The organism is Bradyrhizobium jicamae (assembly GCF_001440395.1).
Classification (GTDB): Bacteria; Pseudomonadota; Alphaproteobacteria; order Rhizobiales; family Xanthobacteraceae; genus Bradyrhizobium; species Bradyrhizobium jicamae.
Window position 1 is genome coordinate 1 of sequence record NZ_LLXZ01000163.1, and the last position, 46,121, is coordinate 46,121.

General features: G+C 64.0%; 50 protein-coding genes and 1 pseudogene. 19 read left to right on the forward strand and 32 right to left on the reverse strand.

What is annotated here, in order from left to right:
* The 3 genes from CQ12_RS27630 to CQ12_RS27640 form a co-directional block, all read right to left on the reverse strand.
* Positions 1 to 694 (reverse strand): sulfite exporter TauE/SafE family protein (locus CQ12_RS27630; protein WP_057838454.1); only part of this gene is annotated, 694 nt, incomplete at its 3' end.
* A gap of 90 nt (positions 695 to 784) precedes the next feature.
* The gene (locus tag CQ12_RS27635; RefSeq protein WP_057838455.1) at positions 785 to 1,261 is read right to left on the reverse strand and encodes a PaaI family thioesterase; all 477 of its coding nucleotides are present in this window, start codon (positions 1,259 to 1,261) and stop codon (positions 785 to 787) included.
* Positions 1,262 to 1,264: 3 nt separating this feature from the next.
* On the reverse strand, positions 1,265 to 1,690 hold the full coding sequence (locus CQ12_RS27640; RefSeq protein ID WP_057838456.1) for an acyl-CoA thioesterase: 426 nt from the start codon (positions 1,688 to 1,690) through the stop codon (positions 1,265 to 1,267).
* A gap of 98 nt (positions 1,691 to 1,788) precedes the next feature.
* Between CQ12_RS27640 and CQ12_RS27645 the strand changes: the two genes are divergently transcribed.
* Positions 1,789 to 2,382: a TetR/AcrR family transcriptional regulator gene (locus tag CQ12_RS27645; protein ID WP_083519507.1), complete on the forward strand. Its 594-nt coding sequence runs from the start codon at positions 1,789 to 1,791 to the stop codon at positions 2,380 to 2,382.
* 42 nt (positions 2,383 to 2,424) lie between these two features.
* Here the strand turns inward: CQ12_RS27645 and CQ12_RS27650 are convergent, their stop codons facing one another.
* On the reverse strand, positions 2,425 to 2,913 hold the full coding sequence (locus CQ12_RS27650) for a hypothetical protein (protein ID WP_057838457.1): 489 nt from the start codon (positions 2,911 to 2,913) through the stop codon (positions 2,425 to 2,427).
* Between the two features lie 249 nt (positions 2,914 to 3,162).
* On the opposite strand from CQ12_RS27650, the gene CQ12_RS27655 reads away from it, so the two are divergent.
* Positions 3,163 to 4,248 carry an AbrB family transcriptional regulator gene (locus CQ12_RS27655; protein ID WP_057838458.1) on the forward strand — a complete coding sequence of 362 codons (1,086 nt, stop codon included), beginning with the start codon at positions 3,163 to 3,165 and terminating at the stop codon, positions 4,246 to 4,248.
* A gap of 146 nt (positions 4,249 to 4,394) precedes the next feature.
* On the opposite strand, the gene CQ12_RS27660 is transcribed toward CQ12_RS27655, so the two are convergent.
* The 3 genes from CQ12_RS27660 to CQ12_RS27670 are packed head-to-tail and all read right to left on the reverse strand — an operon-like array spanning position 4,395 to position 7,299.
* Entirely contained in the window at positions 4,395 to 5,210 is an 816-nt protein-coding gene (locus CQ12_RS27660) for an ABC transporter permease (RefSeq protein ID WP_430642282.1), read from the reverse strand.
* The gene (locus CQ12_RS27665; protein WP_057838459.1) at positions 5,210 to 6,124 is read right to left on the reverse strand and encodes an ABC transporter permease; all 915 of its coding nucleotides are present in this window, start codon (positions 6,122 to 6,124) and stop codon (positions 5,210 to 5,212) included. Before CQ12_RS27665 ends, CQ12_RS27660 begins: the two co-directional genes overlap by 1 nt.
* A complete protein-coding gene (locus CQ12_RS27670) occupies positions 6,121 to 7,299 on the reverse strand; it encodes an ABC transporter ATP-binding protein (RefSeq protein ID WP_083519508.1) in 1,179 nt (392 codons plus the stop codon). The genes CQ12_RS27665 and CQ12_RS27670 overlap by 4 nt, the downstream gene beginning before the upstream one ends.
* Positions 7,300 to 7,445: 146 nt before the next feature.
* Between CQ12_RS27670 and CQ12_RS27675 the strand changes: the two genes are divergently transcribed.
* A complete protein-coding gene (locus tag CQ12_RS27675) occupies positions 7,446 to 8,756 on the forward strand; it encodes a tetratricopeptide repeat protein (RefSeq protein ID WP_063799828.1) in 1,311 nt (436 codons plus the stop codon).
* 18 nt (positions 8,757 to 8,774) lie between these two features.
* Here the strand turns inward: CQ12_RS27675 and CQ12_RS27680 are convergent, their stop codons facing one another.
* The 4 genes from CQ12_RS27680 to CQ12_RS27695 all read right to left on the reverse strand — a co-directional run bounded on the left by CQ12_RS27680 (position 8,775) and on the right by CQ12_RS27695 (position 16,018).
* On the reverse strand, positions 8,775 to 9,791 hold the full coding sequence (locus tag CQ12_RS27680; protein ID WP_057838460.1) for an adenylate/guanylate cyclase domain-containing protein: 1,017 nt from the start codon (positions 9,789 to 9,791) through the stop codon (positions 8,775 to 8,777).
* Between the two features lie 14 nt (positions 9,792 to 9,805).
* A complete protein-coding gene (locus CQ12_RS27685) occupies positions 9,806 to 11,266 on the reverse strand; it encodes a glycerol-3-phosphate dehydrogenase (protein ID WP_057838461.1) in 1,461 nt (486 codons plus the stop codon).
* 115 nt (positions 11,267 to 11,381) lie between these two features.
* On the reverse strand, positions 11,382 to 12,908 hold the full coding sequence (locus CQ12_RS27690; RefSeq protein ID WP_057838462.1) for an ABC-F family ATP-binding cassette domain-containing protein: 1,527 nt from the start codon (positions 12,906 to 12,908) through the stop codon (positions 11,382 to 11,384).
* A 404-nt stretch (positions 12,909 to 13,312) separates the two neighbouring features.
* Positions 13,313 to 16,018, reverse strand: coding sequence for a sensor domain-containing protein (locus CQ12_RS27695; RefSeq protein ID WP_057838463.1), 2,706 nt, complete (start codon positions 16,016 to 16,018; stop codon positions 13,313 to 13,315).
* Between the two features lie 228 nt (positions 16,019 to 16,246).
* On the opposite strand from CQ12_RS27695, the gene CQ12_RS27700 reads away from it, so the two are divergent.
* Positions 16,247 to 17,380: an NAD(P)/FAD-dependent oxidoreductase gene (locus CQ12_RS27700; RefSeq protein ID WP_347337448.1), complete on the forward strand. Its 1,134-nt coding sequence runs from the start codon at positions 16,247 to 16,249 to the stop codon at positions 17,378 to 17,380.
* An 84-nt stretch (positions 17,381 to 17,464) separates the two neighbouring features.
* Here the strand turns inward: CQ12_RS27700 and CQ12_RS27705 are convergent, their stop codons facing one another.
* The gene (locus CQ12_RS27705) at positions 17,465 to 17,650 is read right to left on the reverse strand and encodes a YdcH family protein (protein WP_057838465.1); all 186 of its coding nucleotides are present in this window, start codon (positions 17,648 to 17,650) and stop codon (positions 17,465 to 17,467) included.
* 241 nt (positions 17,651 to 17,891) lie between these two features.
* On the opposite strand from CQ12_RS27705, the gene CQ12_RS27710 reads away from it, so the two are divergent.
* From CQ12_RS27710 to CQ12_RS27720, 3 genes are all read left to right on the forward strand, one after another.
* A complete protein-coding gene (locus CQ12_RS27710) occupies positions 17,892 to 18,098 on the forward strand; it encodes a YdcH family protein (protein WP_027538800.1) in 207 nt (68 codons plus the stop codon).
* A 192-nt stretch (positions 18,099 to 18,290) separates the two neighbouring features.
* Complete coding sequence (locus CQ12_RS27715; RefSeq protein ID WP_057838466.1) at positions 18,291 to 18,503, forward strand: hypothetical protein; 213 nt, start codon at positions 18,291 to 18,293, stop codon at positions 18,501 to 18,503.
* A gap of 23 nt (positions 18,504 to 18,526) precedes the next feature.
* Complete coding sequence (locus tag CQ12_RS27720) at positions 18,527 to 18,778, forward strand: hypothetical protein (protein ID WP_057838467.1); 252 nt, start codon at positions 18,527 to 18,529, stop codon at positions 18,776 to 18,778.
* A gap of 59 nt (positions 18,779 to 18,837) precedes the next feature.
* Here the strand turns inward: CQ12_RS27720 and CQ12_RS27725 are convergent, their stop codons facing one another.
* Positions 18,838 to 19,362 (reverse strand): GGDEF domain-containing protein, encoded by a 525-nt coding sequence (locus CQ12_RS27725; protein ID WP_347337447.1) that lies wholly within the window; start codon positions 19,360 to 19,362, stop codon positions 18,838 to 18,840.
* 313 nt (positions 19,363 to 19,675) lie between these two features.
* Between CQ12_RS27725 and purE the strand changes: the two genes are divergently transcribed.
* Both purE and CQ12_RS27735 read left to right on the forward strand, forming a co-directional pair.
* Positions 19,676 to 20,164: a 5-(carboxyamino)imidazole ribonucleotide mutase gene (gene purE, locus CQ12_RS27730; RefSeq protein WP_057838469.1), complete on the forward strand. Its 489-nt coding sequence runs from the start codon at positions 19,676 to 19,678 to the stop codon at positions 20,162 to 20,164.
* Positions 20,161 to 21,264, forward strand: a complete 1,104-nt coding sequence (locus tag CQ12_RS27735) for a 5-(carboxyamino)imidazole ribonucleotide synthase (protein WP_057838470.1) — start codon at positions 20,161 to 20,163, stop codon at positions 21,262 to 21,264. Before purE ends, CQ12_RS27735 begins: the two co-directional genes overlap by 4 nt.
* A gap of 156 nt (positions 21,265 to 21,420) precedes the next feature.
* Here the strand turns inward: CQ12_RS27735 and aqpZ are convergent, their stop codons facing one another.
* Entirely contained in the window at positions 21,421 to 22,143 is a 723-nt protein-coding gene (gene aqpZ, locus CQ12_RS27740; RefSeq protein ID WP_057838471.1) for an aquaporin Z, read from the reverse strand.
* Positions 22,144 to 22,398: 255 nt separating this feature from the next.
* Here aqpZ and rpsU point away from each other — a divergent pair, with 255 nt between their 5' ends.
* The 3 genes and pseudogenes from rpsU (at position 22,399) to CQ12_RS47930 (ending at position 23,609) form a co-directional block, all read left to right on the forward strand.
* On the forward strand, positions 22,399 to 22,704 hold the full coding sequence (rpsU, locus tag CQ12_RS27745; protein ID WP_057838472.1) for a 30S ribosomal protein S21: 306 nt from the start codon (positions 22,399 to 22,401) through the stop codon (positions 22,702 to 22,704).
* 262 nt (positions 22,705 to 22,966) lie between these two features.
* Positions 22,967 to 23,248 (forward strand): annotated as a pseudogene (locus CQ12_RS47925) (tetratricopeptide repeat protein); the annotation flags it as partial.
* A gap of 103 nt (positions 23,249 to 23,351) precedes the next feature.
* Positions 23,352 to 23,609, forward strand: a complete 258-nt coding sequence (locus CQ12_RS47930) for a tetratricopeptide repeat protein (RefSeq protein ID WP_347337449.1) — start codon at positions 23,352 to 23,354, stop codon at positions 23,607 to 23,609.
* A gap of 113 nt (positions 23,610 to 23,722) precedes the next feature.
* On the opposite strand, the gene CQ12_RS27755 is transcribed toward CQ12_RS47930, so the two are convergent.
* The 14 genes from CQ12_RS27755 to CQ12_RS27820 all read right to left on the reverse strand — a co-directional run bounded on the left by CQ12_RS27755 (position 23,723) and on the right by CQ12_RS27820 (position 34,636).
* Positions 23,723 to 24,772, reverse strand: a complete 1,050-nt coding sequence (locus CQ12_RS27755) for a hypothetical protein (protein ID WP_057838474.1) — start codon at positions 24,770 to 24,772, stop codon at positions 23,723 to 23,725.
* A 196-nt stretch (positions 24,773 to 24,968) separates the two neighbouring features.
* Entirely contained in the window at positions 24,969 to 25,253 is a 285-nt protein-coding gene (locus CQ12_RS27760; RefSeq protein WP_057838475.1) for a cupin domain-containing protein, read from the reverse strand.
* A 14-nt stretch (positions 25,254 to 25,267) separates the two neighbouring features.
* Positions 25,268 to 26,362: a calcium:cation antiporter gene (locus tag CQ12_RS27765; RefSeq protein ID WP_057838476.1), complete on the reverse strand. Its 1,095-nt coding sequence runs from the start codon at positions 26,360 to 26,362 to the stop codon at positions 25,268 to 25,270.
* A gap of 4 nt (positions 26,363 to 26,366) precedes the next feature.
* Positions 26,367 to 27,218, reverse strand: a complete 852-nt coding sequence (locus CQ12_RS27770) for an alpha/beta hydrolase (RefSeq protein WP_057838477.1) — start codon at positions 27,216 to 27,218, stop codon at positions 26,367 to 26,369.
* A gap of 18 nt (positions 27,219 to 27,236) precedes the next feature.
* Positions 27,237 to 28,634 carry an NAD(P)(+) transhydrogenase (Re/Si-specific) subunit beta gene (locus CQ12_RS27775; protein ID WP_057838478.1) on the reverse strand — a complete coding sequence of 466 codons (1,398 nt, stop codon included), beginning with the start codon at positions 28,632 to 28,634 and terminating at the stop codon, positions 27,237 to 27,239.
* Between the two features lie 43 nt (positions 28,635 to 28,677).
* Entirely contained in the window at positions 28,678 to 28,995 is a 318-nt protein-coding gene (locus tag CQ12_RS27780) for a proton-translocating transhydrogenase family protein (RefSeq protein ID WP_057838479.1), read from the reverse strand.
* A gap of 11 nt (positions 28,996 to 29,006) precedes the next feature.
* Positions 29,007 to 30,134 (reverse strand): Re/Si-specific NAD(P)(+) transhydrogenase subunit alpha, encoded by a 1,128-nt coding sequence (locus CQ12_RS27785; RefSeq protein ID WP_057838480.1) that lies wholly within the window; start codon positions 30,132 to 30,134, stop codon positions 29,007 to 29,009.
* Between the two features lie 137 nt (positions 30,135 to 30,271).
* A complete protein-coding gene (locus CQ12_RS27790) occupies positions 30,272 to 30,424 on the reverse strand; it encodes an aa3-type cytochrome c oxidase subunit IV (RefSeq protein WP_057838481.1) in 153 nt (50 codons plus the stop codon).
* 83 nt (positions 30,425 to 30,507) lie between these two features.
* On the reverse strand, positions 30,508 to 30,894 hold the full coding sequence (locus CQ12_RS27795; RefSeq protein ID WP_057838482.1) for a type II toxin-antitoxin system death-on-curing family toxin: 387 nt from the start codon (positions 30,892 to 30,894) through the stop codon (positions 30,508 to 30,510).
* Entirely contained in the window at positions 30,891 to 31,151 is a 261-nt protein-coding gene (locus tag CQ12_RS27800; RefSeq protein WP_057838483.1) for an AbrB/MazE/SpoVT family DNA-binding domain-containing protein, read from the reverse strand. Before CQ12_RS27800 ends, CQ12_RS27795 begins: the two co-directional genes overlap by 4 nt.
* Before the next feature lie 118 nt (positions 31,152 to 31,269).
* Entirely contained in the window at positions 31,270 to 31,857 is a 588-nt protein-coding gene (locus CQ12_RS27805; RefSeq protein WP_057838502.1) for a dioxygenase family protein, read from the reverse strand.
* 100 nt (positions 31,858 to 31,957) lie between these two features.
* On the reverse strand, positions 31,958 to 33,820 hold the full coding sequence (locus CQ12_RS27810) for a M3 family oligoendopeptidase (RefSeq protein ID WP_057838484.1): 1,863 nt from the start codon (positions 33,818 to 33,820) through the stop codon (positions 31,958 to 31,960).
* A 43-nt stretch (positions 33,821 to 33,863) separates the two neighbouring features.
* On the reverse strand, positions 33,864 to 34,307 hold the full coding sequence (locus CQ12_RS27815) for a hypothetical protein (RefSeq protein ID WP_057838485.1): 444 nt from the start codon (positions 34,305 to 34,307) through the stop codon (positions 33,864 to 33,866).
* Positions 34,304 to 34,636: a helix-turn-helix domain-containing protein gene (locus CQ12_RS27820; RefSeq protein ID WP_057838486.1), complete on the reverse strand. Its 333-nt coding sequence runs from the start codon at positions 34,634 to 34,636 to the stop codon at positions 34,304 to 34,306. The genes CQ12_RS27815 and CQ12_RS27820 overlap by 4 nt, the downstream gene beginning before the upstream one ends.
* A 129-nt stretch (positions 34,637 to 34,765) precedes the next feature.
* Here CQ12_RS27820 and CQ12_RS27825 point away from each other — a divergent pair, with 129 nt between their 5' ends.
* The 5 genes from CQ12_RS27825 (at position 34,766) to mepK (ending at position 41,818) form a co-directional block, all read left to right on the forward strand.
* Positions 34,766 to 35,056 (forward strand): hypothetical protein, encoded by a 291-nt coding sequence (locus CQ12_RS27825; protein ID WP_057838487.1) that lies wholly within the window; start codon positions 34,766 to 34,768, stop codon positions 35,054 to 35,056.
* A gap of 119 nt (positions 35,057 to 35,175) precedes the next feature.
* On the forward strand, positions 35,176 to 35,820 hold the full coding sequence (locus tag CQ12_RS27830; protein ID WP_057838488.1) for a TerC family protein: 645 nt from the start codon (positions 35,176 to 35,178) through the stop codon (positions 35,818 to 35,820).
* 103 nt (positions 35,821 to 35,923) lie between these two features.
* Positions 35,924 to 37,423, forward strand: coding sequence for a sigma-54-dependent transcriptional regulator (locus CQ12_RS27835; RefSeq protein ID WP_057838489.1), 1,500 nt, complete (start codon positions 35,924 to 35,926; stop codon positions 37,421 to 37,423).
* Positions 37,424 to 37,773: 350 nt separating this feature from the next.
* The gene (locus CQ12_RS27840) at positions 37,774 to 39,921 is read left to right on the forward strand and encodes a L,D-transpeptidase family protein (protein ID WP_057838490.1); all 2,148 of its coding nucleotides are present in this window, start codon (positions 37,774 to 37,776) and stop codon (positions 39,919 to 39,921) included.
* Between the two features lie 268 nt (positions 39,922 to 40,189).
* On the forward strand, positions 40,190 to 41,818 hold the full coding sequence (mepK, locus tag CQ12_RS27845) for a peptidoglycan L,D-endopeptidase MepK (RefSeq protein WP_430642283.1): 1,629 nt from the start codon (positions 40,190 to 40,192) through the stop codon (positions 41,816 to 41,818).
* 215 nt (positions 41,819 to 42,033) lie between these two features.
* Here mepK and CQ12_RS27850 read toward each other — a convergent pair whose 3' ends face one another.
* Positions 42,034 to 42,306, reverse strand: coding sequence for a DUF2312 domain-containing protein (locus tag CQ12_RS27850; protein ID WP_057838492.1), 273 nt, complete (start codon positions 42,304 to 42,306; stop codon positions 42,034 to 42,036).
* Between the two features lie 247 nt (positions 42,307 to 42,553).
* On the reverse strand, positions 42,554 to 42,856 hold the full coding sequence (locus CQ12_RS27855; RefSeq protein ID WP_057838493.1) for a DUF1244 domain-containing protein: 303 nt from the start codon (positions 42,854 to 42,856) through the stop codon (positions 42,554 to 42,556).
* Positions 42,857 to 43,100: 244 nt separating this feature from the next.
* On the opposite strand from CQ12_RS27855, the gene CQ12_RS27860 reads away from it, so the two are divergent.
* Together CQ12_RS27860 and pyk are read left to right on the forward strand one after the other, a co-directional pair.
* Positions 43,101 to 43,637, forward strand: a complete 537-nt coding sequence (locus CQ12_RS27860; protein ID WP_157088539.1) for a DUF1036 domain-containing protein — start codon at positions 43,101 to 43,103, stop codon at positions 43,635 to 43,637.
* Positions 43,634 to 45,070 carry a pyruvate kinase gene (gene pyk, locus CQ12_RS27865; protein WP_057838495.1) on the forward strand — a complete coding sequence of 479 codons (1,437 nt, stop codon included), beginning with the start codon at positions 43,634 to 43,636 and terminating at the stop codon, positions 45,068 to 45,070. Before CQ12_RS27860 ends, pyk begins: the two co-directional genes overlap by 4 nt.
* A gap of 65 nt (positions 45,071 to 45,135) precedes the next feature.
* Here pyk and CQ12_RS27870 read toward each other — a convergent pair whose 3' ends face one another.
* Complete coding sequence (locus CQ12_RS27870; RefSeq protein ID WP_057838496.1) at positions 45,136 to 45,561, reverse strand: OsmC family protein; 426 nt, start codon at positions 45,559 to 45,561, stop codon at positions 45,136 to 45,138.
* 89 nt (positions 45,562 to 45,650) lie between these two features.
* The coding region (locus CQ12_RS27875) for a hypothetical protein (RefSeq protein WP_057838497.1) at positions 45,651 to 46,121 on the reverse strand (471 nt) is incomplete at its 5' end.

Genomic DNA, 46,121 nt, shown 5'->3' on the forward strand with positions numbered 1-46,121 from the left:
GCTCGGCGAGGTGCCGCGCCGAACGCGTGCCGGCCAGGCCGCCGGCGATGCCGCCCGCCACGAACAGCCCCGCCAGCGCCCACGACACCAGGCCGGACCAGGCATAGCTCGCCGCCGTGGTGAGGCCGAACGCGGTGACCGCGACCAGCGAGGAGGACACGGCATTGAGGATCGGCATGCCGGTCGCCAGCATCAGGGCCGGCACGATCAGGAAGCCACCGCCGATGCCGAAGAATCCCGACACGCTCCCGGTCGTAAGGCCCAGGCCGACGATGGCTGATATGTTCGACATCGAGACCTTGACGTCAGGCAGGCCGATGCGCGAGCGCGCCTTCAGCATCAACAGCGCGATGACGATCATGACCAGCGCGAACAGCGCCAGCAGCCGCTGACCGTCCATCATCTTGCCGAGGATCGATCCGCCGAACGCGCCGACCACGCCGGCGGCGGCGAAGATCAGCGCGCAGGACCAGATCACGGTTCCGCCGCGCGCATGGTTGGAGAGGTTGACCGCTGCATTGGCGGCGACCGCAATCGCGCTGGTGCCGATCGCGACATGGGGCTCCGCCACGCCGACCACATAGACCATCAGCGGCACGGCCAGGATCGAGCCACCGCCCCCGACCAGGCCAAGCGAAAACCCGACCAGCATCCCCGACGCCAGTCCCATCACGCCCTGCGCGGTGGAGATGATCAAGTTGAAAGACTCTGTTGCACCCCGCGATCATAGAAGGATTTTTCACATCCTGCTATGCAATTAGCATAAATATGCACTGCAGCTGGGTCAGGCCGGTGCGAACGCCTTGTCCGTGGCGCCCCCCTCGCGGGACAGCAACGCCATCAGCATGCCGCTCATGGTCGCAATCAGCGTCTCGACCCCGTCATGCGCCGCATAGGCGCGGGCCTCGCATACGGTCAGCGTGCGGCCGGGCTTGACGACGGTGGCGCGGAAGGTGAACCGCTCGCCGCGCGCGGGCGCCAGCAGGTTGGTCTTGAATTCCACGGTGAGAATCCCCGCCCCCGCCGGCATCAGCGTGAAGGCGGCGATGCCGCAGGCATTGTCGAGCGCCGCCGTGATGATGCCGGCATGGATGAAGCCGTGCTGCTGGGTGAGTTCGTCCCGATAGTTCATGGCGAGATCGACCTCGCCCGGCTGCAGCCGGGCGATCGAAATGCCGAGCGTCTGCATCGCCCGCTGCTGGTTGAACGTATCGGTCGCGACCTCGCGATAGTCCGGATTCTTCGGCTGGAAGCGCGCCATGGGTCAGGCCATCGCCGGTTCGAGATGCCTTCTTGCGACGTCGCGGATCGCGGGCGCGAAGGCGGTCGACTTGCGCGCCTGCCGGTCCATGTGGACGCCGACGATTTCGCAGGTGGCGGCGATCTCGCCGGTTTCGGCGTTACGCATCTCGTGGACGAAGCGGATCGACTTGTCGCGGATTTCCAGAAGCCGGCTTTTGACCTCGAGGATGTCGCCGGCCAGCAGTTCACGCTTGTAGGCGATGGTCTGCTGGACGGCGGCCATGCCGCGGCCGGACGTACGCAGATAGGACGGCGTCAGGCCAAGCCGGGCGAACAGGTTCCAGTTGGCCTCGTCGAACTTGCCGACGTACCACATGATGTTCATGTGCCCGACATGATCGCATTGCCAGGGATAGACCGTGCCGCGATAGGTCGCGTCCGTCTCCATCGTTTGCTCCCGCTTTTGTCATCTTGATACGGTAGCGTATCAGGCTGTCGCCGGGTTAGCAATACGGCACCGTATCAAGAATCGGTGAGAGCGGACCCATGAGCGACGCCAAGGCAGACACCAGAGGCGACAGCCGAACCGGCGAGATACGGAGCGAACGCTGGATCGAGGCTGGCTTTGAGGAGATCGCCCGGACCGGCGTCGAAGGCGTGCGGGTCGAAGTGCTGGCCAAGAACCTCGGCGTCACCAAGGGCGGCTTCTACCGCCGCTTCCGCGACCGCGCGGCGCTGCTGGAAGGCATGCTGCAGCACTGGAGCGCGGGCCGCATTGCCGCGATCGAAAAACACACCAGCCTCGACGGCGCGACCGCCCGCGAGCGGCTCAAGGCGCTGATCGCGCGTTATTCCGAGCGCATCAATACCGAGGGCATGGCGGTCGAACTGGCGATCCGGCAATGGGCCCGCTCCGACGAGCTGGCCGCCGCAGCCGTCGCCAGCGTCGATGCCGCGCGCCTGAAAAATGTCGGGCAGCTCTATCGCGCCACCGGCTTGCCGCCAGAGGAAGCGGACGCGCAGGCGTTCCTGTTCTACTGCTTCGTGTTCGGCCAGAGCCTTTTGTTTCTCGAACGAGGCCAGCGCAAACGCGCGCAGCTGGTGGCGAAGTCGGCCGAAACATTGCTCCGCGAATTGTAGGCGCGGCCGAGACATCCGGCCGCGCCCGCGTCGATTACGTGCTCAGGCCGCGCCTTTCAGCTTCTTCGAGCATTCGCTGAAATAGCCGCCGCCCTTCTGGATCCACTTCAGCCCGCCATTGGCATTGGTCGCCTTGTTGGCGTTGTACTGATCCACGCACGTGTGCATGCGGGCTTTGCCGGCGGTCTCCTTGGAATATTTCGGATCGACCGCGCTCGGATAGACCGCGGGACCCGCCGGGGCCGCAGGCGCCGCAGCCTCCTTGGCTTCCTTCTTGGATTCCTTCTTGGCGGCTTCCTTTGGCGCAGCAACAGGTGCCGCTGCGGCCGCCGGAGCGGGCGCGGCATCGGCGCCGCACTGCGCCTTGCGGAAGTCGTTCCACTTCTGGTCGCCGAGCGTGCCGGCGGCTTTCGCAGCCTGATATTTGGCGCTGCATTCCTGCGCTGTCAGGGCATTCGCCTGCGTCGCCATCGCCAACGCAGCCAAACCCGACACTGCAATCGCACCCAGTATTTTTGCTTGAATAGTCATCCCTGGTCTCCTTGGGGATAGTCATCTGCGGGCGCCATCCTAGCGCAACCAAAGCTTGCGACAACGCATCGAGCGACCCCTGTGGTAAAAATTTCGTGGCGTCGACGATGCACCATCTGCGTTCGCATTCAGCCCGCGTTCAGCCAACGCGGCGGAAGGTTTGTGCAGGCATTGTGCAGGGCTCGTCCCTGCATTGCTGCAATCGCGTGACGCATTTGTCCGGCGCATGCGGATTTGTCATAAGGCGGCGTGAGCCTGATCCCCACCTCGATATCTTCCGCCGTCGCCGACCGCGCCAAAATCCTGGGCACGCTCGAGACACTCGTCATCGGCGCCGCCGGCGGCTTGCTGTTTCTGTGGCTCAATTTGCCGGGCGGGCTGATTTCCGGCGCGATGGCTGCCGTCGGCATCGCTGCGCTGGCGGGTCGACCGGTGACCATGCCGCCGATCCTGACCCAGACCGTGCTGGTGCTGCTCGGCATCACGCTGGGCTCGCTGGTGTCGCGGCAAATGATCCAGCACATGAGCGCCTACCCCCTGACCATCGGCCTGTTGGCGCTGGCGACGTTCTGCTCGACCTTCGGCTCCAGCTTCTATCTGCAGCGCTTCCACGGCTGGGATCAGACCTCGGCGCTGCTCGCCGGCAGCCCCGGCGCGCTGTCGCAAATCACCGTGCTGGCCGCCGAAAAGGGCGCCGACGTCGCGGCGATCGCGGTGGTGCAGACCATCCGGGTGATCATCCTGACGGCGGCGCTGCCGTTGCTGCTGGCGCTGACCGGCATCGCGCCCTCGGCGCCGGTAGAGGTGGCGAGCCTGATCGCCTCGCCGATCGAACTCGCGGTGCTGGTCGGCGCTGCCATCGTCGTCGCGCTCCTGCTTCGGCTCGCCAGCTTTCCGGCAAGCTGGATGTTCGGCGCGATGATCGCCTCGGCCGTGCTGCACGGCACCGGGATGATCGAGGGCGGCCTGCCGCCCTGGATGCGCAACATAGCGCTGGTCGGCATCGGCGCCGTGATCGGCACACGCTTTGCGCGGATCAGCAAGAAGACGCTCGTCAGCCACATCAATGCCGGGCTGGGCTCGTTCGCGGTTGCCATCGTCATTTCAGCCGTTTTCGTCACGGTGATCGTGCTGACCACCCATGTACGCTTTGCCGACGTCGTGGTGGCGTTTGCACCCGGCGCGATGGACGCCATGCTGGCGTTGGCGCTCACGCTGCATATCGATCCGATCTTCGTCGGCGCCCATCATCTGTCACGCTTCGTATTCGTCTCGATCACGACGCCGGGCATCGTGCATCTGTTCGGACGGCCGCAGGAGGATGTGGACGATTGAGCGGGCAGGCCTCATGAGTCAAAGCACCGCCTCTCAGATGTAGCCCCTACCCTCTCCACGTCATTGCGAGCGCAGCGAAGCAACCATTCCTCAACGCGGGGATAGATGGATTGCTTCGTCGCTTCGCTCCTCGCGATGACGCCAGACTACAGCGGCGCCGCGCTCTTGCCCTGCGTGCTCGACAGCTTTGAAGCCAGTGAGGCGATCACGATCACCACGGCGATCAGCGCGATCACCATGGTGCAAATAGCATTGATCTCGGGCTTCACGCCGAGCCGCACCTCGGAGTAGATCCGGATCGGCAGCGTCGCCGAGCCGGGGCCGGTCGTGAAACTCGCGATCACGACGTCGTCAAGCGACAGCGTGAAGGCCAGCATCCAGCCTGCCGCAATCGCGGGAACGATAAGCGGCAGCGTCACGCGAATAAATGCCTGCACCGGATTACAGCCGAGATCCATCGCGGCCTCTTCCAGGCTGCGGTCGAGCGAGGCAAGGCGCGACTGCACCACCACCGTGACGAAGCACATCGTCAGCGTGGTGTGGGCGATCGTCACCGTCCAGAAGCCGCGTTCGGCGTTGAGCGCCACGAAGAGCAGCAGCAGGGACAAGCCCGAGATCACCTCGGGCATCACCAGCGGCGCATAGAGCATGCCGGAAAACAGCGCCCTGCCCCTGAAGCGTTCGCCGCGCGCCAGGCCTACGGCTGCCAATGTGCCGAGCAGGGTTGCGATCGTTGCCGATACCGCGGCAACGCGCAGGCTCATCCAGGCGGCGTCCAGCATCGCGCGGTCGTTGAAGAACTCAAAGTACCAGCGCAGCGACCAGCCGCCCCACACCGTCACCAGCCGCGAGGCGTTGAACGAATAGATGACGAGAATGACGATTGGCAGGTACAGAAACGCCAGCCCAAGTACCAGCGAGGTGACGTTGAACGGCGACATCCTGTTGACCTGCCGCACCATCAATTCGCTCCTCCGAGCTGACGGCGCTGCATCCGGTCGTAGAGCACCAGCGGCGGCACCAGCAGCACCAGCAGCGCGATCGCCGCGGCGGCGGCGACCGGCCAATCCTTGTTGGTGAAGAACTCCAGCCACAGCGTCTGGCCGATCATCATCGAGCCGGAGCCGGCCAGAAGATCCGGAATCACGAACTCGCCGAGGATCGGGATGAAGCAGAGCAGCGCGCCGGCGCCGACGCCGGGCAACGACAGCGGGAACGTCACCAGCCAGAACGCCCGCCGCGGCGACGCGCCAAGATCGGCAGCCGCCTCGAGCAACGAGGCGTCCAGCTTGGACAGCGTCGCATAGAGCGGCAGGATCATGAACGGCAGATAGGAATAGACGATGCCGATATACATCGCTGTGTCGGTCGACAGCCACACCACCGGCGCGGAGACGACGTGCAATGCGAGCAGCACTTTGTTGAGCAGGCCGTCATGCTGCAGGATGTTGATCCAGGCATAGATGCGGATCAGAAACGAGGTCCAGAACGGCACGATCACCAGCATCATCGCGATCGGCTGCCAGCGCTGCGGCAACCGCGCCATGCCATAGGCAATGGGGTAGCCGATCACGAGCAGCATCAATGTCGAGATCACGGCGACCACGACGCTTCGCAGATAGGAGCTGAGGTAGAGACTGTCGGAAGCCAGCAGCCCGAAATTATCCAGCGACAACTGCGAGAAGGCCGCAGTGATTGCGGCCCATCCTTCGGCAAGATCGAACACCGGTAGGTAAGGCGGTTGCGCGATCGCCGTCTGCGACAGGCTGATCTTCAGCACGAAGCCGAACGGCACCAGGAAGAACAGCACCATCCAGAGATATGGCGCGATGGCGGCATAGCGCGCCGGCTGTGCAAAGATGCGGCGCGCGCTCATCGTTCCAGCACCAGGCAATCATCGGGCGAAAACCACGCCACCACGCGCTGGCCTGCGCTGCAGGCATCGGTATCGAGCCGGGTCGTGTTCGCCACCGACGAGCGCACCACAGCGCCGGTGTCGAGCTGGATCTTGTAGACGGTCGAGCCGCCGAGATAGCTGACATCGGTGACGACGCCTTCGAGCCGGTTGATCGCCTGCGAACCGGCCGCGTCCGGCGTCGAGCCCCGGCGCGACATCTTCACCTTCTCGGGGCGGATCGCGACCGAGACCTGCGACTTCGTGACGACCTGACGCGGCTCCACGACCACAATGTTTCCGCCGTCCCGGGTCGCAACGACGAGGCGAAAGTGTTCGTGCGAGGTGACGTCGCCGTCGAACAGATTGACGTCGCCGACGAACTCGGCGACCCAGCGCGAGGCAGGCGCCTCGTAGAGATCGCGCGGGGTCGCGACCTGTTCGAGCCGGCCGGCATTCATGACGCCGATCCGGCTTGCCATCGTCATCGCCTCTTCCTGGTCGTGGGTGACGACGATGAAGGTCATGCCGAGCCGACGCTGCAGTTCCATCAGTTCCTGCTGCGTGCTTTCGCGCAGCTTCTTGTCGAGCGCGGCCAGCGGCTCGTCGAGCAGGAGCACCCTGGGCCGCCGCGCCAACGAGCGCGCCAGCGCCACGCGCTGCTTCTGGCCGCCGGAGAGCTGATCGGGCTTGCGCTTCTCCATGCCCTCGAGCTTGACCAGCGCCACCATCTCGGCAACGCGGGTGTCGATGGCAGCGCGGGCCATCCCGGCGCGCTTCAGCCCGAACGCGATATTCTCCCGCACCGAAAGATGCGGAAACAGCGCGTAGTTCTGGAACATCATATTGACGGGCCGCTCATGCGGCAGCACCGGCGCGATATCGCTGCCACCGAGCAAAATGCGCCCCTCATCGGGCGTCTCGAAACCGGCGAGTATCCGAAGCAGCGTGGTCTTGCCGCAGCCGCTCGGACCCAACAGCGCGAAAAACTCGCCTGCCTTGATGTCGAGCGAGAGCCGGTCCACGGCGAGAAAGCTGCCGAATTTCTTGGAAACCGCCTCGATGCGCAGCAGCGGCGCGTCGGCGACCGCCACATCGGCGTGTTGCGCCGATACGTCGATATTCCGCGTGTCGATATCAGGCGATTCTTCAGTCATGTCACCTGCCTGGGCCCATCGTGGCCGCACGCTAGCGGCGGATCGGCATCCGCTCAACCGGCTGGAGACAAGCAGCCACAATATTGTGGATGCTGCAGCGCTCGTCTCTGCTAGGCTGCCCCACCCTCGGGCCCAAGGACAAGAAAATGAACCGGGACAGATATGACCTGCCGCTGACGACCACCTCGGACCGCGCGGCGGCGCATTACCGCGACGGCGTCGACTGCATGTTGTCGGCCTGGCATGGCGCCGAGGACGCTTTCGACAAGGCAATCGCGGAAGATCCCGGATTTGCGCTGGCGCATATCGGCCGTGCCCGGGTGCATCAACTCAACATGGAAGGCGGCAAGGCGCGCGCCATGGCAGCGCAGGCCCGGGAGCTTGCCACCGGCGCAACGCCGCGCGAAAGGAGCCATGTCGAGATCATCGCCGCTGTCATCGAGAGCAAGCCAAAAATCGCGGTCAGCGGCGCCGAATCCCATCTCGACGAATATCCCCGCGATGCGCAGGTGCTGTCGATGCTGCTTGGCGCCTTCGGTCTCTACGCCTTCTCGGGCCGCCCCGATCACGATGCCGCGAAACTTGCGATCTGCGAACGCCACGCACCGCATTATGGCGACGACTGGTGGTTCATGAGCTATCTCGGCTGGTCGCACACGGAAGCCGGAAATCTCTCCATCGGCCGGGTGCTCTCCGAACAGGCGATGGAATTGCGATCAGCCAACGCCAATGCCGCGCATGGTCTTTCGCATGCGATGTTCGAGCAGGGCGACATGGCAGCGGGCCGTCAGTTTCTGTCGCAATGGATGCCCGCGCATGATCGCCAGAGTTTTCTGCATGGCCATCTGGCCTGGCACGTCGCATTGACCTTGCTCGACGCCGACGATCTCGACGGCGCGCTTGCGATCTACGAACAGCATATCAAGCCGGCGGGCCGCCCCTACCCGCCGCTGAACATCTTCACCGATGGCGCCTCGCTGCTGTGGCGGCTTGCGCTGGCCGGCCAGACCGGGCTGGAGCCGCATTGGCGGGATGTCGCCGCTTACGGCGAAAAATACTTTCCGCAGGCCGGCGCGCATTTTGCCGACGTGCATTTCGCGCTGGCGACCGCGATGACCGGCGGCGATGCGCTCCAGACGCGACTGGCGCAACTCGAAGCGCGCGCCGCCGACGGCAAGCTGCTGCCCGGTCGCGCCGCCATCGAACTCTGCCGCGGCATCAGGGCATTTGCCGAAGGCGATCATGCTGAGGCGATCCGCCTGCTCGAGCCTGCCGTTGCCGAACTGACGCGGATCGGCGGTAGCCACGCCCAGCGCGAATTGTGGGAGGACACGCTGATCGTCGCCCATATTCGCGCGGGTCACAGCGACAAGGCCGCGGAAATCATCGCGGCCCGGCTCGACCGCAGGCCATCGGCGCGCGACGAGGCGTGGGCGCGCGCGGCGCAGCGACATTAGCCGCGGCCGCAGCTGCAGTCAGGTACGGCGCTCGACGGCAAACACCTCGATCGCGGCCGTCCGCCCGCGCAAGCGAACCTCCCCCAACGCTTCGACGGCGAACGCCGGCTTGAGCTTCATGTGACGCAGCAAATCGGCAGAGACCAGCAAATTCCGCCCCATCTCCTTGCAGTGCTCCTGCAGCCGCGCTGTCACGTTCACGGTATCGCCGAAATAGGCAAGTTGACGGCGTGAGCTGCCGCACTCGCTGATGACCACCTGACCGGCATGCAGGCCGGCGCGGAAGCTCGGCACCATGCCGAATTCCTGACGGTAGAAGTCCGCCTTTTCCGCGATGCTGTCCGCAATCGCGAAGAAGCAGTCGATGCAGCGCCCACCCGACATCTTGTCATCAAGCGGCCACGTCACGATGACCTCGTCGCCGACATAGGCGTGAACCTCGCCACCAAGCGCGACGATCGCGTCGTCGATGTCGTAGAAGAAGCGGGTGAGCAGGCTCTGCACGCGCAACTCCCCCATCTCCTCGGCCAGCGAGGTCGAGCCTGCAAGGTCGAGGAACATCAGCACGCGCGCTTCCCGCACCGGCGTCCGATATCGGCCAAGCGCCACGTTGAACAGCACGCGGCTGCCGACCAGCCGCGTCAGTTCATAGATCGACCCGATGAGCAGGGCACCAAAGAAGCTGATCGCAACGATCGTAGGAAATTTTTCGACCAGCCAGTGGGCCTCGATCCGATGCCCATAAAGCAGTGGTTCAAGGGTCAGGACGGTGACTGCAACGACGACGGCCATGGCCGCGGAACGCACCGCCAGATCCACCAGCAGCGGCCATCTGCTGATCCAGTCGCCCCGCCGCGAAGCAAAATAAAGATGGGTAGCCCAGCCGGCGAGTGCCACGCCCATGCCGTGGAAGCCGCTTCGCAGATAGTTCGCCACGGTCGCTTCCAGCGGATCGTCCAAGAAATAGCGAAAGGTCATCCCGAACAGCATGCCGAACCCGGCAATGACGACAGTCGGGATGATCGGACGATACATGGGCGATCCGTTCCTCACATCGCTGCCACCATGAACGCCGCCAGCGCGTCGCGATCGGACGGCGGCATGGTAAGGCCGAGTTTTGAGCGCCGCCACAGGATATCGTCCGGAAAACGCGCCCATTCCTTATTCATGAGATAGCGCACTTCCGCGGCCGTCAATTCCGGTCCGAAGGCCTGGCCGAGGTCACCGCGCTCTTTGGCATCGCCGAGGATCTCCCTGGCGTTCGTTCCGTAGGCGGCGACCAGCCGCCTCGCCTGCGCCTCGTCGAGAAACCGCCAGCGCTCGCGCACCTCATCAACTTCGTTGTCGAAGCGGTCCCAGGCAAAATCGCCGCCGGGCAGCGGCACCTGTGCGGTCCAGCGCGCCGACATCGGATAGAACGGCGTCAATTCCGAGACCGCCCGCTCGGCGCGCAGCCGCGAGGTGGTGACATCGCCGCCGAACACGGTCAACAGCGGCGCCTTGCCCCGCCCGTGGTCGAGCGTGATCGCGCCGTCGCGCCCGCTCGCGGCTGACAGCACCATGTTGGCGCCGGAAAGCGTGCGCACCACGTCGACTGTCTCGATCCGCTCGCGGAAATAGCGGTTCGCCGCATCGCAGAGATAGGCGACGTCGCCGGCCGCCATCGCGACGATGGCGGGGTCGCCCTTGAAGGCATGGCTGACGGTGCCGATCAGGGTGAAATCGCGCTCATAGGGACTGGCGAAGATCAGCCGCCCGTCGCTGTTCTGGAACACATAGATGTTGTCGCTGTCGAACAGGCGGCGGACGATGATCTGGCTCATCTGCATTGCTGTCGCCTTCCGCGTCGGCACGCGCAGCACCGTCTCGGCGACGGACGACGTCCAGGCGCCGGTGACGTTGGCGACCGCCCTGGCCGTGACCACCTGGCGGAAGCCGCGATCTTTCGTCACCAGCCGCCATTCCCTGCCGCGTTCGGCCCGGCTGCAGCGCGCGCCGGTGCGAATCACCGCGCCGCGCGCCGCGGCATCGACGGCGGTGAGAACCACCAGGCGCGAATCGTCCACGACGCAGTCGGAATATTCAAAGGCGGTGCCGAACGGCCGCTTCAGTGCGTTGCCGACCGGATGATGCGTGACGTCAACCGTCGCCGAGGCCGGCAGGCCGCTGCGCGAGGCCAGCCGGTCGTACACCAGCAGCCACGAGCGCAACTGCCAGTCCGGACGCTCGTCCGAGTGGGCGGGGATAGCAAAGCGCATCGGGCGCACCAGATGCGGCGCGATCCTGAGCCAGGTGTCGCGCTCGCCGAGCGCGGAACGGACGCGCAGGAAATGCCGGCGCTCCAGCCCCGCCAGATCGCCATGGATCAGCCGCGGCGAGGCCGAGGAGGCGCCCACTCCGAGATCGCCCTGCTCCAGCAGGATGACGCGCAAGCCACGGCCGACGGCGTCGCGCGCGATGCTGACGCCGTTCAACCCGCCGCCAATGATCGCGAGATCGTAGTCCGCCATACGCGAGCGCTACTGGAGAGAATCTGATTTCACTACACTAGGGCATGATGGCCAAAAGTGGATCTCGCTCCTGGAAATGAATCAAGTCCGGGCAAATACCGCACCAGCTGCTGCTTTACCCGGTTGCGCCGATCGAAGTGAAGAAGCGCTCCGGTCCTTCCAGTTCCACCAGCTTCTTTTTCTCGATCAGCCAGAAGCGGTTTCCCACCGCTCGCACGAAGTTGCGATCGTGTGAAACCAAGAGGCAGCTTGCCTCATGTTCCAGCAGTACGTCCTCCAGCGCCTCCTGCCCCTCGATGTCAAGGTGATTGGTGGGCTCGTCGAGCAGATAGAAGTTTGGCTGGGCAAGCCGTAGCAAAAGCATGCCGAGACGCGCCTTCTGTCCGCCGGAAAGCCGGCCGATCGGACGGCCCTGCATCGCAACGGACAGGCCGGCACCGGCGAGCAATGCACGCGCCCGCTGATCGCCGATCTCGAACCGGGTGACGATCGCCTCCATCGGCGTCTCCGCATCGGCAAGACCGGCAAGATCCTGTTCGCAATGGCCGAGAGCAAGCGACTGCGTGACCTTGATGCCAGTCTGCGTGGCTGCCGGATTTTCGATCGCCTGCCGCAGCATCGCCACGAGCCGGGTCTTCCCTGCCCCGTTCGGCCCCAAAAGCACAATCCGGTCGCCCTTGCAGATGAACTGCTTGCCGGTTCTGAACAGCAGCCTGCCGTCCGGGGCGACGACGGCGGCATCATCAAGCGCAATCAGAACCTTGGCATGCGTTCCGCGGTTGGCCAGCTTGATCGTCCCTGCGGATCGCTCCAGGTGGGCCGGCTTTGCTGCTTCTTCCAGCTTCTCGGCGCGCTGCTTCAATTGTTTGGTCTTTTGCAACAGAAGGTCGCTGCCGGAATTGATGCCGATATTGTTGAGCTTTGCCGCGTTCTGGCGAAGCTGCTGGGCCGCCTTCAGGTCGCGTTGGTAGCGCCGTTGATCCGATGCATCGACCTCGCTGAGCGCAGCGCGGGCCCGCGTATAGGGCAATGAAAATATTTGCGACTGGTCGGGCCGCAGGAATACCGTGCGGTTCGTGGTTGCGTCGAGAAAGGCCCGGTCATGGCTCGATATCACGACCGGCATATCGCGCGGCAACGCGTTCAGCCAATTTTCAAGCTGACCGATCCTCGCGAGGTCCAGGTGGTTGGTCGGCTCGTCGAGCAGCAGCACGTCGGCCTCGGTCACCACGACGCGGGCAAGCATGGCGAGCCGCTGCCAGCCGCCGCTCAGTTGCTTCAGCGGCCGCTGCCGCAACGCCTCGGGCACATCAAGCGATTCCAGGGCAACGTCAACCCTCCAACCGTCGCTTGTCCGTCGTTCAATGGGCAACACCTCGAGCACCGCCGTATAGAACGGCGTATCCATCAGCGCCGACGGCACGTCCTGCTCGACATAACCGATGGTCAGTCCTCGTGATCGCGTGATCTCGCCCTCGCCTGGCTCCATCAGGCCGGCAATGCAACGCAGCAACGTGGATTTGCCGCGTCCATTGGCGGCGACGAGCCCGATGCGGTCACCGGCATTGACGATGAGGTTCAGTCGAGAAAACAGCGGAGCGTTCAGCGTCACGCCGAGATTACGGATGGTGATAAGCGTCATGATCGTTCCCTGGTCTTGCCGGCGACCGCGATGTCCGGGACATGCAGCCATCATCGGACGTGGTGTCGGCGCGCGGCGAGCTACGGAAAATGCAGGCGCGAACGATCAGGCGTTCGACGTCGCATTGCCACGGGGGCAGACCAGGAAGAGATTTACGAAAGGTCTCTGGTCAGCCCTGCAAACGCATTTGCAGGGCGTTGACGGGGCCACGCTGGCGATAGTGGTGGAAAAATGTCGTCACCCGCAGCCCTCCTTTCTCGATCAAATAGGCCGTCAGGCTAACTGGGCCTGCAGAGGAAGGCAAGCCAAGGCCTCGGCGCGCTCAAAATCCGAAAAAGGCCGAGGGGTCACCAGCTCAGCGGCGTAATCAGGCCGTGGGACCGGGATGACGCAGCTTGGCGAAATCAGGCGCTGGCGAGCTTGCGTTCGGTTTCGACGTCGTTGGCGGCGCTGCGACCGACCAGCGCGGCGTAGTGGCCGATCGGCTGGGGCTTGCCGAGGAAATAGCCCTGCACCGCGTCGCAACCTTCGTCAGCGAGGAAGCTGAGCTGTTCCTGGGTCTCCACGCCTTCGGCGACGATCGACATTTCGAGGCCGTGGCCGAGGTCGATGACGGCGCGAACGATCGCCGCCGATTGCGGATTGCGCCCGAGATTCATGACAAAGGCGCGGTCGATCTTGATCTTGTCGAACGGAAACGCCTGCAGGTAGCTCAGCGAGGAATAGCCGGAGCCGAAATCGTCCATCGAGATCCGCACGCCGAGCGACTTCAGCCGTCTCAGCAAGGCGAGACCGCGGTCGAAATCCTCGATCAACACGCCTTCGGTGATTTCGAGTTCGAGCCGGTCGGGCGCCAGCCCCGTCTCGAGCAGGATCGAATGCACCAGGCTGACGACGTCGCCATGCATGAACTGCGCCGGCGACAGGTTGACGGCGATCTGCATCGGCACCGGCCAGGAGGCGGCCTCCCGGCAGGCTTCGCGCAGGATCCACACGCCCATTTCGACGATCAGGCCGCTCTCTTCGGCGAGCGGAATAAATTCGCCCGGCGACACGAAACCGCGCACCGGATGGATCCAGCGCGCCAGCGCTTCGAAGCCGATCACCTTGCTGCTGCCGATCGTCGGGCCGGCTGCTGCCTGCGGCTGGTAATACAGCGACAATTCGCCGTTCCGGATCGCCATCGAGAGGTCCTGGTGCAGCACGCGGCGATCGCGGATCTGCTGGTCCATCTCCGGCTCGAAAATGCTGATCGAACCGCGCGACTTCTGCTTGGCGCGGAACAGCGCCGCGCCGGAATTGGCGAGCAGCGATGCAGCGTCCGAGCCGTTATGCGGGAATACCGAGATGCCGGTCGTAACACCGGTCCGCACCGACTTGCCGTCGATCACGAATTCGTCCGACAGGGTTTGCGCGAGTTTTTCGGCGAGCGCCTGGCCCGCCTCCGGCTGCTTGCCGTCGATGATCAGGCCGAACTCATCGCCGGACAGGCGGGCGACCACGCCGCCGCGGGCACAGGCCTGGATGCGGCCGGCGACCTCGATCAGGAGCTTGTCGCCCATCGCGTGGCCGAACACGTCGTTGATTTCCTTCAGGCCGTCGAGGTCGACGCACAACACCGCGAACTCCTCGTCGGTGCCGGCACAGGCCTCGATCATCTGCGCCAGCGCCTGCAGGAAGGCGGCGCGGTTCGGCAGATCCGTCAGGCCGTCATGATAGGCCATGTGCGCCATCCGCGACTCGGTCTGGCGGCGGTCGGTGACGTCCTCATGGGTCTTGATCAGATATTGCGGCTCGCCGGCCTCGTCGAGCACGGTCATGCGACGGGTCAGGAACAGCCGTAAGCCATCCTTGGTGGAGATCGGATGCTCTTCGGTGAGCAGGCTGCGCTTCTTGATCGCGGCCTCATCGCGCGCGATGATCAGTTTGGCCTCGCGCGGGTTGAAGATGTCGGCGGCGGTCAGGCCGGTGGCGTCCTCGCGGCGGCGATTGAGAATGGTCTCGGCACTGCGGTTGGCGAGCAGATAGCGCCCGTCGCTGACGCGCTCGACGATCAGCGACACCGGGATGTTGTCGACCACCAGCTCGAGGAATTTCTTGGTGTTTTCGAGTTCGCGCGACAGCGACCGCCGGTCGGTGACGTCGTCGAACAGCGTGATCAGGAATTCCGGCTTGTTGCTCTCGTTGCGCGCCACCACGCGATTGGAAGAGAGAACGCGTTCGTCGTCGCCGCGTTCGACGCTGTATTCGCTGCGGTGATAGCCTTCCGGCGCGGTCAGCGCCGCCTGGTCCGCGATCTCGATGCGTTTTGCGGTTTCGGGCCGGAATATCTCGTCGGCGCGCTTGCCGACGATGTGATCGCGGGAGAAGCGCGAAAAGCGCTCGAACGCGCGGTTGGCGAAGATGTAGCGACCGTCCTCGATGTTCTTGGCGGCGACGCAGACCGGAACGTTATCGAGTACCGATTCCAGAAACTTGGTGGTCGATGCCAGCTTGCGCGACAGCTGGCGTTGCTCGGTGCAATCCTCATGCGTTCCGATCGTCCCGCCATTGGGCAGGCGGAAGATCTTCGACAGTACCGATCGCCCGCCCGGCAGTTCTGTGACGACGCCTTCGGGGCGGCGGGCCAGCTTGCCGAACTCCTCGACGGTGATATTGAGCAACCCCCGCGCGCGCCGCAATTCGAGCAGTTCGCGGCCGGTCATGCGGCTCGAAATCTCGGCGCGGCTGAGCCCGTACATTTCGAGAAAGCGGTCGTTGCAGAAGACCACGCGATTTTGCGCGTTGGTCATCATCACGCCCTGGTTGAGGTTGTTGAGCGCCGAGCTGATGAACGCGCTACGCTGCATTTGCGCGCTCTTCGCCCCGCGCAACGCCGCCAAAATCCAGATGCCGATCGCAGCCAGGAAGGAAACGACGACTACCCCGCCGATCAGGAACTCCCACACCCGATTGGGATCGAATTCGCCGATATAGCTCGCCGGCGCAAAGCCCTCGGAAGGCCCGGCGCCCCATGCGATTCCGCACGGCATGGCGGTGGCGAGCAGACAGACGAGGGCCTGCGCCGGAATCGAATTCTTCCGTCCTGCCTGCCAGTTGCTGTCAGCCATTACCCACCCGAGGTTTGCGGGCGGAGTGTCTGGCTTGACGGGTTTGGATCGGGTAAACGCCTACCCGTGCAATTCTAAAATGTGACCCAAATTACGGCAATTGGCCTGACATGATTAATGTTTTACTAACGGGGCTGCGTTGGCGGCGTATGTCGAGACAAACCAACGGGTTGGTCGACGGCTTCGGCGAACGAAGCTGTTATCACCGAGCATGGCAAGCGCCGATTCCTGCGCCAGATTTCCGGGCCTGAAGCAGACATGGACAAGGTCGATTGCGTCGTCATCGGAGCGGGGGTGGTCGGGCTCGCGATCGCCCGACAGCTGGCCCAGGCGGGCCGCGAAGTGATCGTGCTCGAGGCCGCCGAGGGCATCGGCACCATCACCTCCTCGCGCAACAGCGAGGTGATCCACGCCGGCATCTATTACCGCGCCGGCAGCCTGATGGCGCAGATGTGCGTCAGCGGCAAGCATGCGCTTTACCGGTATTGCCGCGACCACGGCATCCCGCATCGCAATTGCGGCAAGCTGATCGTGGCGACGACGCCGAAGGAAACCGAAAAGCTGCAATCGATCCGCGCCCATGCGCAAGCCAATGGCGTCGACGACATGCAATTGCTGACGGGCGAAGCGGCGCGCGAACTGGAGCCGGCGCTGAATTGCGATGCGGCGCTGCTTTCTCCATCCACCGGCATCATCGACAGCCACGCCTACATGCTGGCACTGCGGGGCGATGCGGAAGAAGCCGGCGCGGCTTACGCATTCCACACCCCGCTGCTGCACGCCCGGGCCAATGCCGGCCGCATCGAAATCGAAGCCGGCGGCGATGCGCCGATGACACTCGCGTGCAACCTGCTCGTCAATTCGGCAGGCTTGAGCGCGCCCGCGGTCGCGCGCAGCATCGAGGGTATGCCGATCGAAATGATTCCCTGCGCCTATCTGGCCAAGGGCAATTACTTCAGCTGCAGCGCGCGGGCGCCGTTTTCACGCCTGATCTATCCGGTGCCCGAGCCCGGCGGATTGGGCGTGCACCTCACGCTCGACATGGCCGGACAGGCGCGGTTCGGGCCTGACGTCGAATGGGTCGAGAGCATCGACTATGCGGTGGACCCTTCTCGCGCCGAGCGATTCTATCCCGCGATCCGGCGCTACTGGCCAACGCTGCCGGACGGCGCGCTGATGCCGAGCTATTCCGGAATCCGGCCGAAGATCGTACCGCCAGCCGTCGCCACACAGGACTTTCTGATCCAAGGCCCTGCCGATCATGGCGTGGCCGGATTGATCAACCTGTTCGGTATCGAATCGCCAGGGCTGACGTCGTCGCTCGCGATCGCCGATCATGTCGGCACGCTGGCCGAACGCTGAACGGGACCGCGCAGCCAACATCAATCCGATGAGCGCTTGTGCGCCCATCGGCTGCGTGGCGTTTCGAATACTCTGCGGGACTGGTTAGTGGAGGGTTTCGTCGGCGGTTTGTTTCAACCGCTCGATCTGGTCCTTGACCATTAGCTTGCGGCGCTTCAGCTCGACAATTTGCAGGTCGTCTGTGGAAAGGTGCACGAGCGCTTCGTGCAATTCGTTCTCGAGGAGCTTGTGTTTACGTTCAAGTTCAACAAGATGCGCCTGTAGAGCCATACGAAATCTCCTCGGTGGGTGAAACCTCAGATTCGATCCGGACGGCGGAGTGTACACCAGCCTTGGAATCTGTCGATGGGATTTCCAGAATCGGGCCTCCTCATATTTTTGGGTTTATCTGTAACCAATCGTGACTATGGAACCAGGTCAGCTTGCGGAGCGGCCTCGCAGCGACGATATTCACCGCCAGCCTTCGAAGAATCCGTTCGCAACCAGATCGCGCTTTCAGCTAACGTACACCATGACCGACGAAGATGAGCGCGAGCTTGAAAACGAGCTCGCTCGCCTGCAGCAGGAGCATCGCGATCTCGATGCGGCGATCGACGCGCTGCATCAGTCGCCGGCACCGGACTTGTTACGGCTGCAGCGACTGAAGAAGCGCAAACTGCAATTGCGCGATCGCATCGCCTTCATCGAAGATCAGATCACGCCTGACATCATCGCCTGATCGTTGCGCCAGTTCGGCGCACAAAATCGTCAGCGTTTCGGCAGATTCTTTTCCCCGACATCCACACATGTTGCAGTGCTGCGACTGCGGTGCTCGACCGGAAAAACAAGCCAACCGGTCGGCGGATGAGGCTTGACTCCATGAGAACAAACAGAGAACATATGCCTCTGCCGCCAGCCTCGGGAGTCCGCCATGTCCGCCCCCTCGCCCCTGTCCGACAACAGCCGTTACGAGCAGGCCTGTGACCAGGCCATCGCGATGTGCGACGGCAATCTGCGCTCGACCATCAAGGCGCTGATCATGGCGAACGAATATCTGGAAATCGAGCTGGAGGAATTGCAGGCGGCCATCGCCGCCGGCTGCGTGCCGGCAAGAGCCTCCCGTGTGGAGAGCGACGCCGCCTGATCATTCAAACCCGGAGCAAGACAATGGCCGATGTCACCTACTACGTCGCAATGCCATTCCTGCAGGACGATAGCGGCTCGCCGGTGGCGGGCGCCGCGGAAGAATGCCAGAGCCCGACCACTGCGTTGCGCCGTGCCGAGACGATGTCGCGGATGGCCGGCAGCATCGGCGCCGTCGCCTTCAGCCGCAGCGGCGATCCAATGCTCGGCGAATTCGGCGATGCAAAACTGCTGCACAAGTTCGGCAATGTGCCGGACGATCTCAGCGGGTTGTGATGGACCGCTGATCGGAGATTCGTTGGGTAGGCAAAGCGCAAGCGTGCCCCCCTACAGATCTACGAATTCGCCTCATGTCGCCGCAGCGCCTTGCGCACATACATGGCGCTGTCGGCCGCTTCCAGCGCGCGGCCGGCTTCGGAGTGGGTATCGAGAACGGAGACGCCTGCGGAAGCGCCCGCGGTGATGGTGCGGCCATCGAACACGAAGGTGAGGCGATCGATCGCTTCTTCCAGCGCGGCCGCCTTGACCCTGGCGTCGGTCTCGCTGAGATTCCAGAGCAGCAGTGCGAACTCGTCGCCGCCGAGCCGGCCGACCACGTCGGAAGCGCGCACCTGCGCCAGCAGCGCCGCGACAATGGCCTTGAGCACCTGATCACCCGCGGCATGTCCGAAGGCGTCGTTGATCGGCTTCAGGCGATCGACGTCGAGCACGACGAGGGCGCCGGAGGCACGGTAGCGTTTGATGTAGGCGATCGCGCGATGGAGCTCGCGCTCGAAGCCACGCCGGTTCGGGATGCCCAGCAGGAAATCGGTGTCGGCGGAGGCCTGAAGTTCCTCGATCTGCGCCTGCGTCTGGGCCAATTGCGCCTTCAGCCGGCGAATCGTCGTCTTGCTGTCGTTGGAGGTGGCTGGTGGCCGGGAGGGCGGTGCGGAGGATCGCCGCGGTGTGGATTTTCGCCCGGAAGCCGCGCTTTTGGGGCGTTTTCCGGCCCTCGACGCGGCTCCCCTGGTTTTCTTCTTCATGGCCTTCCCTGTGCAGGCACGCTTATGAAGGCTTGCCGGGATTCACCAAGACAGGATAGTCCATTCCTGATCCCTTGCCACGCCTTGGATGAACCCCTGGCCGATCCTATAATCGGCCTATGTTTCTGGATTCCTGAACAGAATTGACGAGATGACCGCACCGATCGCCATCATTATGGGCAGCCAGTCCGACTGGGAGACCATGCGCCACGCTGCCGAGACCTTGGCCGCACTCGGGGTCGACTGCGAAAAACGCATCGTTTCGGCCCACCGGACCCCGGACCGGCTGTTCGCCTTCGCCAAGGGCGCCAAAGCCGCCGGCTTCAAGGCCATCATTGCCGGTGCCGGCGGCGCCGCGCATCTGCCCGGCATGGCGGCGGCGCTGACCGAGCTGCCGGTGTTCGGCGTTCCCGTCGAATCCAAGGCCCTGTCGGGGGTCGATTCGCTCTACTCGATCGTGCAGATGCCGGCTGGCGTTCCCGTCGGGACGCTGGCGATCGGCAAGGCCGGCGCCATCAACGCCGCCCTGCTCGCGGCCGCTGTGCTCGCGCTGAACGACGCACCGCTCGCGGGCAGGCTCGCCGCCTGGCGGAAGCAGCAGACCGATGCGGTCAAGGAGCGTCCGGAGGGTTCAGCGTGACGGCTTCAGGCAGAGTGAAGCTGAAGCCGGGCGACACCATCGGAATTCTCGGCGGCGGACAATTGGGCCGGATGCTGGCCATGGCGGCAGCACGCCTTGGCCTCAGGTGCCAGGTGTTTTCGCCGGATCCGGACTCGCCCGCCTTCGACGTGGTGCTGAACGCGACCTGCGCCGAATATGCCGATGTCGAGGCGCTCGAACTGTTCGCCAACGATGTCGACGTCATCACCTATGAATTCGAGAACGTGCCGGCGGCCACCGCGATGGTGCTGGATGCGCGGCGTCCCGTGCTACCAGCGCAGAAGATCCTGGAGACCACGCAGGACCGCCTGATCGAAAAGGATTTCGTCAAGCGGCTCGGCATCGGCACCGCCGACTATGCCGACGTATCGTCGGTGGAAAGCCTGCAGAGCGCCATTGCCCGCATCGGCCTTCCCGCCGTGATCAAGACCCGCCGCTTCGGTTACGACGGCAAGGGCCAGGCGATCATTCGCGAGGGCGATGATCCGGCTCAAGTCTGGGAAGACCTCGGCACCAAATCCGCGATCCTCGAAGCCTTCGTTCCCTACGAGCGCGAGGTCTCCGTGATCGCCGCGCGCGGAGCCGACGGCACGGTCGAGTGTTACGACGTCACCGAAAACGAGCATCGCGATCACATCCTGAAATTCTCGCGCGTGCCGGCGGCGATTTCGGACGAGCTGGCGGCACAGGCGCGCGCCGTCGCCGAAAAGATCGCCCACGCGCTCGACTATGTCGGCGTGCTCGGGGTCGAGTTGTTCGTCGTTGGCGGAAACGGCGGGCCGCATGTGCTGGTCAACGAGATTGCCCCGCGGGTGCATAATTCCGGACACTGGACGCTGGACGGCGCCTCGGTCTCGCAATTCGAGCAGCATATCCGCGCGATCGCCGGCTGGCCGCTTGCCAAGCCGGTTCGTCACGGTGAGGTCACCATGACCAACCTGATCGGCGACGATATCCTCGACTACGAGCAATGGCTGACGGTTCCCGGCGCCACCGTTCACCTCTACGGCAAGGGCCCGCCGCGGCCGGGCCGCAAGATGGGCCATGTCACCGAAGTGGTCCCGGCGAGCAAAAAATAGCGCGGTGTGCCCGCCGGGCTAAAGTGTGATGAGGTTTCTTCGAATCGTCATCCCACTTTATCTTTTTGTTTGAGCATGATCTCCGCGCAAACGTGTTGCGTTTGTCGCGAGGGAAAACCGCTACACACTTTTCCGGATCATGCTCTAGATCGCAGATCAGGCCGTCCTTACGCCTTCCACGACGCCGGCCGGCTCCTCACTGAGCCAGCGATAGAGCACGCCGCCAAGAGCACCGCCGATCAGCGGCGCAACCCAGAACAGCCAGAGCTGCGCCAGCGCCCAGCCGCCGACGAACAGCGCCGGGCCCGTGCTGCGCGCCGGATTTACCGATGTGTTGGTGACGGGAATGCTGACGAGATGGATCATCACCAGCGCTAGGCCGATCGCCAGCGGCGCAAAGCCCGCCGGCGCCTTGCCGTGGGTCGCGCCCATGATGATGAACAGGAACATCATGGTCATCACCACCTCGGTGATGAAGCAGGCCACCATGCCGTATTTGCCGGGCGAATGCGCGTCATAGCCGTTGGAGGCAAAGCCCTTGGTCAGATCGAAGCCCGGCGCACTGCTTGCGATCACGTAGAGCAAGCCTGCGGCAACAATCGCGCCAATCACCTGCGCGACGACATAGGGCAGGATCTGACCGGTCGGAAATCGGCCACCCGCGGCAAGGCCGACCGTCACGGCGGGATTGAGATGGCAGCCGGAAACGTGCCCGATCGCATAGGCCATGGTCACGACGCTCAGCCCGAACGCCAGGGACACACCGACCAGACCTATCCCGACCTGCGGAAAGCCGGCGGCAATGACCGCGCTGCCGCATCCCGCAAAAGTGAGCCAAAACGTACCGATCGCTTCAGCGGTATATTTTTTGGTATTCATACTCGCCTCCCGCATGTTTTTACGTTCCCGGATGCTAGGGAAGGCCCGTGAGGGGCTCGTTATCTGCGGAAACCGGCCCTGTATTGGCCGAATTCCGCCGATTTTCGTAGCGTCCCCGGGCCCAAAACCGCCTTCTCCGGTGGACATCAGCGGTTTTGTCTGCTACATGCCCGCGCTCAGGGTTGAGGGCTAGGCCTTTCGCCGGCCCTTCACTTTACCAGAATTCCTATCCGATCAATTGAAAGAGGATGCCGCGTGCAGGTTCTCGTTCGCGATAACAATGTCGACCAAGCCCTCAAGGCGCTGAAGAAGAAGATGCAGCGCGAGGGTATTTTCCGCGAGATGAAGCTCCGCGGACATTACGAAAAGCCCTCCGAGAAGAAGGCCCGCGAAAAGGCCGAAGCCGTGCGCCGCGCGCGCAAGCTGGCCCGCAAGAAGCTGCAGCGCGAAGGCCTGCTGCCGATGAAGCCGAAGCCGGTGTTCGGCGCCGGCCCCGGTGGCGACCGTGGTGGTGCTGGCGGTCGTGGTGGCCCGGGCGCAGGTCCGCGCGGACCGCGCTGATCGCGTTCTTCCCAAGAGATCTGAATTGAAAACGCGGACTTCGGGTCCGCGTTTTGTTTTTGAGCGCAGGCAAGTCGGTTCGAATGTTGTCGTGCGCGCTCCGCCATCTGCATCATTTTGCAAGGGACGCGGCGACCGCCGCCGTCATCCGGAAAACGTTGGATGGCAATCGCCCCGGCCGCGTTGCGGCTATTTTGGTCGATGCATTTTGCGTTCCGGCAGGTTACGAATTACTGCATCGAATCCGAAAGTCTTCCGCTGCATGGCCGTTACGGATTGCAATGCCTCTTCCCGCGCCTCGCGCTTGACGGCCGCATCTGTCGCGCTGCTTGCAACTGTTTTTGCTCTTCCGCTCGGCGGCTGTTCGTTCGACCTGGGATCGTGGGGATCGGACAAGGAAAAGCCGCAGGTCCTCGAACAGAAGCCGACCGGCACGATCAGCGGACAAAGCGTCAGCGATGCCCAGGGCCACGCGGCACGCGGCCAGGCGCTCGTCAAAGCCGGGAAGACCGAAGAGGCGCTGGCGGAATTCGACCGCGCGCTGGCGCTCGATCCCTACAACGTGCCGGCCCTGTACGGCCGCGGCCTGATCCATCAAGGCGAAGCAGCACGAGCAGGCGATCGCGGATTTCACCGCGGCCAATGGTCTGACGCCGCAACGGGTCGAGCCGCTGCTGGCGCGTGCCACCAGCTACCTCGCGATCGACAAGGCCAAGGAAGCCGCTTCCGATCTCGACGAGGCGGTGCAGACCGATCCCAACAGTGCGCAAGCCTGGTCGGCCCGTGGCGCCACCTATGAGCGGCTCGGCGACAAGGCCAAGGCGTTCGCATCCTATGGCCGTGCGCTTGCGCTCCGGCCCAAGGACGAAGCCGCGCGAAGCGGGCTTGCTCGCACCGGCGGCTAGCGCTCCCGGCTTTGCCATCGCTGCAGTTCCGCCGACGCGCTTTCGCGTGCGGGAAAACAAAAGCCCCCGGACTAATCCGGGGGCATGCGTCATGCGAAACGCTACGAGTTGGCTTACCTCGGCAGCACCGAGTGGAAGATCGACTTCGCGGTGGACAGCGCGTCCTCGGCAGCCGCCGTGGCGCGATCGCGTACCGACGGTTCTGCGACTTCGGCGCGCAGATCAATTGGACGCGAGAGGGGGATATCGGCGGGCGGGATGGGACGGTTCGGGTTGCCGGCGTCGGCATAAGGCGGCCGTGCCTGCGATGAAGGCTGACCCGACGAAGCCTGACCATAGGGTTCGCCGACGGGCGACCCCGAGACCATGATCGGTGGCGGCAGCGGACGAAGCGCGGGCGCATGCGCGGTGACAGGTGCATTCGTGACCGCCGGTGCAGCCGCGACCACGGGCGCATTCGCGACCTTCGGCGCCTCGGAAGCGCGGGCAGGCTCGGCGACGCGCGGCGAGGTTTCGCCGTTGGCGCGCAGGCGCTCGATCGCGGCGCGCGCCAGATCGTTGGCGTCGCGGCGTTCCTCCGGCGCAGCCGAAGTCTCGACCGGGGCAGCCGGCGCGGGTGGAGCAACCGCAACCGGCGCCGGCGAAGAATTCACAGGCTGAGAATTCAAAGGCTGGATCGGCGACGGCAGCACGACCCGAATCTTTTCCTTTTCGCGCGGCGCCGCAGCGTGACGGCGATCGGCGTCAGCGGGGCTTTCGGCCGATTTCACGTCGGACTTGTTCGCGTCAGACTTGTTCGCGTCAGATTTGGGGTCAGCTTTGGCTTCAGCCTTTTCGTCGGCCTTCTGGGCCTTCTCGGCCACCGCCGGCCGTTCGGCAGCGGTCTTCTCCATGATGGCCTTTTCGGAGATGCCACGTGCCTTGACGCCTGCGGCGGGGAGATTGCTGGCCGTGCTCTCGGCCGGCTTGGCATCAGACTTGGTATCGGATTTGGCTTCGGCCTTGCCATCCCCCTTGGGGTTGGCGGGCGATACCGCCGCGGCGGGAGGGGCGTCCGTGGCGGGCTTGCTGACGATGTAGTGGTTGACGATGTAGGCCCCGATGACGGTCGCAGCCACCGAAGGGAAGATGTCCACCGCAAATTTCTTGAGGTAATTCAGCATTCAGGCCACTCCCCACGGGTCCCTCAATTGCCGGAACTTTGAGGCACATTGAGGGATCAACTGCGACGGATCGGTGGCAACTCAGCAGTTCCTGTGCAGGCGCGGCGGAACCCGCTTGCATCTGCCCCCTCTCCAGGCCGCAGCGCAACATACGGCGTCCCTGCCCGGCGAAGCAACCTAGACCTGAGATGGAGGGTCAGGGCTTCAGCTCGACCTCCAGAAACACGATCTCGCTGTTCGTCTCGTTCAGCACGTCGTGCTGGACACCGGCTTTCCGGAAATAGGATTTGCCGGCCCCGAGCTGCGCCTTGGTGCGCTCGCCATTTGGCGCGACGATGGTCATCTCGCCCGAGGTCACCGGCACGATCACGTAATCCATCCCATGGGTGTGATGGCCGGTGGCGCTGCCCGGCGCCAGCCGCCATTCGGTGACACGGACTTCCGGGGTATCGACCTGAACGTCGGATTTGGCGGCGAGCATCTGTTTTTCTCCGATTACGGCACGAACACCATGAACAGGAATACGGCAAACACCACCATATGTACCAGCCCGAACAGGATGTTGGTCCGTCCGGTGCCAAAGGTGAGCATGCTGATGACGAAAGTCAGCATCAGCAGCACCATCTCCTGGGTGTTGAGCCCGAGGACCAGCGGCTTGCCGAGCGTGTAGGCGGCAACGGCGACGGCCGGAATTGTCAGCCCGATCGTGGCGAGCGACGATCCCAGCGCTAGATTAATGCTCTTCTGCAGTTCGTTCTTGCGCGCGGCGCCAACGGCCGCGACGCTTTCCGGAAGCAGGATCAACAGCGCCACCAGCACGCCGGCGAAGGCCGGCGGCGCGCCAATCATCGCGGTCACGACATCGACCACCAGCGAGAATTTCTTCGCCAGCAGCACCACCGCCAGCAGCGATACCAACAGCAGCCCGACGCTCAGCGCCAACATCCGATTCGGCATCGGAGCTTCATGCGCCGCATCACCGCCGTTACTGACGAAATAGTCGCTATGCCGGATGGTCTGGGTATAGAGGAACACGGCGTAGAGGACGACCGTGACGGCGCTGACGAAACCAAGTTGCGCCGACGAATAGACCGGGCCCGACGTGGTCAGTGTGTAGTTCGGCATGACCAGCGTGATCGTCGCCAGCACGAACAGCACGCTGAGGTAAAGGTTGGCGCCGGAGACCTGGAAATCCTGCTCGCGGTAGCGCAGCCCACCGATGAAGATGCAGAGGCCGACCAGCCCGTTGCATACGATCATCACGACCGCAAACACCGTGTCGCGCGCCAGCGCGGGCACCGGCTTTTCACCCAGCATGATGGTCGCGATCAGCACGACTTCGATGATGGTGATTGAGAGCGTCAGCACCAACGTGCCGTAGGGCTCGCCGATCCGCTCGCCGATCACTTCGGCATGGTGCACAGCCGCGAACACCGTGCCGAACAGGATCGCCAGCAGCACGGCCGCGAACAACAGCCCGCCGGCCGACGGCGTAAAGTCGAGCCCAAGGACGGTGGCCACGGCAAACAGCAGCACCGCCAGCGCCGGGAATATCCAGGCCGATCGCGGCATCGGTCCGTGTGCGCTCATGCAGTCAAGTTCCCAACCGGTTCGGGGACGGAAGCCGTCCCTGCATCGACGAGCCCTTCGCAAGGTTGATGAAATTCCGCGCGATTTCAATTGCGCCGAAATTGTCCAGATCGTTATGACCGCCGCGGGCAAGGCGGACGAACCGTTTCGGCTCGTTCGCCAGCGCGAACAGCCGCTCGCCAAACACCACGGGTATCGTGGGATCGAGCGCGCCATGCATCACGAGCAGTGGAACCCTGACCCGGGGGATGCGCTGGTCGGAGTGGAACCGGTCACGGATCAATAGCCGTACCGGCGCAAACCAGAACGCCGAGGCGGCGACGTCCACGATGGACGTATAAGGGGCCTCCAGGATCAACTTTCCGACCGGCTGTTCGGCCGCCACCGTGACGGCGACGCCGGTGCCGAGGGAAAATCCCCACGCAACGATCCTGTCCGTGCTGTATCGCTTTGCCGTGAAGGCATAGGCGACCGCGGCATCCAGCAGCAATCCCTGCTCGCTCGGTTGTCCGCTGGAGCCGGCGTAGCCGCGATAGGACAGCGCGACGATTCCGGTCCCGTCGGCGATCAGGCCCCGAAAACGGCCGAAGAAACCGGCGAGATAATCGCCATTGCCGTGGAAGTAGAGGACGACCGGACGACCGGGCCTCGCCGGAACGTGCCAGACGATGACCCTCTCACCGTCAGCCGTGGCCAGGACATGTTCCTCGGCTTCGGGAAAGCCCGCCGTCGCGGGCGCCGTGCGCGCGCTCGTCGGAGCGGGATACAGGACGGTGCGCTGTGCAAAGAACAGCGCAAGCAGAACAGAGACATAACCCGCCGAAACGATAATCAGCAGCCATTTCAGCGCGGTCATGAATTTCCTTCGATCGCGTTACATCCCCTTGACGATATTCTCGGTGACCTTCTTGGCGTCACCAAGGAGCATCATGGTGTTGTCGCGATAGAACAGCGGGTTGTCGATGCCGGCATAGCCCGATGCCAGCGAACGCTTGATGAACATCACGGTGCCGGCCTTCCAGACCTGCAGCACCGGCATGCCGTAGATCGGCGAGGTCTTGTCTTCCTCGGCGGCCGGGTTGGTGACGTCATTGGCGCCGATCACGAAGGCGATGTCGGCCTGGGCGAATTCGGAGTTGATGTCCTCGAGCTCGAACACCTCGTCATAGGGCACGTTGGCTTCGGCGAGCAGCACGTTCATGTGACCGGGCATGCGGCCGGCGACCGGGTGAATGGCGTACTTCACCTCGACGCCTTCCTTTTTCAGGAGGTCGGCCATTTCGCGCAGCGCGTGCTGGGCCTGCGCCACCGCCATGCCGTAGCCGGGCACGATGATGACCTTGGAGGCGTTCTTCATGATGAAGGCGGCATCGTCGGCCGAGCCCAGCTTGGCCGGCTTCTGTTCGCCGGTGCCGCCGCCCGCCGCCGCCGTCTCGCCGCCGAAACCGCCGAGGATGACCGAGATGAAGGAACGGTTCATCGCGTGGCACATGATGTAGGACAGGATCGCGCCCGACGAGCCGACCAGCGCGCCGGTGATGATCAGCGCGGAATTGCCGAGCGTGAAGCCGATGCCGGCCGCGGCCCATCCCGAATAGGAGTTCAGCATCGAGATCACGACCGGCATGTCGGCGCCGCCGATCGGAATGATCATGAGCACGCCGAGCACCAGGGCGATGATGGTGATCAGCCAGAAGTCGATCGCGCTGCCGGACCGGACCAGGCCGAAAATGAAGAACACCAGCGCGAGCGCCAGCGCGATGTTGATGATGTGGCGGCCGGGCAGAATGATCGGCGCACCGCTCATGCGCGCGGAAAGCTTCAGGAACGCAATCACCGAACCGGTGAAGGTCAGCGCGCCGATGGCGACGCCGAGCGACATTTCAACCAGGCTGGATGCGTGAATCGCGCCGGGCTTGCCAATGTCGAAGGCTTCGGGCGCATAGAAGGCGCCGGCGGCGACCAGCACCGCGGCCATGCCGACCAGCGAGTGGAAAGCCGCGACCAGTTCCGGCATCGAGGTCATCGGCACCTGCCGCGCGATGACCGCACCGATTGCGCCGCCGATGGCGATGCCGAGGATGACCAGCACCCAGGCCACGGCGTCCGCCGGAGGATGGCTCGCCAGCGTGGTGCCGACGGCGATCGCCATGCCGATCATGCCGAACAGGTTGCCCTGGCGGGACGATGCCGGGCTCGACAGCCCGCGCAGCGACAGGATGAACAGCACACCCGCCACGAGATACAACAGTGCAGAAAGATTGGCGCTCATCTCAGGTCCCCATTTGCCTTCGACACCCCGAGGTGCATGCCGATCACTTGGCCTTCTTCTTGTACATCGCCAGCATGCGCTGGGTGACAAGGAAGCCGCCGAAGATATTGATGCAGGCGAAGATCAGCGCGACGAAGCCGAAACCGCGCGCCCAGCCGCTGCCGCTCGATATCATGGGAACGCCGACCGCGAGCAGCGCGCCGACCACGATCACCGAGGAGATCGCGTTCGTCACCGACATCAGCGGCGTGTGCAGCGCAGGTGTCACCGACCAGACCACGAAATAGCCGACGAAGACGGCGAGAACGAAAATCGACAGCCGGAATACGAAGGGATCGACGGCTTGGGCGATGTGATCCATGGCTTCTCTCCTCAGGCTTTCGGCTGGAAGTTCGGATGGACGACGGCGCCGTCCTTGGTCAGCGCGGTGGCCTTCACCAGTTCGTCGTCCCAATTGACCGCGAGCGCCTTGTTCGGTTTGTCGACCATGGTCTCGATGAACGAGAACAGGTTGCGGGCATAAAGGCTGGAGGCCGACTGTGCGACGCGGCCGGCGACATTGGTGTAGCCGACGATCTTGATACCGTCGACGTCGACGACTTCGCCCGCCTTCGCACCCTCGACATTGCCGCCGCGCTCGACGGCGAGATCGACCAGCACCGAGCCCGGCTTCATCGACTTCACCATCTCGGCGCTGACGAGTTTTGGCGCCGGTCGGCCCGGGATCAACGCCGTCGTAATGACGATGTCCTGCTTCTTGACGTGCTCGGCGGTGAGCGCGGCCTGCTTGGCCTGATACTCTTTCGACATTTCCTTGGCGTAGCCGCCGGCGGTCTGGGCGTTCTTGAACTCTTCGTCCTCGACCGCTAGGAACTTGGCGCCGAGCGATTCGACCTGCTCTTTCGTGGCCGGCCGCACGTCGGTCGCGGTGACGACGGCGCCGAGACGGCGCGCGGTCGCAATCGCCTGCAGGCCGGCAACGCCGACGCCCATTACAAACACTTTCGCCGCCGGAACGGTGCCGGCCGCGGTCATCATCATCGGGAACGCGCGGCCAAAGGACTCGGCCGCCTCGATCACCGCGCGATAGCCGGCGAGGTTCGCCTGGCTCGACAGCACGTCCATCACCTGTGCACGGGTGATGCGCGGCATCAATTCCATCGCAAACGCCGCGACGCCGGCATCCGCGATCGTCTTCAGCGCCGCCTCATTGCCGTACGGGTCCATGATCGCGATCACCAGCGCGCCGCGCTTGTATTGCGCGAGTTCCGAGGCCTCGGGCCGCTTCACCTTGATGATGATGTCGGCGTCCTTCAGCGCGTCCGCACTGACCGTGGCTCCAACCGCGGTGAATTCGGAATCCGGCAGGCCCGACTTGATGCCCGCGCCCGGCTCGATCGCGACTTCGGCGCCGAGCGCCTTGAATTTCTTGACGGTGTCGGGGGAAGCGGCCACCCGCGGTTCGGACGGATCGATTTCCTTGGCAACGGCAATCTTCATGAGCCCTCCCGGCGGCGCGCCAAGCGCGCACGCAAGCAAACTAGCGTCTTTTTCGCTTAGTTGGATACCGGTTTCGCAACCGGATCGCGTGCAATTTTATGGCCGCCGCCGGCGTGGGCGGGGCAGGCAGCGATGCGTCAGGTCAGGAAGTAGCCCATCAGGGCAACGATGATCACGACGCTGATGGTGCCGTATTTGACCAGCATGATGAAACCTTCATAGGTCTGCTCATGGGCCACGTAGTCGTTGCCGTCAGCCGTCGTGTAGGCCACTTCGCTATGGTCTGCCATCGGTATCCCCAGTCAAAATCCGTGTTTCTCGCGTGCAATTACCGCAAAGCGTTTGGGAGGGCAACGGCCCCCGGCCTATCGGGTCATTCGGAAGGCCAATTATCCCGGATCCAGCGGGTGAGGCTTTCCTCGCTGACCTCGCCGGCGGCGAGGGAGAGGATGATGGCCGTGGCGTGCGCCGGATCAGGCGCAAAGGGTATGTCGTTGACGCGCAAGAAGACCATCATGGCGTGGAACGCGATCCGCTTGTTGCCGTCCACAAAGGCATGGTTGCGGGCAAGACCGAAAGCATAGGCTGCGGCGAGCGCGGCCATATCGGTCTGCCCGTAACTCCATTGGTTGACCGGCCGCAATACCGCAGACTCAAGAAGGCCGTGATCCCGAATACCTTCCGGTCCACCGAATATCGCCAGTTGCTCGGCATGCATGTCGATGACTTCATCGACATCGAGCCAGATAGGCTCGCTCATTTTGCCAGCGCTGCAAACGTATCGCGGTATTCGTGCATGACCTGGCGGGCTATTTCCATGGTCCGCGCATGCTTGGGGTTGAACGGCGAAAGCCGCAGGCTGCCATCCGGTTGCTCGACCGGATAGAACTTGTCCCCCTCCTTGAGATTGAGCCGCGCAAGAAGCTCCTTCGGCAGGATCACACCGACCGAATTGCCAATCTTCCGGATTTGAAGGGCGGTGTCCTCCAGCTTGTATTCGCGAGAGGCTTCTTCCATTCCGCGAGGGGTTTTGGTCATGGCGGCAGCTCCGTTATACAATATGTATAACACGCTTCCCGCCTCGGTTCAACAAATGTTTTACGCCAAGCCGGCTTGGAATGTCTTCGGAAGCGGCCTACCCCACCACGAAATCGAAACGCCCAGCCAGCCATCCCGCGTTCTTGGCGGTGCGCACCAGCAATTCCTTGCGAAACAGGCCGTCGGAACGGTTCTGTTGCTCGCCGGGGAAATAGAGCTGGGTGGTCAGCACACGGCCGCCGTGCGGCTGCACCTTCACATGGATGTGGCGCGTGCGGCCGGGGTAGACGCCAGGCACGACGCTGCGCAACCGGTAGCGCCCTTCCGCGTCGGTGAACTGATGGCCGCGCAGGCGGAAACCGGAATTGTCGTAGCGGCCCTTGTCGTCGGCCTGCCAGAAATCGAGCAAGGCCCCGGCGAGCGGTTTGCAGGCGCGGGTAAGAACGAAGCCGACCAGTTCGATCGGCTGCCCGGCCATGCCTTCCTCAAACAGTTCGACGCGCTCGGGCGACGACGGCTTGAAATACGGCCCTTCGGTCTGCGCCAGCGTTGCGGCATCACCGTCATGGCACGCGGGCGTGGGGGCGAGCGGGGCCTGAGCAACACCTGCGTCGATCGAGAGCAGCGAGCCGGCCGCGAAGACGCCCGCTCCAAGCACCGTGCGCCGCGTCGGGGTGTCGATCATGGGGCCCTCCCCTCGTGTCGCCACCATCATGACGGGCGACGGCGGCTGAAATTGTGTCCGCGCCCATCACAAATGCGTTTCGTGCCCGCGGGCGAACCCGTCAGCCCATCGTTTCGAGTTCGTCGATCATGCCCGCGATCACGGACAGCCCGCCATCCCAGAATTTGGGATCTCTGGCATCGAGCCCGAACGGCTTCAGCAGTTCGGAATAGTGCTTGGTGCCGCCGGCCGCGAGCATGGCGAGATAGCGCTCGGCAAAGCCTTCGGCGGCGTTCTCGTAGACCGCGTAGAGCGAGTTCACCAGGCAATCGCCGAACGCATAGGCGTAGACGTAGAACGGCGAATGGATGAAGTGCGGAATGTACATCCAGAAGTTTTCGTAGCCGGGACGGATGTCGATGGCCGGCCCGAGGCTTTCGCCTTGCACGCTGAGCCAGATCTGGCCGATGCGTTCGGCGGTCAGTTCGCCGTCCTTGCGCTCGGTGTGCACAGCGCGCTCGAACGAATAGAACGCGATCTGCCGCACCACGGTGTTGATCATGTCCTCGACCTTGCCGGCCAGTAGCGCCTGGCGCTGCTTGACATTCCTGGTCTGCGACAACAGCCGCTTGAAGGTCAGCATCTCGCCGAACACGCTCGCGGTCTCGGCCAGCGTCAGCGGCGTCGGCGCCATCAGCGCTCCATTTTTGGCGGCCAGCACCTGGTGCACGCCATGGCCCAGCTCATGCGCCAGCGTCATCACGTCGCGCGGCTTGCCCTGGTAGTTCATCAGCACATAGGGGTGCGCCGAGGGCGTGGTCGGGTGCGAGAACGCGCCCGGCGCCTTGCCCGGCCGCACCGGCGCATCGATCCAGCGATCGGTGAAGAAGCGTTCGGCGATCGCGGCCATCTCGGCCGAGAAGCCACTATATGCCGTCAGCACCATCTGCTGCGCCTCGGGCCATGCGATGGTGCCGGTCGCCGCGAACGGCAGCGGCGCGTTGCGGTCCCAATGCGCAAGCTTCTTCTTTTTGAACCAGCCGGCTTTCAGATTGTAATAGCGGTGCGACAGCCGTGGATACGCCGCGCGCACCGAAGCGACCAGGGCATCGACGACGTCGCGCTCGACGCGGTTATTGAGATGACGCGAATCCACAACGTCCTTGAAGCCACGCCAGCGATCGGAAATTTCCTTGTCCTTGGCGAGCGTGTTGGTGATGAGCGCAAAGGTGCGCTCATTGTCCTTGAAGGTCTTGGCCAGCGCCTGGCCCGCAGCCTTGCGCTTTTCCGGCGCGCGGTCCTGCAACAGACTGAGCGTCGGCTCGATCGCGAGCTCCTTGGCCCCGACCTTGAAGCGCAGGCCGGAGATGGTCTGGTCGAACAGCCGGTTCCAGGCGGCATAGCCGCTCTGGGATTTTTCATGAAACAATTGCTCGACGCGATCCTCGAGCTGATACGGCTTGTCCTTGCGCAGATCCTCGATCCAGGGACGGTAATGCCCGAGCTCCGGCGTCTGCATCGCGCGCTCGATCGCGGCATCGTCGACGCGGTTGAGTTCAAGCGCGAAGAACAGCAAATGCAGCGAGGCTGCCGTCAGCCGCTCGGAGACGTCGCCGTAAAACTTGGAGATCGCGGGATCGACGCTGTCGCCGGCATGGACGAGGCCGGCATAGGAGCCGAGCCGGCCGGCAAGATCGTCGATCGCCTCGTAGCGCCTGACGGCTGCGGCGAGCCAGCTTCCGCCGTCGTCCCGGGCGACGCCTTCCGCCAGCCTGCCTTTGTAGTCCGCCTCGAACGCCGCGCAATCCGCATCCATCTTCTGCAGATCGCGCGCGATTTCGGGTGCGTCGATGCCGGAATAGAGATCGGCCAAATTCCATTCCGGCAATTTGCCGGTTTTTGGTTTGGCTGCACTTGCGCTGCTGCCCTTGGCAGGCTTGCGGGACGTTTTGACAGCTCGGGATGTCGCAGATTTTGCGCTCATGACACTTTCAAAATTGGAAGGTGATCAGGAAATGGGCAGGAGGTCAGGCGAAAGCCGCGAGCTGTGGGACGAACTGGACGAACAGTTCTTCGCCTTCGACGAGCCACGGCTCGGCCTTTTCGTGGAACGCGCTGCGAACCGCACACCACAATGTGATTGCACGGACCATGAGCCACGACGTCGACGGGACGGCGGCCTTGGCGTGCAGCGCAACAAGATCGAGGTTTCGATGTTCGAACAGCAGCCGGCCCAGTCCGTCTTCCAGGATGTAGCGACCGCCGATTCGAGAAACGCACAATTCGCAAGCCTGATCCGGCAGCGGGCTCAGCAGATAAAATTGGACGTCGCCCTTTTCCGTCGTGCCGGTTTCCCATTCGCGTCCGGTCCCCGGCGCAGTCGCGGCGCTTAGTGCCGCAAGGATGGTGCCGAGTTCCCTTTCGCTCCACTCGCCGGTGTCATGTTTGCGCTCGAACGCAACGACGGTCATTTGCTTTCCGCTCCGAACAGCAGCCGGTGCAATTCCGGCTCGTAGTACATTAACAGATGCTTCGCGAAGGCTGCTTGTTCAATACCCAATTCGTTCGCCCATGCCCCCATGATTTCGGTTGGAACACGGCTGAAGCCGTTCTCCACCTGTGAGATGAAAGTGTAATACTTCAAGCCAAGGCGTGCAGCGAGATCCGCCTGCGACAATTCAGCATCCGCCCGTCGCTGCTTGAGCCAGTCCCCAGCCAGTTTCCGCAATTGCTTTGCTTCCGGCACAGCCTTGCCGGCCGGCCGTTCAGCGAAAACTTCTTGATGTTTTACTCGTTTCATGATTACTAAACTATCTGAATTGAATGCCCGGGTAGGTCATGTTCCCTACCACAATCTTGGTCCGCGAATAAGAATCAGATGGCTTTCTTAGACCGCAGTCAGATTGTTGAGACGCCCTCCCAGCCCCCGATGGCGCGCGGGAAGGAGCTATTTGCCGGCATCCTGATCGTGGCGATGGTTGCGGCCGTGGGGATCCGGACCGTGGTGCCGGCGGACGCGCTCGCGCCCGCCATCGTCACCCTGCTCTTTGCGGTTGCCGCATTGACGGCCGGCTTCGCGCTGCTCTGCCGGCGCGATCGATTCCGCATCATGTGGTTCGACCTCGCCGGAAGCCTGACGTTTATCGGCATCGTGCTCTCAGTCCTGATTGAGCCGGACCAGATGGTCAGGCTCTTCGCGTTCTCGGATCAACCTGAATAACGGAAACGCCTTTTGCGCCGTCTGACTGCGCATCTTTCTACGCACGTCCAAGCCCGGGCCCCTCTGGCAGTTCAAGCGAACTGCGATGTCGGATTGGACCTTAAAACGGAGTGGCCCGGATGCTCGAACTAGTCTCCTCACAAGCCCTGACAGCGTTTTTCCAGGTCGTGATGATCGACCTGGTGCTCGCCGGCGACAATGCGATCGTCATCGGCCTGGCAGCCGCAGGCCTGCCCGAAGGGCAGCGCAAGAAGGCAATCCTGATCGGCATCGCGGCCGCAACGATCCTGCGCATCGGCTTCGCCTCCGTCACGGTCCAGCTCCTGCAGATCATCGGACTGTTGCTCGCCGGCGGCGTTCTCCTGCTGTGGGTGTGCTGGAAGATGTGGCGCGAGCTGCGCACGGCGCATCATCACGAACCCAAAATGCAGAGTCTCTCGGCCGCAAGCGCGATCGATGCGTCAGCCGGCGCGCGTCATCAAAAGACGCTTGGCCAGGCCGTGTGGCAGATCACGATCGCGGACGTTTCGATGTCGCTCGACAACGTGCTCGCCGTCGCGGGCGCCGCGCGCGAGCATCCGATGATTCTGATATTCGGGTTGGCGCTTTCCATCGCCCTGATGGGATTGGCCGCCAACTTCATCGCGCGGCTTCTGGAAAAGCACCGCTGGATCGCCTATGTCGGCCTCGCCATCATCCTCTATGTGGCCTTCGACATGTGCTATCGCGGCGCCATCGAGGTGTGGCCGCACCTCAGCCTCTAGGCCCTCCACAACATCGCCGTTCTTCAACGATTAAGAGGGCGTTAATCGGCATCGGCGAAAGTGCCCCGATTCGATACATTATGTAGCGTGCGGGGGGAGAGCCATGGCTGCCACCATTTTGATTGCCGATGACGACGCCGTGCAGCGCCGTTTGGTTGAAAACATGGTGCAGAAGTGCGGCTATGAGGCCCTCGTCGTCGACAGTGGCGATGCGGCCGTGGCCGCGCTGACCGCCCCGGATGCGCAGGCAATCGACGCGGTCGTGCTCGATTTGGTGATGCCCGGCCTCGACGGGCTCGGCGTACTCGCAAAAATGCGTGATGCAGGCCTGAGCATCCCCGTCATCGTGCAGACCGCCCATGGCGGCATCGACAACGTGGTTTCGGCCATGCGCGCCGGCGCGCAGGATTTCGTGGTCAAGCCGGCCAGCTTCGAACGGCTTCAGGTGTCGCTGCGCAACGCGCTCAACACCTCAGCCCTCAAGGGCGAATTGCAGCGCATCCGCCATAGTCGCGAAGGCCGGCTGACCTTTGCCGACATCATCACCCGCAGCGAAACCATGGCAGCCGTGCTGCGCACCGCGCAGAAGGCCGCGGCCTCGGGCATTCCGGTGCTGATCGAGGGCGAATCCGGCGTCGGCAAGGAATTGTTCGCCCGCGCCATCCATGGTTCCGGCGAGCGCAAATCGAAACCCTTCGTCGCGGTCAATTGCGGCGCGATCCCCGACAATCTCGTGGAATCGATCCTGTTCGGCCACGAGAAGGGCGCTTTCACCGGCGCCACCGAGCGCCATATGGGCAAGTTCGTCGAAGCTTCCGGCGGCACGCTGTTTCTCGACGAAGTTGGCGAGCTGCCGCTGGCGGCGCAAGTGAAACTGCTGCGCGCGCTGCAGGAGGGAACCGTCGAGGCGGTCGGCGGCCGCAAGCCGGTGAAGGTCGACGTCCGCATCGTTTCCGCGACCAACCGCAAGCTGCTCGACCTCGTGAAGAGCGGTGCATTCCGCGAGGACCTGTTCTACCGCCTGCACGTGCTGCCGCTGACGATCCCGCCGCTGCGGATGCGGCGCGAAGACATCCCGCATCTGTTGCGGCATTTTCTGGCGCGCTTTGCCGCCGAGGAAAACCGCACCATCACCGGCATCAGCGGCGAGGCCGTGGCCCATCTCGCCCAGCTCGATTGGCCCGGCAACATCCGCCAGCTCGAGAACACCGTCTATCGCGCCGTCGTCATGAGCGAGAGCGACCAGCTCGGCCTGTCCGATTTCCCGCAGACTGTCGGCCACGCCGTTGCGGACGGCCAGTTCGCGCACAGCGAACCCCTGGTCGTCGCGCCGTCGGCGGCACCGTCCCTGGTGTCGGGTAGCGACATACCCATTGCTCCGCTCGCCACGGCCGGCAGCCTCGCGATGCTGACTTCAACCGGCGAGGTGCGGCCGCTGGAAGACATGGAGAACGAGATCATCCGTTTCGCAATCTCGCATTATCGCGGCCAGATGTCGGAGGTCGCGCGACGGCTCAAGATCGGCCGCTCCACGCTCTACCGCAAACTCGATGAGGCCGCCGCCGACGACCCGGCCGAAGGCGGCGCGCAGGACGCCGGCTGAGAAAACACCCGCCCGGCGATTATGGCGCCCGCGTGGCAAAGATCGTGGCAAACCAACGACATCGCTCGTTCGGAAGCTTTTGAACCGTGGCTTGCCGGTGACAGACAAAGGGCGGGGCGCGTGGCAAAAATGCGCGACCCGAAGTGCAACGGGTAGTTTTTTGAGGTCAGTTTGTCGTGAGTAGTCCCGCATGGCGCTGGCTGCATGAGTGGGGCACATGTATCGTCTGCGTTTGAATCAAATGCGTGCAGGCGTACGAGAACCAATCGAAGCCGGCGCTTCCCGCGCAAGCTATGACGATACCAACGACTGTTCCATGCCGGGGCAGTTTCGCCCAAGGGGGTGTGACGATGCGTGACTGTTCGACGAATCGTGCAGGATTTGACCGCGTGCTGATGGCCGTCGCGGCAACCTTCCTCACGGTGTCCGCGACCTCAGCACTGGCGGCGCAATCGACGACGCCGCGTGCCAGCGCCGCCGAGCTCGCGATCGACGCAGCAGTCCCCCGACCCGAGCCTGCCAACGTTCCGCCTCCGACCATCGGCGATTTCAAGATGGACTCCACCGCGTCGGCTCCGGACCCGGCCAAGGCCATCGACAACAAGGCCATCGACAAGCCGGCCGATCCCGGTGCCGCCGCAAAGGCGCCCGAGCCGAAGCCGGCCGAGACCGTCACCGCTCCTGCGGCAAGCGACACCACCGCAACCACGACGCCTCCGGCTGCAACAGCCACTGCACCTGCAGCCGAGCCCGCCAAGGAACCGGTGAAGGTCAGCACCGTCGCACCGGCCGACCAGCCGGTTGCCGACAGGCTGCGCGACATGATCGGCGCCAAATCGCTGCGCTATTTCGACCGCAAGAACGAGCGCGCTGCCGTCGAGAAATTCTACGCCGCGCGTGACTACGCGCCGCAATGGACGCAAGCCGGCAAGCTGACCGATGGCGCTAAGGGCGTGATCGCCCGGCTGAAGGATGCTGCCGCCGAGGGCCTCAATCAGGCCGACTACCCGGTGCCGGATTTCGCCGCCGCCGGTTCGCCGGACCAGCTCGCTGAAGCCGAGCTGAAGCTTACCGCGAGCATGCTCGACTATGCGCGCCAGGCGCAGAGCGGCCGGATGCACTGGTCGCAGACCTCTGGCGACATCCTTTATCCCGAGCACCCGACCGACCCGGCTGAAGTGCTCGCCAACATCTCGACCGCCAAGGACGCGTCCGCAGCGCTCGATGGCTACAACCCGCCGCACAAGCTCTACAAGGATCTGAAGGCCAAGCTCGCCGAGCTGCGCGGCCAGGGCGACGGCCCGATGATCTATATCGCCGAAGGTCCGGCGCTGGCGTTCAAGGCCGCCACCAAGAAGCAGGCTGAAGTGGTGCCGGACGATTCCCGCGTGCCGCAACTGCGCGCCAAGCTCGGCCTCGAGCACCCCGACGATACCCGCTACGACGCCAAGGTCGCAGCCGCCGTGCGCAAATTCCAGGAGAGCGTCGATCTCAAGCCGACCGGCGTGCTCGACGACCGCACCGTGAAGGCCATCAACAGCCCGAAGCGCGACCGGCACATCGACACCGTCCTCGTCAATATGGAGCGCTTGCGCTGGCTGCCCCGCCAGCTCGGCGCGGCCTCGCTGGGCAATGCCTATGTCATTCTCAACGTGCCCGACTTCACGCTCAAGGTGATGCAGAACGGCGGACAGGTCTGGACCACCCGCGTGGTGACCGGAAAGCCGGGAAAACATGCGACGCCGATGCTGACGGAGACGATGAAGTTCATCACCGTCAACCCGACCTGGAACGTGCCGCCGTCGATCATCTACAACGAATACCTGCCTGCCCTGCAGCAGGACCCGACGGTGCTGCAGCGCATGGGCCTGCGGCTGGAGCGTAACCGCGACGGCAGCATCCACATTTCGCAGCCGCCGGGCGAGGCCAATGCGCTCGGCCGTGTCCGCTTCAACTTCCCGAACAAGTTCCTGGTCTATCAGCACGACACCCCGGACAAGCACCTGTTCGCCAAGGAAGAGCGTGCGTTCAGCCATGGCTGCATGCGGGTGCAGAATCCCGACCAGTACGCCGCGACGCTGCTCAACATCACCATGCCGAACGAGCGCTACACGCCGGAGCGAATTCGCAGCATGTACGGCCGCAGCGAGATCGACCTGAAATTCCCGACGCCGATTCCGGTCAACATCACCTACCAGACCGCGTTCGTGGATGACGCCGGCAAGCTGCAATTCCGCAAGGACATCTACGGCCGCGACGCGACGATGATCGCCCTGCTCAAGAACAGCCGCAACAAGGATCTCGAGGTCATGGTCTCCCATGCCCAGCCGAGCTATTCGCGCCCATCCGGCTCGAGCCTGCCGGCCGGTGTCAACTTTGCCAGCGACAACACCTTTTCCTCCGGCCCCTCGTTCTTCGAGCGCCTGTTCGGCGGTCCGTCGCCCGCGACGCCGCCGGCGCCGGTCGGCCGGCGGCCGCAGCAGCGGTTCACCCGCTAATCCGGAGGACTACGGTCTACGCATAAAATTTCTTAATGAAATCAACAACCTCTCCTCCCCGGAGAGGTTGTTTACGTTAACCATTATCCCTGCCGTATCGGGCACCCGGCACTTTTTCGCCACAGTCAACGCGTTAGGTTAAAGCTTGCTTGGGGGCAGGTCGGTAAACCTCGGTTTAACCCTCCTGCTTTAAGAAAGCGTTCACCGTCTTTTGCCGGGGGTCTGCAAAAGAAAACCGTGAACGCTCGTCGACTGGGTGGGCTCATACGTGCTGGCTGGTTTCGCGCGCCAATTCAATCCGCTGTCTTCGAAGGCCGGATATCGGATCGGCCTGACGTCGCTGTTGCTCCTGGCGGGCGCCGGCACGGTGCATGACGCGACCGCGCGGAACGAGACCCGCACCCTCTCCTTCCACCACACCCATTCCGGCGAAGACCTCACCGTCACCTTCAAGCGCGACGGCCGCTACGACGAAGACGCGCTGAAAAAGCTCAATCATTTCCTGCGCGACTGGCGCAACCAAGACTCCACCACGATGGATCGGCACCTGTTCGACATCCTCTGGGAAGTTTACCGCGACGTCGACGGCAAGCAGCCGATCCAGATCATCTCCGCCTACCGCTCCCCCGCCACCAACGCCATGCTCCGCCGCCGCTCTTCCGGCGTGGCCCGCCACAGCCAGCACATGCTCGGCCATGCGATGGACTTCTTCATTCCCGGCGTGCCGCTTGAGCAGGTTCGCGCCGCCGGGCTCCGCCTGCAGCGTGGCGGCGTCGGCTTCTACCCGACATCGGGATCGCCGTTCGTCCACCTCGACACCGGCAGCGTCCGCCACTGGCCGCGCATGACCCACGATCAGCTCGCCAAGGTCTTCCCGGATGGGCGCACTGTCCACCAGTCTTCCAGCGGTCCGATGAAGGGCTATGAGCTGGCCCGCGCCGATATCGAGCGACGCGGCAATGGCGACAACGCAGGCGCCGGGAAGATGCCGAACCTGTTCGCGGCGCTGTTCCGGGGTGGCAAGGCCACTGAGGAAGATGACGAGGGCGCAAACGCTCCCGTCAAGAACGAGAAGCCCGCACCGGCCAGTGTGGCTGCTGTGAAGTCCGCCGATCCCGTCCCGACCCCACGTTCCAAGCCGGCCGGCGCAACCATCCAGCTCGCGGCGGCTGACGCGCAGATCGTTGGCGCGCCCAGGGCCAGGACGGAGTCCAAGCCGGAGGCGAATAAGGCCGCGCCGGTTTCCGCCGATACCGGCGAACCGAAGCCGCAGACGCCGGCCGATATCATCAATTCCCGCGGGTTCTGGGACGACGTGCCGAAGGCGGCGAATCAGGCCACTCCCGCGCAAGTCGCAGCCCTCCGCGCCCGCCAGGCCCTCGCCGCCGCAACGGCCACCGATCCGCAACCGACCGCCAGCGTCAGCGAGACCTTCAACAGGGCGATGGCCTATGCGCCGGCCGCTGCTTCGCCGGTCGACCGCGCCAACATCGTCGCGGCCTCCGCGCCGGTGCCGCGCAGCAGCGTGCGTCCGATACGCAGCGCCGCTGCAGCATCGACCGAAATCAATACCGTGGTCGCCAAGGGACCGCAGGGCGCCCAGGGTCAGGACAACGTGGTCGCCACCTCCACCCGCCTCGCCGCTGCGAAGGGCAACGATATCTGGATGCGGGTCGTGATGCTGGCGCCGAGCGCGAGCACCGCGATGTCGACGACGGTGCTCGGCGATACCGAGATGACCCAGATGCGCGCCCACTTCGTCAAGCCGAAGGCCGCGGTCGCCATGACCTTCTCGGAAGATCCGATGATGGGCATGACCTGCGACCGTTTCTCGGGATCAGCGACCACGCAACTGCCAACGCAGTCGTTCGTGATGCGCACCGCCGCGCTGCGGTAAGGTTCACCGTCTCCACAAACTCGGTGTCGTCCCTGCGAACGCGGGGACCCATAACCACAAATGCGCGTGTTGGGAGCCGCTGCGGCCCCAGCTTCGCGCAACCTGAACGTCGGTGGTTATGGGTCCCGGATCGCGCGGAGCCTGTCATCGGGCGCGCATTCGCGCGACCCGTTGGCTTGTCCGGGACGACGATAGGTGAGAGCGCGGCTATCGCCTCACAGCATCCCGAGCGCCTGCATGTAGGTTTCCAGAATGGTTTCCTGCTCGGCGCGCTCGTTGGCGTCCTGCTTACGCATCCGCACGATGGTGCGCAGCGCCTTGGTGTCGTAGCCGTTGCCCTTGGCTTCGGCATAGACGTCGCGGATGTCGTCGGAGATCGTCTTCTTTTCCTCTTCCAGACGCTCGATGCGCTCGATGATGGCCTTGAGCTGGTCTTTGGCGAATCGTGTCGCGGGCTCGTCCTGGACGGCGGCGGCGGAGGTGGCCATCGGGTACTCCTGAATGGAACTGAATGGTGAAGGTGAAAAATCAAGCGCCGCACGCATTACCGCGCGGCGCTTTTGCGCAGATGACCCTCAAGATCGGGGGGCCTTGCGTCAAGGCAGCATCGCGCTCATCCACAGCGCGCCCACAGGAAGGTCAGAAGGTAGCCCGGATGAGCGCAGCGACATCCGGGACAGTCGACACCGTCCCCGACATCGCTGCGCTCATCCGGGCTACGAAGCGCCCAATGCCTCAGTGCCCGGGATGCACCTTCTTCATCGCCGCCAACTGCTCGGGCGTGGCCGTGCCCTGATATTTCGCCTTCCATTCCTCATAAGGCATGCCGTAGACCGCCTCGCGGCTCTCGTCCTTGCTGACGGCTATACCCTTGGCGTCGGCCTCTTCCTTCATCCAGTTGGACAGGCAGTTGCGGCAGAAGCCGGCCAGATTCATCAAATCGATGTTCTGGACGTCGGTGCGGCCGCGCAGGTGGCTGACCAGGCGCCGGAAAACCGCGGCTTCCAGTTCCGTTCTGGTTTTGTCGTCGATCGTCATGGCCTTGGCTCCCGCGTCAGATGTGCCGAGCGTACCGATATCAGGTGGGAATTGTCACAGATTCTGCCACATCTGCGCGCAAAATTGGCAACCTCCGGGGACTGCCGGTTTCCCGTAGCGCGGGAAAGGTGTTCCCCATCCGTTGACAGGTCCCGCCGGGTCACGCGAAATCTTCAATGATTTGATATAGCTTCCCTGCATGACCGCAAAAGATTCCCGCTGCTTGCCTCCCCTCTCCGCTCGCATGACCGTGGCCCTGGCGCCGGTGCTTGCATTGGCGGCGACGTGCCTGTGGAGCAGCCCCGCGGCGGCCGATTTCCGGCTCTGCAACAATACTTCCAGCCGTGTCGGCATCGCGCTGGGCTACAAGGATGCCGAAGGCTGGACCACCGAAGGCTGGTGGAACGTATCATCGCGCAGTTGCGAGACGCTGCTGCGCGGAACACTTGTCGCGCGTTACTATTACATCTACGCGCTCGACTATGACCGCGGCGGCGAATGGTCGGGACAGGCCTTCATGTGTTCGCGAGACAAGGAATTCACCATCAAGGGTACCGAGAATTGCCTGGCGCGCGGCTATGACCGCACCGGGTTCTTCGAGGTCGACACAGGCGAACAGCGAGCGTGGACAGTGCAATTGACCGAAGCCAACGAGCAGCCCGCGCAGCGCGTGCCGGGCATTCCAGGCACGATGGGACCGGGCGGTCCCGGCGGGGTTCCCGGCCTGCCCAGCCAGCCGGGCGGACCGGGTCTGCCACCAGCCCCGGCGCCCAAGCAATGAGACGGCTTCGTCGCATCAAGATCCTCGCGACCCTCGGCCCGGCATCATCAGACAGCGCGATGATCCGGAAGCTGTTCGAGGCGGGCGCGGACCTGTTCCGCATCAACATGAGCCACACGCCGCATGACAAGATGCGCGAGTTGGTCACGACCATCCGCAATGTCGAATCGAGCTACGGCCGCCCGATCGGTATTCTCGTCGATTTGCAGGGACCGAAGCTGCGCCTCGGCGCCTTCGCCGAAGGTTCTACCCAGCTCAAGAACGGCCAAAGCTTCGTGCTCGATTCCGACAAGGCGCCGGGCGACAACAACCGCGTGCAGTTGCCGCATCCGGAAATTCTCGCCGCGCTTCGGCCGGGCCATGCGCTGCTGCTCGACGACGGCAAGGTGCGCCTGATCGCCGAGGAAACCTCGCCCGAACGCGCGGTGACGCGCGTGGTGATCGGCGGCAAGATGTCGGATCGCAAGGGCGTCAGCCTGCCCGATACCGACCTGCCGGTGTCGGCGATGACGCCGAAGGACCGCGCCGATCTCGAGGCTGCGCTGGTGACCGGGGTCGACTGGATCGCGCTCTCCTTCGTGCAGCGCGCCGAGGACGTCCACGAAGCCAAGCGCATGATCCGCGGCCGCGCCGCCGTGATGGCCAAGATCGAAAAGCCGCAGGCGATCGACCGTCTCGCCGAGATCATCGATGCGTCCGACGCGCTGATGGTGGCGCGCGGCGACCTCGGCGTCGAGCTGCCGCTGGAGCGGGTGCCGAGCCTGCAGAAACAGATGACACGGATGGCGCGCCGCGCCGGCAAGCCGGTGGTGATCGCGACCCAGATGCTGGAATCGATGATCCAGGCGCCGGTGCCGACGCGCGCGGAAGTCTCCGACGTCGCGACCGCCGTCTACGAGGGCGCCGACGCCATCATGCTGTCGGCGGAGTCAGCCGCCGGCAAATTCCCGGTCGAAGCGGTCTCGACCATGAACCGCATCGGCGAAGAGGTGGAGCGCGACCCGACCTATCGCTCGGTTCTCACCGCGCAGCGCTTGCAGCCTGAGAATACCGTCGGTGACGCCATTGCCGACGCCGCGCGGCAGATCGCCGAGACGCTGGAATTGTCGGCGATCATCTGCTGGACTTCTTCGGGCTCAACCGGCATCCGCGTGGCGCGCGAGCGGCCGAAGCCGCCGGTGGTCGCGATCACACCGAATCTTGCGACGGGCCGTAAATTGTCGGTCGTCTGGGGCGTGCATTGCGTGGTGGCCGAAGACGCTCATGACCAGGACGACATGGTCGATCGCGCCGGCTCGATTGCATTCCGCGACGGCTTCGCCAAGGCCGGCCAGCGCGTCATCATCGTCGCCGGCGTACCGCTCGGCATCCCCGGCACCACCAACATGGTGCGCATCGCCAATGTCGAGCCGGAGGGCGAGACGAAGAAGTGACGGCGATGCTCTCGCCGTCATTCCGGGGCGATGCGTCAGCATCGAACCCGGAATGACAACGCCACTTACACCAGCTTCGCGTCGAGCGTGATCTTCGTATTGAACAGCTTCGACACCGGGCAACCGGCCTTGGCCTTGCCGGCCAGCTCCTGGAATGTCGCGTCGTCGGCGCCGGGGATCTTGGCATTCAGCGTCAGATGAACCGAGGTGATGGCAAAACCATCACCCTGCTTTTCCAGCGTGACGTCGGCCCTGGTTTCCATCTGCTCGGCGGTCAGCTTGGCTTCACCTAATATCAGCGACAGCGCCATGGTGAAGCACGCGGCATGCGCCGCGCCGATCAATTCTTCCGGATTGGAGCCCGCCTTGCCCTCGAAGCGGCTGGCGAAGCCGTAAGGATAATCGTTCAGCGCGCCGCTCTTGGTCGAGATCGCGCCCTTGCCGTCCTTGATGCCGCCCTGCCATTTGGCGGACCCTGATGTCGTCGTCATCGCATGCTCCTGTCACGGGTTAGACCGTCGATAAGCCGCAAGCTGACAAATGGTTGCGACAAGGACATGTCGCCGGCAGAAGGAGCGTCTTACGCCCCGACCAGCGCTTTCGCCGGCAGCACCGCCTGCACCACGAGGCCGCGGGCGCGGGCATCCATGACGCCGACGGCGCGCAGCGCCAGCAGCGTGACCGTTTGCACGGCATCGCGCAGCTTCGCGGAATCGTCCAGATTCTCGGGCGCCAGCGGACCAACCAGCGATTCATGCAGCGCGCCGAGCAGCGCGGTGGCAGCGAGCGCCGTATCCTGCGCCGGCAGATGACCGGCGCGCACCGCGGCATCGATGCGGGCGGCAATCTCACCGGAGATTTCGCGGCGGCTGGCAAGGCGCGACACCGAGACATCGACATCAACAGGCTCGGCCAGAATGCCCCAGGCGAGCTTGCGCTGCGACAGCACCTGCACGGCGACCGTGGTGACGGCGGCGGCGAGCGCCGAGGACGGTCCCGGCGCCGCGTCCGCCGCCCGGCGGATCGCCGCCAGTTCGTCGCGCGAGACCTC

Excerpts from the sequence above, each read along its gene's own strand:
- CQ12_RS27635 (WP_057838455.1), bottom strand. The coding sequence starts at position 1,261 with ATGGCGCGCTTCCAGCCGAAGAATCCGGACTATCGCGAGGTCGCGACC.
- CQ12_RS27795 (WP_057838482.1), bottom strand. The coding sequence starts at position 30,894 with ATGAGCGAGCCTATCTGGCTCGATGTCGATGAAGTCATCGACATGCAT.
- CQ12_RS27850 (WP_057838492.1), bottom strand. The coding sequence starts at position 42,306 with ATGGCCACCTCCGCCGCCGCCGTCCAGGACGAGCCCGCGACACGATTC.
- CQ12_RS27650 (WP_057838457.1), bottom strand. The coding sequence starts at position 2,913 with ATGACTATTCAAGCAAAAATACTGGGTGCGATTGCAGTGTCGGGTTTG.
- CQ12_RS27790 (WP_057838481.1), bottom strand. The coding sequence starts at position 30,424 with ATGGCAGACCATAGCGAAGTGGCCTACACGACGGCTGACGGCAACGAC.
- CQ12_RS27780 (WP_057838479.1), bottom strand. The coding sequence starts at position 28,995 with ATGGATCACATCGCCCAAGCCGTCGATCCCTTCGTATTCCGGCTGTCG.
- CQ12_RS27680 (WP_057838460.1), bottom strand. The coding sequence starts at position 9,791 with ATGTATCGTCCGATCATCCCGACTGTCGTCATTGCCGGGTTCGGCATG.
- CQ12_RS27825 (WP_057838487.1), top strand. The coding sequence starts at position 34,766 with ATGGCGCGCGGGAAGGAGCTATTTGCCGGCATCCTGATCGTGGCGATG.
- CQ12_RS27720 (WP_057838467.1), top strand. The coding sequence starts at position 18,527 with ATGGCCGATGTCACCTACTACGTCGCAATGCCATTCCTGCAGGACGAT.
- CQ12_RS27815 (WP_057838485.1), bottom strand. The coding sequence starts at position 34,307 with ATGACCGTCGTTGCGTTCGAGCGCAAACATGACACCGGCGAGTGGAGC.
- CQ12_RS27860 (WP_157088539.1), top strand. The coding sequence starts at position 43,101 with ATGACCGTGGCCCTGGCGCCGGTGCTTGCATTGGCGGCGACGTGCCTG.
- CQ12_RS27855 (WP_057838493.1), bottom strand. The coding sequence starts at position 42,856 with ATGACGATCGACGACAAAACCAGAACGGAACTGGAAGCCGCGGTTTTC.
- CQ12_RS27670 (WP_083519508.1), bottom strand. The coding sequence starts at position 7,299 with ATGACTGAAGAATCGCCTGATATCGACACGCGGAATATCGACGTATCG.
- CQ12_RS27760 (WP_057838475.1), bottom strand. The coding sequence starts at position 25,253 with ATGCTCGCCGCCAAATCCGACGTTCAGGTCGATACCCCGGAAGTCCGT.
- CQ12_RS27775 (WP_057838478.1), bottom strand. The coding sequence starts at position 28,634 with ATGAGCGCCAATCTTTCTGCACTGTTGTATCTCGTGGCGGGTGTGCTG.
- CQ12_RS27770 (WP_057838477.1), bottom strand. The coding sequence starts at position 27,218 with ATGACCGCGCTGAAATGGCTGCTGATTATCGTTTCGGCGGGTTATGTC.
- CQ12_RS27675 (WP_063799828.1), top strand. The coding sequence starts at position 7,446 with ATGAACCGGGACAGATATGACCTGCCGCTGACGACCACCTCGGACCGC.
- pyk (WP_057838495.1), top strand. The coding sequence starts at position 43,634 with ATGAGACGGCTTCGTCGCATCAAGATCCTCGCGACCCTCGGCCCGGCA.
- CQ12_RS27800 (WP_057838483.1), bottom strand. The coding sequence starts at position 31,151 with ATGGAAGAAGCCTCTCGCGAATACAAGCTGGAGGACACCGCCCTTCAA.
- CQ12_RS27870 (WP_057838496.1), bottom strand. The coding sequence starts at position 45,561 with ATGACGACGACATCAGGGTCCGCCAAATGGCAGGGCGGCATCAAGGAC.
- aqpZ (WP_057838471.1), bottom strand. The coding sequence starts at position 22,143 with ATGAATACCAAAAAATATACCGCTGAAGCGATCGGTACGTTTTGGCTC.
- CQ12_RS27665 (WP_057838459.1), bottom strand. The coding sequence starts at position 6,124 with ATGAGCGCGCGCCGCATCTTTGCACAGCCGGCGCGCTATGCCGCCATC.
- CQ12_RS27640 (WP_057838456.1), bottom strand. The coding sequence starts at position 1,690 with ATGGAGACGGACGCGACCTATCGCGGCACGGTCTATCCCTGGCAATGC.
- CQ12_RS27835 (WP_057838489.1), top strand. The coding sequence starts at position 35,924 with ATGGCTGCCACCATTTTGATTGCCGATGACGACGCCGTGCAGCGCCGT.
- CQ12_RS27810 (WP_057838484.1), bottom strand. The coding sequence starts at position 33,820 with ATGAGCGCAAAATCTGCGACATCCCGAGCTGTCAAAACGTCCCGCAAG.
- CQ12_RS27645 (WP_083519507.1), top strand. The coding sequence starts at position 1,789 with ATGAGCGACGCCAAGGCAGACACCAGAGGCGACAGCCGAACCGGCGAG.
- CQ12_RS27685 (WP_057838461.1), bottom strand. The coding sequence starts at position 11,266 with ATGGCGGACTACGATCTCGCGATCATTGGCGGCGGGTTGAACGGCGTC.
- CQ12_RS27690 (WP_057838462.1), bottom strand. The coding sequence starts at position 12,908 with ATGACGCTTATCACCATCCGTAATCTCGGCGTGACGCTGAACGCTCCG.
- CQ12_RS27710 (WP_027538800.1), top strand. The coding sequence starts at position 17,892 with ATGACCGACGAAGATGAGCGCGAGCTTGAAAACGAGCTCGCTCGCCTG.
- CQ12_RS27785 (WP_057838480.1), bottom strand. The coding sequence starts at position 30,134 with ATGAAGATTGCCGTTGCCAAGGAAATCGATCCGTCCGAACCGCGGGTG.
- CQ12_RS27830 (WP_057838488.1), top strand. The coding sequence starts at position 35,176 with ATGCTCGAACTAGTCTCCTCACAAGCCCTGACAGCGTTTTTCCAGGTC.
- CQ12_RS27660 (WP_430642282.1), bottom strand. The coding sequence starts at position 5,210 with ATGGTGCGGCAGGTCAACAGGATGTCGCCGTTCAACGTCACCTCGCTG.
- CQ12_RS27840 (WP_057838490.1), top strand. The coding sequence starts at position 37,774 with ATGCGTGACTGTTCGACGAATCGTGCAGGATTTGACCGCGTGCTGATG.
- CQ12_RS27715 (WP_057838466.1), top strand. The coding sequence starts at position 18,291 with ATGTCCGCCCCCTCGCCCCTGTCCGACAACAGCCGTTACGAGCAGGCC.
- CQ12_RS27820 (WP_057838486.1), bottom strand. The coding sequence starts at position 34,636 with ATGAAACGAGTAAAACATCAAGAAGTTTTCGCTGAACGGCCGGCCGGC.
- CQ12_RS27695 (WP_057838463.1), bottom strand. The coding sequence starts at position 16,018 with ATGGCTGACAGCAACTGGCAGGCAGGACGGAAGAATTCGATTCCGGCG.
- CQ12_RS27805 (WP_057838502.1), bottom strand. The coding sequence starts at position 31,857 with ATGATCGACACCCCGACGCGGCGCACGGTGCTTGGAGCGGGCGTCTTC.
- CQ12_RS27705 (WP_057838465.1), bottom strand. The coding sequence starts at position 17,650 with ATGGCTCTACAGGCGCATCTTGTTGAACTTGAACGTAAACACAAGCTC.
- CQ12_RS27765 (WP_057838476.1), bottom strand. The coding sequence starts at position 26,362 with ATGAGCGCACACGGACCGATGCCGCGATCGGCCTGGATATTCCCGGCG.
- CQ12_RS27755 (WP_057838474.1), bottom strand. The coding sequence starts at position 24,772 with ATGCTGAATTACCTCAAGAAATTTGCGGTGGACATCTTCCCTTCGGTG.
- purE (WP_057838469.1), top strand. The coding sequence starts at position 19,676 with ATGACCGCACCGATCGCCATCATTATGGGCAGCCAGTCCGACTGGGAG.